Below are 55,934 nucleotides of genomic sequence, written 5' to 3' on the forward strand. Positions count from 1 at the left end.
TGCAGTGGATGACGCCCGCCGAATTCGCCCGTCAGGCAAGGGAATCCGCCTCGCCTGACAACTCAACCAAGCCGGAAATCTCCACTTCCGACCGGGACTAATTCTGGTTCAGGATCAACTGGCTTTAATCGCATGCGGGAAGCTGTGAGTAACGATCGAGTTCTGAGTGCAGATATTCAGAATGCACTCGATAGCAATCGTGTCGAGAAATGGCTGGTTCATACTGATCCTTACGGAAACGTCACCGTAGGAATTTTGGACAAGAATGGGAAATTCGTAATTCAGCCCGACTCAAAAATTATCGGACATTGACATGACTAGAGATTCCTTGGCCCCTCGCTCTTATTGGGATAAATGGATTGAATATTCTCATAACAGAATCGCGGATATGCTGGCCCGGTGCAAGGAACCCTCGGCGAATCCAGGATATCGGCCGCAATATGTATTTGAATTGGCCCTGAATCACCTTGAATTGATTCTGAATCGATATTCCCGTGGTGACTCTGTTACTGTCTTATCACAGTATCTTCCGGGTCTTCTTGACGCGTGGGAAGAATCCGTAAAGCTTGGTGAAAGTGTGTTTACGGATGAGCAAAAGGCGTTGCGTCGAAGCTGGGCAAGGAACCTCGATTTTTACATCATTAGCTTCTGGTTGGTCGGTTTTGCTTTGACATTGGAAATTCCTGATGATCAATGGCGGCGGTTGATAAACTTGATCGGAAATGAAGGCGAAGACGTGCTACTGGATCGCGTAATCGCCAGCCGTGACCACGATCGCAAAATCGGCGCCGAGTTGCGACATCCGAAGCCGTACAAACGCTTGCTCGATGCGGTGAACGCATCGGCGTCTGACCAGCCGAGGATGCTTCGATCTTTTGTTGAGAACTGGTATCGGGAGCTGGATCGACCGGATAAAAAGGGGGGCGTGCCTGCAATATATGCAAAACCATACTGGTACGGTTTCGATGAAAACATTGATGGTGGTGCGTATTTCGGATTCTGGTGCGTCGAAGCGGCTGGAACTGCCAAAGCGCTGAATCTTGACGACAGCCTGTGTGCTGGTCTAAAGCACTATCCATGGGACCTTGTTCATGGTGACCAACCGAACATGGATGTGGAGCATTCGCCCGACGACTCGTCGACTGAAGGATCGTCACCGTCGCAGAAACGCGGCTTCTTTCAACGGCTATTTCGAAAATAGGCACAGACCAATACAAGCGGAATCGGGGATGAATCTCGCAATGAAAGTAACCAAACGCCTTGTCGCGTTGCCGATTACCGCTTTAGTATCGCTCGCAGTGCACGCGCAGCAGGCCCCCGCGCCTGCCGACCAAGCCGCCGCCGCGCGTGCGAACGCGGAACAGGATCGACAAGCGCAGCAGCAACGCGACGCGCAGCAGCGTGACGCGGCGCTGCGTGCCCCGTCCGTGCGTTCAGACGTGCCGCGCGCTGAAACGTATCCACCGCTGCCGAGCGAACAACCGTGCTTCCGGATCGACCGCTTCGCGCTCGACGTGCCGGACTCGATGCCGGCCGCTGCGAAGTCGGCCGGCGCGTCCGCGCTGCCGATGGATCGCTTCGCCTTTGCGCGCGAATGGCTCGCCCACTACGCGGGTCAGTGCGTCGGCAAGCAGGGTGTCGATACGATCGTCAAGGGGCTGTCGCGCGCGATCTTGGCGCGGGGCTACATCACTACGCGCGTTGTACTGCCGGAACAGGATTTGACGACTGGTACGCTGAAAGTCGCGCTGATTCCCGGCATCATCCGACACGTGCGCTTTGCCGACGAGAAATTGCGCGGCACGTGGAAGACCGCGTTCCCGACCGGTGACGGCGAAGTGCTGAACCTGCGCGACCTTGAGCAAGGTCTGGAGCAAATGAAGCGCGTCACCAGTCAGGACGTATCGATGCAGATCGTCCCCGCTGACCAGCCGGGCGAAAGCGATGTTGTGTTGGACGTGAAGCGTGGCAAGCCGTGGACCGTCGTCGCATCGATCGACAATTCGGGCACGCGCGCAACGGGCAAGCTACAGGGCAACCTGTCGATCGGCATCGATAACCCGCTCGGCTTGAACGACGTGTTCAACGTCGGCGTCAGTCAAGACCTCGAATTCGGCGACAAGCGCCTTGGGTCACACGGGTGGAACGGCTTCTACTCGATTCCGTGGGGCTACTGGACCGCTACGGTTGCGGCCTATACGAACACCTACTATCAACAGATTGCCGGTGTGAACCAGACGTTCGTCGCGAGCGGCAATTCGAAGACGATCGATTTCAAGCTTGCCCGAGTGCTTGCTCGAAGCCAGAACGACGTGTTCGGCGGCTATGTCCGCTTGTCCCGTCGCTTCGGCCAGAGCTTCATCGAAGATACGGAAATCCCGCAGCAGCGTCGTAACAACACGTTCGTTGAATTCGGCCTGACCGACCGTCACTACTTCGACGGGGCGCAGTTCGACGGCACGCTGGCGTACAGGCAGGGCGTCGGAGGCTTGGGTGCGCAGGACGACATTCTTGCTCCCGGTGGCGGTCCGACTTACCGCTTCAAGATGGCGGTACTCGACGCGAACCTCTCGGTGCCGTTCGCGATCGCGAAGCAGCCGTTCCGGTACGTGACGAGCATCCACGGCCAATATACCGGGAACTCGCTGTACTACATCGATGACTTGACGATCGGCAGTCGCTACACAGTTCGCGGTTTCGACGGCGAAACGATGCTGGCGGCGGCGCGCGGCTTCTACTGGCGCAACGAACTGCAGATGCCGATCGGACAGACCGGACAGGCGATCTATGCAGGACTGGATTACGGTCGCGTTTGGGGGCCGCAACCGGTTGCGTTGGTCGGTACGCAGCTGGCCGGTGCCGTAATCGGCATCAAGGGCAGCGTCGCGACGCGCCTCGGCGGCTACGGCTATGACCTGTTCGCCGGTACGCCGGTCTACAAGCCGTCTGGATTTCCGACCGCGCGCGTCACGCTCGGGTTTCAAGTGACGGCTCAATTCTGACCATTTTTCCCGACCGCGATGACATGAAGTCTAGCGTGCAGATTTTCAGTGCAGTACAAAAGGGGGCAAAACCTTGAAATCGATAAAACAAAATTCTGCGCTGATTCTCATGGCAGCATCGGCGACACTTGCCGGCTGTGCTTCGAACATGGCGGACATCCCGCGCGAGCAAAAACTCGCACCGGTTGTTGTGTACGTCGAGTCGTGCGGCAATTACCAGCTTGACGGCACGCTATCGAAATACGTTTGGGATACGGTTGAAATCAAGTATGAGAACCGTCGTCGGAGGATGAATCAGTTGCTCAATATGTGCAACAAATTCAACGCGTCGATTGCGTCGGCGATCTCTGCGGAAGGCATCAATGCAAGGATCGTGTCCGTGACGACCGAAGAGCCGCCGACGCAGGAAGTTCGCGACCGGGATGCCGTCGCCTTGGGGGCAACGTATGCGCTCTACGTTGGAAAGCCGATCTTCAAATCGATTCTTCAATCATCAGGACAACGGCCGCTTACGATTGTCGCCTACGACCTGAACCTTTACCGGGTAGGAAGAAACAAGCCGATCGGGACGGGGGAGGCGAACGATTTGGATGCGAGCATCGCCGCAAATCGTGTTGCGCATACGCTTGTTGAGCGCTGTAACCCGAGTTTCGTATATGGCTGCGCCAATGGCCCAAGTTACGGGATTACTGGAACAGTTGGCGGTTGAACTTCGAGCAGCCCGTGGATAGAAGACTTACAAGGTATGTCCGGCGAACCGGATCATCGAAGTGCGCACGGATGGCACGCTGTTCGACTTCGGCGGGAATTACGAGGAATTCCTGACGAGTCAGGGGCAGGAGTAAGTGTCCTGAATCGTACCTGATCCGTTGCACCCAAGAGGGCCGCCGAGTTGTGCTTGGCGGCCCTTTTTGTTTCCGCCGGTTGCGACGCCCGCTGGCGTCGCACACTCCGGTTTCCTCTGCTCAATCGACTTCGGGTAAATTACACTCCAGACGCACGTCGCCATTCCCCATTCCGACCCGGAGCCCGTTTCTCGATGCAGGACCATCCTCTCCCGCTCGACCTGTCCGGCCTTGCGCCAAGCCTGTACGCGCAGGGCACCGAGGAAAGCATCCTGTCGCGGCTGATGGAGCGGATCGCCCCGACCAACCGCTTCTGCGTCGATATCGGCGCGAGCGACGGCCTGCGCAACAGCAACACCGCGCGGCTGCTGCGTGAGGAGGATTGGGCCGGCGTACTGGTGGAGGGCAGCGCATACCGGTTCGGCAAGCTTGCCGCTCACTACGCGGGCGCAGGGCGCGTCCGGCTGCATCACGACCGCGTCCAGCCCGACACGGTCGACCACCTGCTCGCCGATGCGGACACGCCTGAGGACTTCGACCTGCTGTCGATCGACATCGACGGCAACGACTACTGGGTCTGGCGTGGGCTGCAAGCGTTCAAGCCGCGCATCGTCGTGATCGAGTACAACCCGTACTACACGCCGCCCGAGCGCTGGGTCATGTGCTTCAACCCGGATCACGAATGGGACGGCTCGACCTATTACGGCGCAAGCCTCGAATCGCTCGTTCATCTCGGCAGGCAAAAGGGCTATGAACTCGTCTGCTGCGACGACATGGGCAACAACGCGTTCTTCGTGCGGCAGGACCTGTATCCGTTGCTGGGCATCGCGAACAACGATCCTTCGGTGCTGTTCCGGCCGGCGATGTACAAGCTGCGCTACGTCGGGCACAACACGTTCCTGACCGGTCATCCGTATCGGCACGGGCCGGCCGAGCATATCTGAATGGGGCCGCTCGCCGCCACCTTCGACGAGATTCGAGAGGCCTACGCGCTCGGCCGCGGTCCCGCGCCGCGCCGGGTCAGTGAACGCGTGTGGCATCTGCCGGCCGACGGCGGCGATATGGCCGTCAAGCTTTACGCGTCCGAGCACCATGCACGCGCGGTAAAGGAGGCTGCCATCCTCGCGCACCTCGAAACTCACGGCGATACCCGGTTCCATGTACAGACGCTGAAGCGCACGACGGACGGCGATCCGCTGTGGACGGGGCAACACTCGCACGCGCTGCTGACGCGCTGGGAGGCCGGGCAGTTCAGGACCTACGACACGTTTTCACCGGCCGAATGGGATGCGCTCGGCGCCAGTCTGGCCGCGTTGCACCTGGGCCTCGAACAGTTTCATCTGCCATCACTTGATACGATTCGCGCGCGCTTGGCTGCAATCGACGCGGATGCGGTGCGCCGCAGCCTGCTGGATGCATTGAATCGCTCGCGCTCGAACGACAACGCCGCGAACTTGCGCCGTTACGTCGATCTCGCGCTGCGCATGCTCGATCGCTACTATCCCGGCAGTCTCGACGCGTTTCCCGCCGACGACCCGCAGTACCCGATCCACAACGACTACAACCAGTTCAACTATCTGTTCACGGGCCGGCTGCCGCCGCTGATCCTCGACTGGGAAGCGTCGATCGGCGCGCCGCGCGAATACGAACTGGTGCGCTGCCTGAATCATCTGCCGCTGGAAGCGCCGCAACGGGCGGAAGCGTTCGTGCGTGCCTACCAGCGGGTGCGGCCTGTGAATCCGGCGCGTATCGCCTGGGCGGTCGATGCGGCGTGTCTGCAGCACGCACTCAAGCTGTGGATCGTGCAAGGCTGGCTGGACGATCCGTCGCGCTTCGCGTCGCACCTGAGCGGCGCGGTGACGATGGCAGCCGCGATGGTGGACGCACGCGGCCATCTGGTCGATTTCTTTTCCCGTTGCGTGGAAGCAGGAAACTGACGTGAGTGTGAATCCGAACGAGATCCCGAATCCGCCGCCGTCCGGCGAGCGCCAGCATGTGTTTCCGCCGCCGCTGGATCGCGATTACCGGGTCGAAAACGGCCGCGTCCGGACGCGCTCGCTGGAAGCGCATATCGTCGATCACTGCAACCTGACCTGCGCGGAATGCTGCTCGCTGTCGCCGCTCCTGCCGGCGTGGCACGCGAGCCCCGATTCGATCGAGGCCGATCTGCGCATGGCCGCGAAGGTATTGAGCCCGCGCATGTTCAAGCTGGTCGGCGGCGAGCCGCTGCTGCATCCGGCGCTCGTCGAAATCGTCGAACGCGTGCGCGGCACGGGTATCGCGCCCGTGATCTCGGTCACGACCAACGGCCTGAAACTCGGCGAGATGCCGGACGCGTTCTGGCAAGCGGTCGATGCGCTGACGATCTCGCGCTATCCGAAGCCGGTGCTTTCGCTCGAACTGATCGCGCACGTCGAGCGCCAGGCCGCGCGTTTCGGCGTACGCCTGAACTGGAAGGTGCAGGACGTGTTCACGACGATGAATCGCGCCCAGCCCGGCACGGACCGCGACGAAGCGCAGCGTCTCTATCACGATTGCTGGATTCGCGAGCGCTGCCATATGATTCGCGACGGCATGTTCTACACGTGCACGCGTCCCGCGCATTTCCATACGCTTTACCGGGGCGAGAAGGATTTCCAGGCCGACGGCCTGCCGTTGCGCGACGATGAGGACATGCTCGACGCAATGCTCGCCTATCTGCAGCGCGACGCGCCGCTCGAAGCGTGCCTGCATTGCCAGGGCGGCAGCGCGCCGGTGGCGCCGCATCGCATTCTGAAACGCATTGAAGTGGACATCCTGAAGGCTCGTTATCCATGATCGTCGGCACGCGCGACCCGTTCGGGTTCGATCGTCTTCACTACCATCCGCGCAGCGGCGTGTCGGCGTCCGGCATCCGCGCCGTCCTGCGCGCGTCGGCGCAGCCGGCCGGCGCGCCGGACGCGGCCGCGATCGCGGGTTACCTGAGCGGCGAGCGGCTCGTCGGCCGCACCGTGCTGCGCGACGTGCTCGCGGTGCCGCCGGGGCATGCGCTGATCCGTTCGCCGCAAGGATTGACGGTGCAGCCGTCGCCCGAGCGGCCGCGGCATGCCGATCTGGACACCGTGCTGCGCGCGTCGCTGCAACGCGCGCTCGACAGCGGCAAGCGCGTTGCACTGGCGCTGAGCGGCGGCCTCGATTCGGCGCTGCTGCTCGCGTTGTTGCGCGAACTCGGCGCGCTGCCGCACGTGACGGCCTACGTGCTCGCGACCGAGATGCCCGACTATTGCGAGCTCGACGCGGCGCTTGAACTCGCGACGCAGATGCAGGCGAACGTGAAGATCGTGCGGGCGAATGAAGCCGATTTCGTCGCGGCGCTGCCGAGAACGACCCATGCGGTCGAGGAGCCGATGTTCAATCTGCATCCGGTCGCGAAGCGGTTGCTGGCCGAGGCCATGGCGGCGGACGGCATCGAGGTTGCAATTACCGGCGACGGCGCGGATCAGGTGTTGCGCCGCGACCGGTCGGCCAATTACCTGCCGCTGTGCCACGCGTTGTTCGATGCGGCGGCGGTTGACCTGCATCCGCCGTTCGTCGATGCGGAGGTCGTCGCGCATCTGACGAGCATCGCGCCGGACCCGAACAAGCAATGCCTGCGCGATCTCGGTGCGCGCCTGAACCTGCCGGACCGTCTGGTGCACGACCCCAAGCGCGGACGACTCGCGCCGGCGATGGACCTCGGCGCGCTGCTCGATCGCGAGCGCACGCATGCGCTGGCCGGTACGCTCGGCCTTGCCGCGCCCGCGCTGCGGGCCGATACCGAGCGCGTGCTGTGGGCGACGCTGACCCTGATCCTCGATCATCTCGAGCACCTTTACCGCGATGCCGCGCATCGTCCAACCTGAACCGCTCATGACACGCATCCTGTTCTGCGTCGTGCCCGAGAAGGGCCACGTCAATCCGTGCATCGGCCCGGCCCAGCATCTGCGCGCGGCCGGCTGCGACGTCGCGTTCTACGCGCCGGCCGATATCAGCGAACAGCTCGACGGCGCCGGCGACTTCGCGTTCGTCGGGCCGCGCGAGACGCCCGAGCGCCACGACCTGTCGCGCGGCGCGAGCTTCGCCGCGAACATCCGCGACGCCGACTGGCTGCGGCACTGGATCCGTACGCTGCTGATCGACCTGGCGCCGTTGCAGGTGGACGGCGTCCGTGCGGTGCTGCGCGACTGGCGGCCCGATGTGGTCGTGATCGATCCGCTGCTTTACGCGGCAGCGATCGCCGCCGAGCTGGAAGGGCTGCCGTGGGTGTCGATGTCGAATTCGCTGAATCCGGTGCTGCCGGACGATCTCGATTCGGAACTGCTGCGCACGGTGCGATGGCTCGCGCCGGAACGTGCCGGGCTGTTTGCGCGCTACGGGCTCGATGCGCGTTTTCGCGGGTGCGATGTCCTGTCGCCGCACCTGACGCTCGCGTTCACGACCGACGCGCTGGTCGGTGCGCCGCCGACGGGTGTCGAGCTGGTCGGCCCCGCGATGCCGTCGGGGCCGCGCGGCGACGAGACGGCGTTTCCGTGGGCGCGTATCGACGCCGGTCGCCCGCTCGTCTACATGTCGCTCGGCAGCCAGCTTTACTACCATCCGGACCTGTTCTCGAAGGTGATCGACGCGACGCGCGCGACGTCGGCGCAACTGGTGCTGTCGGTAGGCGAACTGGTCGATTCGGATCTGCTGCCGGCCGGTGACGAGCGCGTGATCGCGGTGCGCTATGCGCCGCAGCTGGCGCTGCTGCGGCGCACGCATGCGTTCGTCAGCCATGGCGGCGCCAATTCGGTGATGGAATCGCTCGCGTGCGGTGTGCCGATGCTGCTGTCGCCGTTCTGCAACGACCAGTTTCATTCGGCGCACTTCGTCGAGCGGGCCGGCGCGGCGTGCGTGCTCGATCTGCAGCGTGCCGGCGTCGCGGAGATTGCCGCTGCGCTCGAGCGCCTGTTGCGTCCGGGCCCGCTGCGCGAGCATGCGGCACGGATTCGCGACAGCTACACCGCGCGCGACGGCTCCGCGCAAGCCGCTCGCCTGATCAGCGCACTCGCTTCAGGAAACCGCCTGGCGACAGCGTCATGAGCACGCGGTCCTCGACGTCGTGGTCGGCCTCGAAACGGTCGTCGCGGGCGAGAAATTCACGCGCGGCCGTGGCCGGGTTGTTGTCGCGGCCGTACGGCTTGCCGTCGAACATCGATGCGGGCAGATACTCCATGATGGTATCCATCACGATCGCATAGCTGCCGGGCGTCACGAGCGGCGCATAGCATTCGAGTTCGCGCAGCACGTGCGCATGGGTATGCGTGAGATCGAGGATCGCCATCACGCGCGCGCCGTCGCGGAGCTGCGCGTGCACCGCCGCGAGCGTGTCGGCCGCGCACGATTCGCCTTCGATCAGCACCATGCGATGGGCCAGCCGGTGCGATTGCAGGCGTTGCCTGACCTCGTCGCGCAGCCGCGGTTCGACCGCGACGACGTGGCCGTGCCCGCCGGCCAGTTCCAGCATCGACGCGGAGAACACGACACCGCCGCCCGCCGCGATGCCGGTCTGCACGATACAGTCGGGGCGTTCGCGCCAGATCAGTTCCTGGAGCGCAAGCATGTCGCCGGGCAGATGGAAGAAGCGCTCGCCGAGCCAGCGCGTCTGGAACAGATGGTCGAATTCGGCGGCGCGCGTCAGCCATTCGATATTGAGGTCCCGCATGCGGGCCGAAGGACGCTCTGACATGGTCAATGCAACGAGTAGGAGTGACGTGAAAACGCTGGAACCGTGGCTGCGCCGGTACTGGAACATCGTGCCGGCACGCGGGCAGGCGATGGCATCGGGCCATACTAACAAAACGTATCTCGTCGAGTATGACGCGGGGCGCGCGGTGCTGCGCGTGTCGTGGCCCGGCAAGCCGGCCGAGCAGGTGCGTCGCGAGGCGTCGATACTCGGTCATCTCGGCGAGACGCGCACGGTGCCGGCATTACCCGCGCTGCCGCGGCTGAGGCCGACCGTCGATGCGCAATCCGGCGTGCTCATCGACGATGGAAGCTGGCTGCACCTGTTCGAACCTGTCGACGGCGATCCCGGCCTGCCGCATGACGCGCAAGCGGGGGCGATCGATGCGATGCGCGCGCTCGCGCATCTGCATGCGGCACTGGCCGCGATACCCGTGAGCGAATCGGCGCCGCTGGCGTGGCTGTCGGCCCGTCTTGCGCGCGTGTCGGCGCGCGCGATGCCGTCGCTGCCAGCCGGTTTGAGCGGCGATTACGATGCGGTGATCCGGCGGATCGGCGCGCATCTCGACGCCGCCGCGCACTGGCTGGCGGGGCCGGTGCATTGGCTGCACGGCGACTATCACGCGGGCAACCTGCTGTATGTCGGCCACACGGTGAACGGCGTGCTGGATTTCGACGATGCCGGGCAGGGCGCGCAGTGGCTCGAGGCGGCCTTCGCACTGTTCGCGCTGTCGCGCGACGCGGGCAGGGACGATCGTTTCGTGTTCGATGCGCAGCGCTGGGAGGCCGGCTTGCACGCCTATGCGGCGACGCGGCGCGACGGTGTACCGGGCTGGATGCGTGCCGAGCGCGATGCGTTGATGACGCTGTTCTGCGTGGACCAGACGCTGATCCATCTGGAGGCGGCACAGCGCGGCTTGTGGATGCCGGGGCCCGGCATCGGCTTTCTCGGCGGCTGGCGGCAGTTGCTGGACAGTGCAGCGCCGGGAAACTGACCGGCCGTTGCTTCAGCTTCGCCGATGCAGGAACAGGCGGACGGCTTCGACCGTGTTGGGCCGCGCGTCGCCATGTCGCGAGCCGTCGTGCATGCAGAACAGCACGTCGCGACGCTGCGTCGCGCGGGCGTCGGCATGCGCGCACATCGCGTCGAACAGCGCCTGCGGCGACGGCGCCGGCCGCTGCCAGTCGTCCAGTATCGCGGTCCAGCCCGTGTGTTCGCGCCGCAGGCGCGCCAGCACGCCGGCGCGATCGTCCCGCGGCATCAGCCCGTACGGCAGACGCAACGGGATCGCGTCCGGCGCGGCAATACCGGCCCGGCAATAGGCGTCGCGGATCAGTGCGTCGGTCGCCTCGATCTCGCCGATCAGCGCGTCGTCCGCCAGCGCGCCCGGTCTGGCATGCGAATGGGTGTGATTGCCGAGGCGATGGCCTTCGCGCGCCATTCTCGCGGCGACGTCGAGTGCGCCCGCCAGATGTTTACCGAGCAGGAAGAAGGTCGCCTGGCACGAGGCGTCGCGCAGGACGTCGAGCAGCGAAGGGGTCGACGGACCGGGGCCGTCGTCGAAGCTGAGGTGAATGGACATCGCGGGCGGGCGTGCCGTCTGGGGTGTACCGGACGAACGATAGCGCAATTCGCGCCGGCTACTGAATCGGCTCGACGTGCAGCGGACAGGTGCCGATCGGGCGCAAGCGCTTGCCGGTCCACGTATAGAAGAACCGGGCGGCCTTCGCGTGGTTGTCGTCGCAATCGCCGTTGAAGCAGCCGGCGACGATCAGCAGCGTACTGCCGGCACGGAAGTCGACGCGCTCGTCGTCGTTGCCCATCACGCCCGAAATGGCGGTGACGCCCGGCATCGTGTATGTCGCGCCCGTGTAGTTGTCGACGATCGCGAAATTCCGGCAATCCGTTCCGCAACCCCAGATCGCGACGCGATAGTGACCGGCAAAATTGGCCGGTTGCGTGAATGCGTCGCGGATCACGGTGCGGTACAGGCGTGCTTCCTTGCCGGCCAAGCGGGGCGATGCGGCCGGCTGGCGCGGCGCGCGCGCGGCCGGTGCCGGATAGCGGTCGAACGACGGTGACGGGCATGCCGCCGCGGGCGCCGCACGGGCAGTGCCTGAACCGGTGATCAGCGCAGCCGCTGTGCCGGTGATCAGCAGCATTCGATGGGCGAGCGCCACGCGAGCATCCTTCAGGTTCGAGGTTGAAGGCCGGCCGGCGGCGACGATTCCATGACGTTTCATGCGCGCCGGCGAGACGGAATGCGATCGTCGGTACGCGCCTTCGGTCGCATGTCGAGCTTGCAGTGCCGGCCGGCACGCCGTCAAGCATTGTCAAATCGCCGCGATATCACGATGCCTGACGTTTCGGACCCGGCATGAAGGCTGTCATGCAGGGGGGGATTGAGTATGCTTGGATTCGATTCGCGGTACTCACGCCGTGACAACCGGGAGGCTTCACATGAATGCACGTCTATACCGCGCGACCATTGCCGGCGCGCTGATCGGATTGCTCGCGCCGTTTTCGGTGGCCCATGCGCAGCTGGGCGATGTCCTGAAACAGGTCGGCGGCGGCGATTCGGGCGGCAGCGCGGGTGGTGCGCTCGGCAACCTCGGCGGCCTCGGCGGCGCGCTGACGGGCGGCGGCGGGGCGTCGCTGACGCCGGGCAGCACCGGCAACGTCGCGGGCCTGCTGCAGTTCTGCATCCAGAACAACTATCTCGGCGGCGCGTCCGGCAGTGGCGCGTCGTCGGTGAAGGATGCGCTGCTGAGCAAGCTCGGCGGCAATGCGTCGTCGGACAGCGGTTATACGAGCGGCGCGAGCGGGATCCTCGACGCCGGCAACGGCGGCAAGCTCGACCTGAGCGGCGGCGGCCTGAAGCAGCAGGTGACCAGGCAGATCTGCGACAAGGTACTGACGCAGGCGAAATCGCTGCTGTAAGCACCACAGCGGCACGCACGGCGCGTGCCGGCATCGAGGGGGGGCGGTGCTCGTGCACCGTCAGCCATTCAGGCCGTTACTTCCGCAGCGGCGACAAGACCGTCGCGCCGGGCGACGCCGCGGCCCGCGCGCACCACGGCTCAGTCGGCCAGCCGCTTGTCCGCGAGGGCCTTGCAGCAGTCTTCGTACACCCATTGCACGAGTTTCGCGCGGTAATCGAGATCGTCGGTGTCGACGATTTCCTCGACCGCGTCGCGCGCCCACGACGCGTCGACGAACCCCGCATGCCGCTTCGCGATGTCCTGCGCGAGCGCCGCGAGCTTCGCGACCGCGAGCCAGTCGGCCTGACGGTGATGGCGGTCGAGCCAGCGGTGCGCGGCCTGGACCTGGAACGTGGCGTCCGGCCACGATTCGTTGAGGTAAAACGCGCCGAGGTTGCCGCAGGTGAGCCAGCAGAGCAGCTCAAGGCGGTCTTGCGAGCCGAGGGTATGGGATGCGTCGGTCATGGCAGCGCTCACGAAATGCGTCGATTCCGGGCGGCGCCGGATGCAATGAGCCGGTGCCGATATTAAAAACATAGCACGATGCGGGCCTGCCCGCGCACCCGGGCCGATGCTGATGTGGCGGCGGTCGCGCACACGCCGCCGGCGGCATGCGCGGCCGGCGAGCGCCACGCGGCGCGACGGCTCCCCGATTCTTTCGAATGGCTGTCAATCGTCATGCCGGCCGACCGAAACGCTCGCTAGAATGTCGGCTTTCCCGCGACGCATGGGACCGGAGCAAGCGCTGAAGCGCCAACTCGGGTCGACCGCGCAAGGGCATGGGACCAGAGTAGGCGCTAAAGCGCCAACTCTGGTCGACAGGAGACGGAAGCGATGAAAATCTACGACCAGTTCTATATCGACGGCGCATGGCGCAAACCGGCCGGAACCGGCACGATCGACGTGATCGACTCGGCCACCGAGGCCGTGATCGGCCGGATTCCCGAAGGCGTCGCATCCGACGCGCAGGACGCGATCCGCGCGGCGCGCGCGGCCTTCGACGGATGGGCGGCCACGCCGGCCGCGACACGCGCGGGCTACCTGCGCAAGATCGTCGAGCATCTGCAGGCGCGCAGCGAGGAACTCGCGCAATCGATCACCGGCGAAGTCGGGATGCCGATCAAGCTGTCGCGCGCGATCCAGGTCGGCGGCCCGATCTACAACTGGAAGGCGTACGCGAAGCTCGCCGAGTCGTTCGAATTCGAGGCACAGGTCGGCAACTCGCTCGTGGTGCGCGAGCCGGTCGGCGTCGTCGCGGCGATCACGCCGTGGAACTACCCGCTGAACCAGGTCACGCTGAAGGTCGCGCCGGCGCTCGCGGCCGGCTGCACGGTCGTGCTGAAGCCGTCCGAAGTCGCACCGCTCAACGCGTTCATGCTCGCCGAAGCGATTCACGAGGCCGGGCTGCCGGCCGGCGTGTTCAACCTCGTGTGCGGTTATGGCCCGGTCGTCGGCGAGGTGCTGGCCACCGATCCGGACGTCGACATGGTGTCGTTTACGGGCTCGACGCGCGCGGGCAAGCGCGTGGCCGAGCTGGCGGCCGCGGGCGTCAAGCGCGTCGCGCTGGAGCTGGGCGGCAAGTCGGCATCGGTGATTCTCGACGACGCCGATTTCGCGACGGCCGTGAAGGGTACGGTGAACGCGTGCTACCTGAACGCGGGACAGACCTGCTCGGCGCACACGCGGATGCTGGTGCCGGAAGCGCGCTACGACGAAGCGCGCGCGCTGGCGAAGGCCGCGGCCGAAGCGTACGTCGCGGGCGACCCCCGGCAGGATACGACGCGCCTCGGCGCGCTGGCGTCGGCCGTGCAGCAGCAGCGCGTGCAGGCGTACATCCAGCGCGGCATCGACGAAGGCGCGGAACTCGTGACGGGCGGCACGGGCCTGCCGGACGGCCTCGCGAAGGGCTTCTTCGTGAAGCCGACGGTGTTCGGCCGCGTCGATCCGAAATCGACGATCGCGCAGGAAGAGATCTTCGGGCCGGTGCTGTCGATCATCACGTATCGCGATGAAGAGGAAGCCGTGCGCATCGCGAACGATTCGCCGTACGGGCTCGGCGGCGCGGTGTGGGCCGGCAGCGACGAACGCGCGATGCGCGTCGCGCGCCGCCTCCGTACGGGGCAGGTCGACATCAACGGCGGCATGTGGAACGCCGCCGCGCCGTTCGGCGGCTACAAGCAGTCGGGGCACGGCCGCGAGAACGGCGTGTACGGGCTCGAGGAGTATCTCGAGTACAAGTCGATGCAGCTGAAGCCGGCGAAGCCTGCCTGAGCGCCGCGCGCCGCATGGAACGGAAACGGCACGCTCGCGTGCCGTTTTTTTATTGACGGCCGTCAAGGTGCGCGTCGGTGGATCGTCGATCATCGCGGTTCCGATGTTCCGACGAGGTTTCAGATGACCGTACGCAGTTCCTTTCCGCCGCTGACGATTCGCGGCCGCACCTTGTTGCCCGTCGTGCAGGGCGGCATGGGCGTCGGCATCTCCGCACACCGGCTGGCCGGCAGCGTCGCGCGCGAAGGCGCGGTCGGCACGATCGCGAGCATCGACCTGCGCCACCATCATGCGGACCTGCTCGCACGCTGCCGCGCGCAACCCGATCGCGCGACGCTCGAGGCCGCGAACCGCGAGGCGCTCGCGCGCGAGATCCGTCTCGCTAAGACGTACAGCGAAGGGCGCGGGATGATCGCGGTCAACGTGATGAAGGCGGTGAGCGCGCACGCGGACTACGTGCGCGTCGCATGCGACGAGGGCGCGGACGCGATCGTGATGGGCGCGGGCCTGCCGCTCGACCTGCCCGATCTCACGCAAGGGCACGACATCGCGCTGATCCCGATCCTGTCGGACAGCCGCGGGATCGCGCTGGTGCTGAAGAAGTGGATGAAGAAGGGGCGCCTGCCCGATACGATCGTGATCGAGCATCCGGCGCACGCGGGCGGCCACCTCGGCGTCACGCAGATCGACGACATGCACGACGCGCGTTTCGATTTCGCGCGGGTGCTCGACGAGACCGCGCAGGTGATGGCGTCGCTCGGTCTCGAACGCGAAACGATTCCGCTGATCGTGGCGGGCGGCGTAAACAGTCACGACACGGTGCGCGCGGCGTTCGCGGCCGGCGCGAATGGCGTGCAGGTCGGAACGCCGTTCGCGGTGACGGAAGAAGGGGATGCGCATCCGCACTTCAAGCGCGTGCTTGCCGATGCGACGCCCGACGACATCGTCGAATTCGTCAGCGTGACGGGGCTGCCCGCCCGCGCGGTGAAGACGCCGTGGCTCGATCGTTACCTGCGCAACGAGACGCGCATTCGCAACAAGCTCGGCGCGTTCAAGCAGCGTTGCCCGACCGCGCTCGAATGCCTGAGCGTATGCGGGCTGCGCGACGGCATCGAGAAATTCGGCCACTTCTGCATCGACACGCGGCTTGCGGCCGCGCTGCGCGGCGACGTCGCGAACGGGCTGTTCTTCCGCGGCCGCGAAGCGTTGCCGTTCGGCCGCGCGATCCGCAGCGTGCGCGATCTGCTCGACCTGCTGCTGACCGGCAGTGCGACCGAGCCTGCGGCAAACCGTCCCACGTTTACGCTGGCTTGACCAATATCAAGATGACGAAAAGACCCTACATGGAGAATGGAAACCATTCTTTGGGGGTCCGTACCATGCATAAAACGATTCGAACTTGTGTCACCGCAGCCGCCGTCGCGGCCACCTTCGTCGCGATGCCGTCGCTGTCGCACGCGGCGTCGCCCGGTGACGGCATCAACCAGGGTGACGTACTGGTCCGGCTTCGCGCGATCAGCATCCAGCCGAACGAGCGCGCGAGCGATACGCTCGGCGCGATCAACACGGGCGTGAACAACGCGATCGTGCCGGAGCTCGACTTCACGTACATGATCCGCGACTACCTCGGCGTCGAGCTGATCCTCGGCACGTCGCGGCACCAGATGACGTCGAGCCTCGGCAATCTCGGCGGCGTGGGCGTGCTGCCGCCGACGCTGCTGCTGCAGTATCACTTCAACCACGCGGGCAAGGTGCGGCCGTACGTCGGCGCCGGGTTGAACTACACGTACTTCTACAACAACGGGCTCAACGTCGGCGGGGAGGGCGTGTCGATCAACAAGAGCAGCTTCGGCCCCGCACTGCAGTTCGGCGTGGACGTGCAGCTGACGAAGAAGGTGTTCATGAACGTCGACGTGAAGAAGATCTGGATGAGCACCGATGCGACGCTGGGCGACAAGGGCATCGGCACGCTGCACATCGATCCGCTGATCGTCGGCGTGGGCGTCGGGATGAAGTTCTGACGCGGCAGGAAAAGAACAGAGTTGGGGTTGGCGGCATGGCGGTCGGCATGCCGCTCTTTTTTTGTGCGGCGAATTTACAGCTTGTCGTACTGGAAGCGCATCGCGGTGCCTTCGCGCGTGATGCGCTCCCACACCGCGCGCTTTTCGTCGTCGCTCAGGAACACCCAGTTCGACACTTCGGCGGCCGTGCGGCCGCAACCCTTGCAGACTTCGTCGAAGAGGGTCGAGCACACGCCGATGCAGGGGCTGTCGGGCAGGTCGTGGAGATTGGAGGCCATCGGAAGGGTTCGCGCGGTTGAATCGTGAACCGCCATTTTAATGCATCGCGGCCGCCGGGTCGGCCGGCGCCGGCCGGCATGCGATCCCGGTGCGCCGGCGCGACCGTCCGGCCGCGCGCCCGGTATGCAACCGCGGTTTCGCCCCTGACCGTTTTTCCCGGTGGACAGATGCCGATTACCCGATAGAATTCCCCCGGAACGCCCCGCCGCGCGGGCAGCCTGGCTGGCTGGCGGCGGGAATCTGTTCCGTTTGCGCGACACCGGCATGTTTTTTTTGTGACGGCGCGCGAATGATGGTAGTTTTCGGGGTTTTCGAGGGGTGGCGCGCCAGAATGCGCCGCCATGACGAGGCAGACGACAGCCGGGCAACGTGTCCGGCCGGAGGGAGAACGGGATGAAAGCAAAGGTAGTGGGCCGGTTCGCAGCGCTCGCGCTGTGCGTGGGGGCGTCGGCGGCAGCGGCGAAGGATACGCAGCTCAATGTCTATAACTGGTCGGACTACATTGCGAAGGACACGATCCCGAACTTCGAGAAGCAGACGGGTGTCAAGGTCCGCTACGACAACTACGACAGCGACGACACGCTGCAGGCGAAGCTGCTGACCGGCAGCTCGGGCTACGACATCGTCGTGCCGACCAGCAACTACGCGGGCAAGCAGATCGCCGCCGGCATCTTCGCGCCGCTCGACAAGTCGAAGCTGCCGAACCTCAAGTACCTCGATCCGCAACTGATGGCGCTCGTCGCCGGCGCGGACCCGGGCAACAAGTACTCGGTGCCCTGGGCGTACGGCACGACCGGTCTCGCGTACAACCTGACGAAGGCGCAGCAGGCGCTCGGCAAGGTGCCGCTCGACAACTGGGACATCCTGTTCAAGCCGGAAAACCTGTCGAAGCTGAAGACCTGCGGCGTGTCGGTGCTCGACGCGCCCGACCAGATGTTCGCGGCGACGCTGCACTACATCGGCAAGGATCCGATGAGCACGAACCCGGCCGACTACAAGGCCGCGATGGAAGTGCTGAAGAAGATCCGCCCGTACATCACGCAATTCAACTCGTCGGGCTACATCAACGACCTGGTCGGCGGCGACATCTGCTTCGCGTTCGGCTGGTCGGGCGATGTCGTGATCGCGAAGCATCGCGCGATCGAGGCGAAGAAGCCGTACAAGGTCGAGTACTACATTCCGAAGGGCGGCGCGCCGGTGTGGTTCGACGTGATGGCGATCCCGAAGGACGCGAAGAACAAGGAAGCGGCCCTCGCGTGGATCAACTACATCGAGGACCCGAAGGTACACGCGGCGATCACGAACGCGGTGTACTACCCGAGCGCCAACGCCGAGGCCCGCAAGTACGTGCGGCCCGACGTCGCGAACGACCCGGCCGTCTACCCGCCGGCCGACGTCGTGAAGACGCTGTTCCTGCTCAAGCCGCTGCCGCCTGAAATCCAGCGTCTGCAGACGCGTTTGTGGACCGAGCTGAAGTCGGGCCGCTGACGCGAGCCGAAGTGAACCCGCAGTCATGAAGCCCCTGGTGCCCCCGGGGGCTTTGTTCGTCTAACGCAGGAGAGAAGCAGCACATCATGAATAGCCAGTCGGGTGCGCCGGTCGCGGGCGCGCCGTTCTCCGTTTCCTCCTCCGGCGCCGATGCGCGCGCCGAGAACTTTGTCCAGATCGTCGACGTCGTCAAGAAATTCGGCGACACCGAGGCCGTGCGCAGCGTCAACCTGACCGTGCGCCAGGGCGAGCTGTTCGCGCTGCTCGGCAGCTCGGGCTGCGGCAAGTCGACGTTGCTGCGGATGCTCGCGGGCCTCGAGACGGTCACGTCGGGCAAGATCCTGATCGACGGCGAGGACCTCGCGCAGATGCCGCCGTACAAGCGGCCCGTGAACATGATGTTCCAGTCGTATGCGCTGTTCCCGCACATGTCGGTCGAGTCGAACGTCGCGTTCGGCCTGAAGCAGGAAGGCACGCCGAAGGCCGAGCTGAAGGAACGCGTCGCGTCCGCGCTCGAACTCGTGCAGATGAGCAAGTACGCGAAGCGCAAGCCGCACCAGCTGTCCGGCGGCCAGCAGCAGCGCGTCGCGCTGGCCCGTTCGCTGGTCAAGCGCCCGAAGCTGCTGCTGCTCGACGAGCCGATGTCCGCGCTCGACAAGCAGATCCGCCAGCGCACGCAGATCGAGCTCGTCAACATCCTGAACAAGGTCGGCGTCACCTGCATCATGGTCACGCACGACCAGGAAGAAGCGATGACGATGGCGAACCGCCTCGCGGTGATGAGCGAAGGCCAGATCGTGCAGATCGGCTCGCCGAACGAAGTCTACGAATACCCGAACAGCCGCTTCTCGGCCGAATTCATCGGCTCGACGAACCTGTTCGACGGCGTGACCGTCGAGGACGAACCCGACCACGTGTACATCGAATCGCCGGAGCTGCCGAGCCGGCTGTACGTGAGCCACGGGATCTCGGGCCCGCTCGGGATGCCGGTCACGGTGTCGGTGCGCCCCGAGCGGATCGCGCTCACGCGCAAGCCGCCCGAAGGCGCGTTCAACTGGGCGCGCGGCCGCATCAGCAACGTCGCGTACATGGGCGGCTATTCGCTGTATCACGTGAAGCTCGACGCGGGCAAGACGGTGATCGCGAACGTGTCGAGCCTCGCGATTTCCGAGCTCGACACACCGGCGCTCGGCGACGAGATCTACGTGCGCTGGAGCGCGACGGCCGGCGTGGTGCTGACGTCATGAACGCGTTCAAGTCCCTGCTCGAGTGGCCGGTGCGGCGCTTCAACCTGACTGGCGCGTCGGCGGTCGTCGCCGGGCCGTTCACGTGGCTTGTGCTGTTCTTCCTGGTGCCGTTCGTGCTGGTCGTCAAGATCAGCTTCGCGGAGCTGCAGCTCGGCATCCCGCCGTACACGGAACTCGCGTCGTATACCGACGGCGTCGTGCACATCGCGCTGAACCTGTCGCACTACGCGTTCCTGTTCACGGACAGCCTGTATTTCGCGACCTACGTGAACTCGGTGTGGGTGGCCGCGATCACGACGCTGCTGTGCCTGCTGGTCGGCTATCCGATGGCGTACTACATCGCGCGCTCGAATCCGGCGACCCGCAACCTGCTGATGATGGGCGTGATGCTGCCGTTCTGGACGTCGTTCCTGATTCGCGTGTACGCGTGGATCGGCATCCTGAAGAACAACGGGCTGCTGAACAACTTCCTGATGTGGATCGGCCTCACGCACACGCCGATCGAGCTGTACCGCACGAACTACGCGGTGTACATCGGGATGGTGTACTCGTACCTGCCGTTCCTCGTGATGCCGCTCTACGCGCACCTCGTGAAGATGGATCTGCGCCTGCTCGAGGCCGCGTACGACCTCGGCGCGAAGCCGTGGAAGGCGTTCGTGCAGATCACGCTGCCGCTGTCGAAGAACGGGATCATCGCGGGCTGCCTGCTGGTGTTCATCCCGGCGGTCGGCGAGTACGTGATTCCGGAGCTGCTCGGCGGCGCGAACACGCTGATGATCGGCCGCGTGATGTGGAACGAGTTCTTCAACAACGCGGACTGGCCGATGGCGTCGGCGGTGACCTGCGCGATGGTGCTGCTGCTGCTCGTGCCGATGGCGATGTTCCAGCACTTCCAGGCGAAGGAACAGGGAGGCCGTCGATGAAGCCGAACCGTTATTTGCAGTTCGCGGCGCTGTTTGCCGGCTTCGCGTTCCTATACATCCCGATCCTCAGCCTGATCGTCTATTCGTTCAACGAGTCGAAGCTCGTCACCGTGTGGTCGGGCTTCTCGTTTCGCTGGTATGCGGCGCTCGTGCAGGACGACGAGCTGCTGACGGCCGCGTGGCTGTCGCTGAAGATCGGCGTGCTGACCGCGTTCGCGTCGGTGTTCATCGGCACGTGGGCCGGCTTCGTGCTCGCGCGGATGGGGCGCTTTCGCGGCTTCGCGCTGTTCAGCGGGATGATCAACGCGCCGCTCGTGATCCCCGAAGTCATTCAGGGGATCTCGCTGCTGCTGCTGTTCATCGAACTGGCGAAGTGGATCGGCTGGCCGGCCGAGCGCGGCGTGTTCACGATCTGGCTCGGCCACGTGATGCTGTGCATCTCGTACGTCGCGATCATCGTGCAGTCGCGCGTGCGCGAGCTGAACCCGTCGCTGGAAGAGGCCGCGCTCGATCTCGGCGCGACGCCGCTGAAGGTGTTCTTCACGATCACGTTGCCGCTGATCTCGCAGGCGCTGATCGCGGGCTGGCTGCTGTCGTTCACGCTGTCGATCGACGACCTCGTGCTGTCGGCGTTCCTGTCGGGCCCCGGCTCGACGACACTGCCGCTCGTCGTGTTCTCGCGCGTGCGTCTCGGCCTGAATCCGGAGATGAACGCGCTCGCGACGCTGTTCATCGTCGCGGTGACGGCCGGTGTCGTGATCGCGAACTTCGTGATGCTGCGTCAGGAACGCAAGCGGATGGCGGGTTACGCGGGCTGACGGACAGGCCGCGGCCGCGATGAAAAACGCCCGGTGCCGACGACGAGTCGGGCCGGGCGTTTCGTTTGGCGACGCGTGCGCGGCACCGCCGGTGGCTCATGCGCCGAACGCGGCTTTCGCCAGCAACCCGAGCGCAACGCACACGAGCACGGCCGCGAAGCCGGCCTGCACGTGCCGCGCGGCGAGGCGGCGCGACGCGCCGCGGCCGGCGGCCATGCCGAACGCGGTTGCGACGGTGAACCACAGCGTCACGTCGAGCGGCGCACGTGTGCCCGACACGAGCGTCGCGAGCACGCCGCCCGTGCCGACCAGCGCGATCACCATCAGCGACGTCGCGACCACGCCGTGCATCGATACATTCGTGAACTTGCGCAGCATCGGCACGATCACGAAGCCGCCGCCGACGCCGAGCAACCCCGTCATCAGTCCCGTCATCGCGCCGGTCGACGCCAGCGCCACGACGACCGGCCAGGACCACACCAGCCGGCCCGTATCGGGATTCACGCGGCCGACGCACAGCGGCGACGCGTCGGCGTCGACCGCCGCCTGCCGCAGCGCCTGCCGCAACAGGCGGCCGGCGACGACCAGCATCGTCAGTGCGAACAGCGTGAGCAGCAGGCGCTGCGGCAACATGTGCGCGAGCCGTACGCCGAGCGTGGTCAGCGGCACGCCGGCCACGGCCATCAGCAGCGCCGCGCGATAGCGCACGAGCCCGCGGCGGAAGCCTTCGAGCGCACCGAGCGCGGCACTGCCTGCTACCGCGACGAGCGCGACGGGCGTGGCCTGCTGCATCGGCCAGCTCATTCCGACGACGAGCGCGGGCACCGCGAGAATGCCGCCGCCGGCGCCGGTCAGCCCGAGCACGGCGCCGACGAAGCTGCCCAGTACGAGGGAAATCAGCATGACGTCATCGCGCTCCGGTCAACGTGCGACGGCGGGCTTCGCGAGCCATTCGCGGCCCTTGAGCATCGCCTTCCAGTAGAGCGGCGGCAGCACGCGCTCCTTGAGCAGCCACGCGAGCCGCGACGGGCGCTTGCCGTCGATCAGCCATGCGGGGAAAGTGGGCGCGACCTTGCCGCCGTACAGGAATTCGGCGAGCACGATCTTGCCGCGCTCGACGGTGAGCGGGCATGAGCCGTAGCCGTCGTACGCGGCATCGCCGTGCGCGCGGCCGAGCGACGCGAGCAGGTTGTGCGCGACGACGGGCGCCTGCTTGCGGGCGGCGGCGGCCGTTTTCGCATTGGTCGTGTTGGTGACGTCGCCGAGCGCGTAGACGTCCGGAAACTGCCGGTGCCGCAGCGTCGCCGGATCGACGTCGATCCAGCCGGCCGCGTCGGCGAGCGGGCTCGAACGCACGAAGTCGGGCGCCTTTTGCGGCGGCACGACGTGGATCATGTCGAACCCACGCACGACGGTTTCCTTGCCGCCGTCCGGCAGCGTGCGCGCGAACGTCGCCTGGCGTGCCGGGCCGTCGATCGCGACGAGGTTGTGGCCGAACGACAGCGCGATGTCGTAGCTTTTCACGTATTCCATCAGCGCCGGTACGTAGTCGGCGACGCCGAACAGCGCCGCGCCCGCATTCAGGAATTCGACGTTCGCGGCGTCGAGCCGGCCCGCGCGCCGCCAGTGGTCGCACGACAGGTACATCGCCTTCTGCGGCGCGCCCGCGCACTTGATCGGCATCGGCGGTTGCGTGAACAGCGCATGGCCGCCGCGGAACGCGCGCACGAGTTCCCACGTGTACGGCGCGAGATCGTAGCGGTAGTTCGACGTGACGCCGTTGCGGCCGAGCGTGTCGGCGAGGCCGTCGATCGCGTGCCAGTCGAGCTTGAGTCCCGGGCACACGACGAGCTTGCGGTAGCCGATGCGGCGGCAGCCGTCGAGCACGACCGTGTGCGCGTCGGGATCGAAGCCCGCGACGGCGGCCTGGATCCGGTGCACACCGCGCGGCAGCACGTCGGTCATCCGGCGTGCGGTGGTTTCCGGCTGGAACACGCCCGCGCCGACCATCGTCCAGCCCGGCTGGTAGTAGTGGACGTCGGCCGGATCGATCACCGCGATGTCGAGCGACGCGTCGCGCGCGAGCAGGCTCGACGCGACCGCGATGCCGGCCGCGCCCGCGCCGACGATCACGATGTCGTGCCGTGCGTCGACGACGGGTGGCGCGGCTTGCCGCCCGCCCGGTGCGATGCGCGACGCGATTCCGCCCAGGTCGTAGCCGGCCGCGCCGGCCGTCGCGACGATGTCGTTCAGCGGCCGCAGGCCCGCCTGCGACAGCGCCCACAGCGTGGCCGAACGCGTGCCGCTGCGGCAGTAGGCGAGCACCGGCCCGTCGAGCGACGCGAGCAGCGCGCCGAACTGCGCGGCCTGGTCGTCGGTGACCTTGCCGGTATCGACCGGCAGGTAAAGCACGTCGATGCCGAGCGGCGCGGCCGCCGCGCGGATTTCGGTGACGGTCGGCTGGTCGGCGCCTTCGCCGTCCGGCCGGTTGCAGACGATCGCGCGGATACCGGCCGCGTGAAGCGCGGGCAGGTCGGCCGCGGTGATTTGCGGCGAGACCGACAGCGTGTCGGTCAGCTTGCGGATGGAGGTCATGTCGGGGTCTCGGTAGGGGCAGCGCGTGCGGCTCAGATCGCGTCGAGCGGGATCTTCAGGTAGCGCACGCCATTGTTCTCGGGCTCGGGCAGGTGGCCGGCACGCATGTTGACCTGCACGGACGGCAGCATCAGCACGGGCATGTCGAGCGTCGCGTCGCGTGCGGTGCGCATCGCGACGAAATCGTCCTCGGTCACGCCGTCCTTCACGTGCACGTTCGCGCGGCGCTGCTCGGCCACCGTCGTCACGAACTGCACGTCGCGGCCGCCCGGCTGGTAATCGTGGCACAGGTACAGGCGCGTGTCGGGCGGCAGCGCGAGCACGCGCGCGATCGAGCGGTACAGCGTGCGTGCGTCGCCGCCGGGGAAGTCGCAGCGGGCCGTGCCGTAGTCGGGCATGAACAGCGTGTCGCCGACGAATGCCGCGCGCTGCGTCGCGTCGTCGACGCAGTAGGTCATGCACGCGGGCGTGTGGCCCGGCGTGTGCAGCGCGCGGATCGTCAGCGCGCCGAGCGCGAGCGTGTCGCCGTCGTCGACGAGCCGGTCGAACTGGCGGCCGTCTTCCGCGAAGCCGGGGCCGGCGTTGAACAGCGTGCCGAACACGTGCTGCACGCGGCGCACGTGCGAACCGATCGCGATCCGGCCGCCGACTCGCGCTTTCAGGTACGGCGCGGCCGACAGGTGGTCGGCGTGCACGTGCGTTTCCAGCAGCCACTCGACGGTTGCGCCGAGTTCGGCGACGCGGGCGATCAGCCGGTCGGCGCTGGCCGTGCGCGTGCGGCCGGATGTCGGATCGTAGTCGAGCACGCTGTCGATCAGCGCGCACGCGCGGCTGTCGGTATCGAGCAGGAGATAGCTGACGGTGTGGGTCGCCGGGTCGAAAAAGCCTTCGACCGACAGGGCGGGGGCGTTGCTCACGGGGTGTCCTCGATCGGGTTCTGCATCTGCAATCGCGATCTTTACTTCAAGAAGCGTGCCAGCCAGCGGTGCGGCATCGGCCGATCAGGCAGGGGCTTGATTCGGCTCGGGTTTTCGGTGCGTCGGCGGCCTCGTGATGGTGGCAGCGACACCCGGTGGCGGACGAAGACTGCCACAACTGGCAGTGTCGTGGCAGAATTGGCAGTCCGCCTGGCAGTCCGCCAGGGCGCCCCTTCACCGAGCGAGCCTCCGCATGCATCCGCACGACACCATTCCGATCGTTCCCGCGCCGCGTCGCGACGCGCTGCCGGACGTGCGCGCGCTCGTCGCTTATCTCGAGCAGGACCCGCAGCCGATGATCGTGGTCGATCCCGACTACCGCATCCTCGCGGCGAACGAGGCGTACCGGCGCCAGTTCGGTGTAGCCGGCGTCGAGCACGTGGGCCGGCACTGTTTCCAGGTTTCGCATCACTACGACGTGCCGTGCGACCAGGCCGGCGAGCATTGCCCGATGAAGCAGGCGCTCGAGTCGCGCGGGCTGAACCGCGTGCTGCACATCCATCACACGCCGCGCGGCCCCGAGCATGTCGACGTCGAGCTGCGGCCGATCTTCGATGCGGACGGCAACGTGATCGCCTATGTCGAGCGGCTGACGACGGTGCGCAGTGCATCCGCGCAACCGAGCGCGGAGGGGCTCGTCGGCGGCTCCGACGCCTTCAATGCGGCGCTCGGCGCGCTGCAGCGCGTCGCGCCGTCGACGCTGCCGGTGCTGCTGCTCGGCGAATCGGGCACCGGCAAGGAACTGTTCGCCCGCGCCTTGCACGAGGCGAGCGATCGCGCGATGGGGCCGTTCGTCGTCGTCGATTGCTCGGGGATCGCCGAGACGCTGTTCGAGAGCGAACTGTTCGGTTACGAGAAAGGCGCGTTTACGGGCGCGAACCAGCGCAAGCCGGGCCTCGTCGAAACCGCGCAGGGCGGCACGCTGTTTCTCGACGAGATCGGCGACGTGCCGCTGCCGATGCAGGTGAAGTTGCTGCGGCTGATCGAGTCGGGCACGTTCCGGCGCGTCGGCGGCGTCGAGGCGCTGCGCGCCGATTTCCGGCTCGTCGCGGCCACGCACAAGCCGCTGCGCGAGATGATCGACGACGGCCGGTTCCGGCAGGATCTCTACTACCGGATCAACGCGTTTCCGATTCCGCTGCCGGCGTTGCGCGAACGGCAGGGCGACGTCGCGCTGCTGGCCGAGTCGATCCTGCGACGGATCGCGAATGCGCGCGGCAAGGCAGGCGACGCGAATGCGCGGCCGTACAGGCTGACCGAACACGCACGCGCGTGCCTCGACGCGTATGCGTGGCCCGGCAACATCCGCGAGTTGCGCAACGTGCTCGAACGCGCGTGCCTGTTCGCGGACGACGGGACGATCCGGGTCGAGCATCTGCCGGCCGAACTGGTCGCGGCAGCGGCGGCGCCGCAAGATCCCGCGGCGGACGCGCGCGACGTGCCGGACGCGGAACTCGTGCGTATCGCGCGTACGTTCGACGGCACGCGCAAGGCGCTTGCCGAGCGGCTCGGGATGAGCGAGCGGACGCTGTACCGGCGGATTAAGGCGCTCGGCGTAGGTTCGCGCGAGCGTTGAACGCGCATGTCGCGCGCGGCTGGCAACGGTACACGGGTTTGCCGATAATGACGTATTCCCGTTCCGCCTCTTCGCCGATGAACCGACGCTTCCTTTCGCCTTGCCTGTTTCTTGCGGCCGCCGTCTCGTGCAACCCGGCCCAGGCCGCCGACTATACGTGGACCGATGCGGCCGGCGCGCACGCGGTGACGCTGGCCAGGACCGAGTCCGGCGACGATGTCGAGCTGAAGGTGGCGGCGACGCTCGACGGCCATCCCGACTGGACGGTGCGCGACTACGTGAAGGCCTGTCCGGTCGACGTGATCCTCGACGTCGTACCGAAGTCGATCGAAATGCGCGACCTGCTCGGCAACGGCCGCAAGCAGTTCCTGTTCGCGTACAAGATCGGCTGCCGCGGCGACGTCAGTGCCGATCAGGTCAAGTATTTCCTGGTGGACGCCGGCACGAAATACGTGCTGCGCGGCGAGGAAACCGTGACGGTCAACGGCAAGTTCGTCGACGGCGGCGCGGCGCCCGTGCCGAACGCGGACCTGAAGGCGCAGCCCGTGCTTCTGCGTTACATGACGAAGCGCTGGCGCGGGATCAGCGCACGCAACGACTAGGCCGGCGGCCGATGCGTGCAGGGTGAGCGGGCGGCACACCGCGGCCCGTCCGCCGCCCGCCTCGTCATGCGCTCAGCGCACGGGCGCCAGTTGCGCCATCGCTTCGCGCACGAAACCGAGCAGCGTCTCGTCGGTCCACGAATCCTTCGTCAGCGCCGGCTCGTTCATCAGCGCCGCGCGGAATTTCGCGTGCGTGGCCGGATCGTGCCCCGCGTAGCTGCGGAACAGTTCGAGCCAGCGCTGCGCGAGCGCGCGGCCTTGCGGCGAATCGGGCCGCGTGCCCGCGTCGATCGCGTCGCGCACGTCGGCCATCAGTTGCGGCCATTCCATCGCACGTTCGGCGTAGTGCGCGCGCATGAAGCGGATCTCGTCCGGCGCGAGGTACGGCTCGAAGAGCCGCATCTTCGTTTCCGACGATGCGCGCAGCACATAGTCGCGCAGCGCGGTCGAGATGCCGATCTTCGACTGCATCGCCGGTTCGTGCTCGTGCATCCGGTTGAGCTTCGCGAGCAACCGCGGATCGTTGTTCGTGTCGCGCACGAGCAGCGCCATCCAGCGTGCGGCGAGCGCACGCACGCGCTCGTCCTCGGCGGGCACGCCCGCGTCGTACAGCGCACGGACCTCGTCGACGAGCGCGATCCATTCCGCGTCGCCCGTCTGGCTCTTCCGGTACATCGGCATGCGCGCGAGTTCTTCCTCGGAGAAATATTTGTCGTACACGGTCATCAACTCCAGTGTGGTGAGCCAATCGGCCAGTTCCGGCTCCGTGCCCGCCGCGAGCTGCGCATGCAGGTTCACGAGCCGCTCGCGCAGCTGCGCGGTCTGCGCCAACTGACGGTCGAGCAGCGCGATCTGCTTCGCGACGAGCTCGACGAGCGGGGTGCCGGGCTGGTTCAGGTGATCGCCGATTTCGGCGAGCGACAGGCCGAAGCGACGCAGCGCCTGGATCTGGTGGAGCCGGGCGATGTCGTGGCGGTCGTACAGCCGGTAGCCGTTGTCGGCGCGCGCCGAAGGCGTCAGCAAACCGATTGCGTGATAGTGATGAAGCGTGCGGACGGTCAGCCCGCTGCGTTTCGCCAGTTCTCCCACTTTCAGCCGCATTCGTTCCTCCGTTCGGTGCGCACACTGGAGTCTCGAACGTTACGCTACGTGAGGGTCAAGCGGAAGATCGGCATTCGGCGGCCGGACGCGTGCGGGGTCGCCGCACGCGTCCGGCCGAAGGAGCCGGTCATGGCGTCGAAGGGGCGGTGTCGGGCGCGGCGGCGTGGGCCTGCTGACCGGTTGCGGCATCGCCGGCCGTGCTGCCGGTCTTGGCGGATGTGTCGCCGTTGCCGGCCGGCGGCGTGCCCATCGCCTGGTACAGCCGCGCGGTATCCGCGAACCGCGCGCCGGTCGCGCGGATCTCGTCGAGCCGCGCGTTGCGGTACTGCAGCTCGCTCGCGCGCGCGGCCGACGGCGGCAGCGCGCCGAGCCGCACGCGGGCCGCCGCGTCGTCGTATGCGCCGCGCGCGGAAAGGGCGGCACGCGACGACGCATCGAGCGCTTCCGCATCGTGTTCGAGCGCCGCCAGTGAATCGGCGACGTTCTGGAACGCGCCGAGCACGGCCTGCTTGTACTGGTCGACCGCGGCCTCGTAGGTCGCCTTCGCCGCACGGCGCTGCGCGAGCAGCGCGCCGCCGTGGAAGATCGGCTGGCTCAGCGACGCGCCGACGTTCCAGATCGCGCCGGCGCCCGACAGCATCGTCGGCCAGCTGAAGCCGCCTCGTCCCATCGCGGCCGACAGCGACAGCTGCGGGAACATCTGCGCGGTCGCGAGGCCCACTTCGGCCGCGGCTGCCTTCAGCCCCGCATCGGCCGCCTGGATGTCCGGGCGGCTTTTCAGGAGGTCCGACGGCACGACGACGGGCACCTGCTCGGGCAGATGCAGATCGGCGAGCGCGAGATCGGCCGGCGGCCGGTCGGGCGTGCGGCCGACCAGCACCGCGAGCGCATGCCGCGCCGAGTCGCGCTGCTGGCGCAGCGCGGGCAGGCTCGCCGCGAACGTGTCGGCGCTTTGCCGTGCGTTCAGCGCGTCGCTGCGCGACGCCGAGCCGAGCGCATAGCGGCGTTCGGCGTCGTGCGCCTGGTCGTTCGCGAGCGCGACGAGCCGCTCGGTCGTGCCGATCTGCGCGTTGAGCACCGACACGGTGATCGACGCGGTGACGATGTTCGCGGCCAGCGCGCGCCGCGCGGATTCGAGCTGGAACGCGCTGACGTCGACGCGTTTCGCGAGCGCGCGGTTCGCGAAGCGCGACACGCCGAACAGGTCGATCGTATAGCTGGCCTGCAGTTGCCCGACGAACGTGTCGTACAGCAGCGTCGGCGCGCCGAGCGCGGGAATCGGCACGCCGAGCGCGCGCTGGCGTGTCGCCTGGGCGCCTGCGTCGATCGACGGCAGCATCGAGCTGCCGATCTGCCCGCGCAGCTGTTCGCGCGCGGCGTCCAGCGAATGCGACGCCGCGCCGAGCGTCGGGCTGTTGCGCAGCCCTTCGTCGACGAGCGCGTTCAGCGCGTCGGAGCGGTACTGCTTCCACCAGTCGGGCACCGGCTGCGCGCCGACTTCGAACTGTTGTGCGACGCCTTGCGCGGATACGGTCTGCTGTACTTGCGGCACGGTGCCGTAGTGCGCGGGCGACGGCATCGCGGGCGGCTCGCCGCTCGGCGCGAACCACGCGCAGCCCGCGAGCGGGCCGGCGAGGCTCGCCACCGCGAGCGCCCGCACGGCTTTCGTTTTCAGGTTCATCGATTCATCCATGGTCAGGCTCCCGACGGCGCGGCCGATGCGCTGCCGCCTGGCGGCGGGCCGTCCTGCGGGTCGCGTTCGTCGCGCTTCACGCGGAACCACGTCGCGTACAGCGCGGGCAGGTAGAACAGCGTCAGCACGGTCGCGCTCGTGATGCCGCCCATCAGCGCGGTCGCCATCGGCCCGAAGAAGTTCGAGCGCAGCAGCGGGATCAGCGCGAGCACGGCGGCCGCGGCCGTCAGCGTGATCGGGCGGAACCGCCGCACGGTCGCGCCGATGATCGCGTCGATGCGGCCGTGGCCCACCGCGATGTCCTGCTCGATCTGGTCGACGAGGATCACCGAGTTGCGCATGATGATCCCGAACATCGCGATCACGCCGAGCATCGCGACGAAGCCGAACGGCTGGCCGAACAGCAGCAGCGTCGCGACCACGCCGATCAGCCCGAGCGGCGCGGTCAGCACCACCATCAGCACGCGCGAGAAGCTCTGCAGCTGGATCATCAGCAGCGTGAACACCGCGATCGCCATCAGCGGCATCTGCGCGTTGATCGACGCCTGCGCCTTCGCGCTTTCCTCGACCGAGCCGCCGATGTTGATCTGATAGCCGACCGGCAACTGCGCGCGCAGCGCATTCAGCTTCGCGTCGACCGCATGCGTGACGTCGATGCCCTGGGCACCGGCGCGCACGTCCGACTGCACGGTGAGGGTCGGCTGGCGGTCGCGCTCCCACACGACGCCGTATTCGAGCGTCGGCGTGAAGCGGCCGAGCGAGCCGAGCGGCACGGGGCCGTTCGGTGTCGGCAGTGCGAGGCCCGAGAGCTTCGCCGGATCGACGCGATCGGCCTTCGGCGCCCGCAGGTCGACCGCGATCAGCTTGTCGCGCTCGCGATACTGCGTGACGGTCGTGCCGGACAGCGTCATCGCGAGGAAGCTCGATACGTCCTGCGACGTGACGTTCAGCTCGCGCGCCTTTTTCTGGTCGATCTCGAAGCGCACCGAGCGCTCGGCCGGCTCGTCCCAGTCGAACTGCACGTTGACCGTGCGCGCGTCGCCGCGCATCGTCGCCGCGACCTTCTCGGCGATCGAACGCACCGTCGCGATGCTGTCGCCGCTCACGCGGAACTGCACCGGATAGCCGACCGGCGGGCCGTTCTCGAGCCGCGACAGGCGCCAGCGCACGGCCGGGAAGCGGTCGCGCAGCGTGGTTTCGAGCCAGGTCGCGAGTTTTTCGCGATCCTCGACCGATTTCGCGGTGATCACGAACTGCGCGAAGTTCGGCAGTTGCAGCTGTTGGTCGAGCGGCAGGTAGAAACGCGGCGCGCCGCTGCCGACGAAGTTCACCGAATGGTCGATCTCGGGGCGCTTGTCGATCGCCTTCTCGAGGCGTTCGGTTTCGCGCAGCGTCGCCGCGAACGACGCGCCTTCGGGCAACCGCAGGTCGACCAGCAGCTCGGGCCGGTCGGAGCTCGGGAAGAACTGCTGCGGCACCAGCGAGAAGCCCATCAGCGACACGACGAACAGCGCGCCGGTGATCAGCAGCACGACGAAGCGCCGTTCGATGCACCACGCGATCCAGCCGCGCAGCCGGCGGTAGAAGCGCGTGTCGTAGATGTCGTGTTCGTGATCGTCGGGCAGGTGCGCCTCGTGCGCCTGGCGCTTGCGCTCGGGCAGCAGGTGGTAACCGAGCAGCGGGATCAGCACGACGGCGGCGAACCACGACGCGATCAGCGCGATCGCGGACACCTCGAAGATCGAGCGCGTGTATTCGCCGGTGCTCGATTTCGCGAGCGCGATCGGCAGGAAGCCCGACACGGTCACGAGCGTGCCCGTCAGCATCGGGAACGCGGTGCTCGTGTACGCGAACGCGGCGGCGCGTGCGCGGCTGTAGCCCTGTTCGAGCTTCACGGCCATCATTTCGACCGCGATGATCGCGTCGTCGACGAGCAGCCCGAGCGCGAGCACGAGCGTGCCGAGCGACACCTTGTGCAGCCCGATGTCGAACAGGTACATGAAGAGGGCGGTGACCGCGAGCACGACCGGAATCGAGATCACGACGACCATCCCGGTGCGCAGGCCGAGCGACACGAGACTCACGACCAGCACGATCGCGACGGCTTCGGCGACGGCTTCGAGGAAGTCGTCGACCGAATGCGACACCGCGTGCGGCATGCTCGACACTTCGGTCAGCTTCAGGCCGGCCGGCAGTTGCGCCTGGAGGTCCTTCGATTCCGCGTCGAGCGCCTTGCCGAGCCGGATCACGTCGCCGCCCGGCTGCATCGTCACGCCGATGCCGAGCACGGCCTTGCCGTTCGCGCGCATCTGCGTGACGGCCGGGTCGTCGTAGCCGCGCTTCACCGTCGCGAGATCGCCGAGCCGGAACGTGCGGCCGTTGATGCGGATCACCGTATCGGCGATCGCGTCGACGTTGTCGAACTGGCCGCTCGGCCGCACGAACACGCGATCGTCGGCGGTGGTCAGCACGCCGGTGGACGAGATGTCGTTCTGCGCGTTGATGGCCTGCCCGAGCTGCTGCGGCGAGATGCCGAGGCGCGTGAGCTGCGCGTTGTTCACCTCGATGAAGATCCGCTGGTCGGGATCGCCGAAATAGTCGACCTTGCCGACGCCCGGCACGCGCAGCAGCACGGTGCGCAGCTGATCCGCGTAGTCGTGCAGTTGCGCGGGCGTGAAGCCGTCGCCCTCGAGCGTCCAGATGTTGGTGTAGACGTCGCCGAACTCGTCGTTGAAGAACGGGCCCTGCACGCCGGGCGGCAGCGTATAGCCGATGTCGCCCACTTTCTTGCGGATCTGGTACCAGGTCTCGGGCACGTCCTTCACGGGCGCCGAATCCTTCATCGTGAAGAAGATCAGCGATTCGCCGGGGCGCGAATAGCTGCGCAGGAAGTCGATGGCCGGCGTCTCCTGCAGCTTGCGGCCGATCCGGTCGGTCACCTGTTCCTGCACCTGCCGCGCACTCGCGCCGGGCCAGAACGTGCGGATCACCATCACGCGGAACGTGAACGGCGGGTCTTCGGATTGCGCGAGGCGCGTGTAGGCGAGGATGCCCGCGAGCGTCGCGAGCGCGATCAGGTAGACGACGAGCGCCTGGTGGCGCAGTGCCCACGCCGACAGGTTGAAGCGGCCTTCTTCGTGCGGGGTGCTCACGATGCGAAGTCCTCCGGATGCAGCGGGGCGACCGGGCGCACCTTCTCGCCCGCGCTGACCGTATGCACGCCCTGCAGCACGACGCGCTCGCCCGGCTGCAGTCCGTGCGACACCGTCACCGTGCGCTCGTTGAAGCGGGCGACGTCGACGCGGCGCAATTCGAGCGTGTCGTCCTTCGCGCGCACGACCCAGACGGCCGGCTGCGTGCCGTCGTGGAACAGCGCGGTCGCGGGCAGCGTGACCGGCTGCGCGTCGCCGGCGGCCGGCGCGCCGTCGAGTGCGACGTTCGCGGTCATGCCGAGCCGGATCGCCGGGTCGGGTGCGGCGAGCGTGAGCCTTACGCGATAGGTGCGGCTTTGCGGATCGGCGGCCGGCGCGATTTCGCGCACCTTCGCGGCGAACTGGCGCCCCGGCAGCGACGGCAGCGTGACGGTCGCCGCATGGCCGGGCGCGAGCGACGCGAGCGCGGCCTCGGGCACGTCGCTGACGACGTCGACGTCGCCCGACCACGCGAGCTGGTAGACGGGCTGGCCGGCCGACACGTTCTGGCCGGTATCGGCTTGTTCGGCGGTGATGTAGCCCGCATGATCGGCGACGAGCGTCGCATACCGAAGCTGGTTCTTCGCGAGCGCGAGCTGCTGCTGCGCCTGGTCGCGCTGCGCGAGCGCCGACGTGTAGCTGTTCTGGGTCTGTTCGAGCTGCGCGGTCGCGATCAGGTGTTCCTGCGCCTGCGCGCGATCGCGGTCGAGCTGCTGCTTCGCGAACGCGAGGCTGTGCGTCGCGGCGTCGAGTTGCGCCTGTGCGCTCGCGGCGTTTTTCTCGACATCGGACGGATCGAGCAGCGCGACGACCTGGCCGACCTTGACCGTGTCGCCGAGGCGCACCTTGCGCTCGATGATCTTGCCGGCGATGCGGAACGACAGCGGGGTCGCGTAGCGCGGCTGGATGTCGCCGGGCAGCGAGCGGGCCGCCGCCGCGGTGTCGGCCCGCGCGGGCAACGCGACGACGGGGCGCCGGGCCGGCGGTGCGGATTCTTTCGGATGACAGGCGGCAAGGACAAGCGCGGCGCCGATCAGCAGCGTGGCGCGGGAACCGGAGCGATTCACGAAACCCCCAGGTGAGGTAGAGCGGAACGAAGCCGGCAAGCGCGCGAGCGCTTGCCCCAAACGGCGCCGGCACGGGCGCGCGGACAGCACTTTCGAAAACTGTGGCGAATTCTAATACACACCTGTATCTGAATGCAAAGATGAATCTGAAAGGGGAATGGTGCTAGACTGCGCGCCATGAAACCACAGCGCTTAACTCGCGAGCAGAGCAGGGACCAGACGCGCGAACGTCTGCTGAAAGCCGCGCATCGCATTTTTCTGAAGAAAGGTTATGTGGCCGCGAGCGTCGAGGACGTCGCGGCGGCGGCCGGCTATACGCGCGGCGCGTTCTATTCGAACTTCCGCAGCAAGTCCGACCTGCTGCTGGAATTGCTGGAACGCAACCACGCGGAGGTGCGGGCCGATTTCGAGGCGATTTTCGAAGGCGGCGGATCGCGCGAGCAGATGGAATCGATGTCGCTCGCGTATTACCGCACGCTGTTTCGCGACGACGAGTATTCGCTGCTGTGGGGCGAGGCGAAGCTGCAGGCCGCGCGCGACGCGAAGTTCCGCGTGCGCTTCAACCAGTTCCTGCACGGCAAGCGCGTGCAGATGGCCGAGTTCATCGAGCGCTTCGCCGAACGGTCCGGCACGCCGCTGCTGCTGCCGGCGGACACGCTCGCGTTCGGGTTGATGTGCCTGTGCGACGGCGTGCAGTCGTACTACACGGCCGATCCGCAGCACGTGTCGGCCGACGTGGCCGAATCGGTGCTGGCGGGGTTCTTCGCGCGGGTCGTGCTGGGGCGCACGCCGGACTGACCGACGCGGTTGGGCCGGCTGCGCGCGTCAGCGCTCGCCGGTCATCCGGCGGTAGGCGTCGAGCAGCGAGGTCTTGTAGACGACCCCCGCGAGCGTCGGTTCGGCTTCGCTTTCGATGACCGGCAGCCGTTCGCCCTGGAACGCCATGAAGCGTTCGAGCGCGGTCGCGAGCGGCATGTCGGGGGTGAGCAGCGGAAACGGCGTGTGCGCGTAGTGCGCGGCCGTCTTGTCGGCCGTGTCGCGCTTGTCGAGCAGGTCCGACGTGATGTCCTTCAGCGCGACCGCGCCGCGAAAGCGTCCCGCGTCGTCGGTCACGTAAAGGTACTTCACCGGGTATTCGAGAAACACGCGCGTCATGTCGGCGACGCTCGCGGTGAGCGGGACGACCGTCTGCGCGGGCTGGATCAGCTCGCGCATCTGCGTGGTGCGCAGCCGCTGCCGCTCCTGTGCATCCTGGTAGTGGTGCTGCGTGATCTCGTACATCGACGTCGTGCCCGTCGCGCGCGCGACGAAGTACGCGAACACGCACGACACCAGCAGCGGCAGCACGACCTGGTAGCTCAGCGTCATCTCGAAGATCATCAGGATCGCCATCAGCGGCGCCTGCGTGGCGCCCGCCATGAACGCCCCCATCCCGACGATCGCATACGCGAAATAGGCCGACGTATGGCCGGGCCACAGCGCGTCCATCGCGAGCCCGAACAGCGAGCCGAATACCGCGCCGACGAACAGCGTCGGCGTGAACACGCCGCCGATCGCGCCCGAGCCGGCCGTCGCGGCCGTCGCGATCACCTTGAACACGAGCACCGCGACGAGCGCCTGCCAGGTCCACGGCGCATGGAGGATGTGGTTCACGACGCTGTAGCCGTTGCCCCAGACGTCCGGAATCCACACCGAGATCACGCCGACGACGAGGCCGCCGAGCGCGAGCCGCACGGGCAGCGGCACGGGCAGCCGCTTGAACTGGTGCTTCGACGCGTCGAGCAGGTGCAGGAACTGCGGCGCGAGCACGCCGCACAGCGCGCCGAGCACGACGAACGGCAGGACCTCGGGGCCCGTGACGGCCGGAAACACCGGCATCTCGTACGGCGGCCGGTAACCGGCGAATTCGCGCATCACGATGTTCGCGACGACCGACGCGACCACCATCGGTCCGAAGCTCTCCATCGCGATCGTGCCGAGCACGATTTCCGACACGAAGAACGCGCCCGCGATCGGCGCGTTGTAGGCGGACGTGATGCCGGCGGCGGCCCCGCAGGCGACCAGCAGGCGCAGGCGCGGCGGGTCGAAGTGCGCGAAGCGGCCGACGAGCGACGCGGCGAGCGCCGCGAGCTGCACCATCGGGCCCTCGCGGCCGATCGAGCCGCCGGTGCCGATCGTCAGCAGCGACGACACGCTGCGCCACAGGCTCTGCCGTACCGGTACGACGCCGTTGCCGAGCGCGACGGATTCCATGTAGTCGGTCTTGGCGGCTTGCCTGTCGCCGCGCGTCGCGAGCAGCAGCACGCAGCCGGCGAGGAAGCCGCCCGCCGCCGGCATCCAGAACCGGACGTACCACGGCAGGCTTTTGGCCATCAGCACGAAGCTGCCGCTGTGCCCCGAGATCAGGCGCTGCATCAGGTCGATGCCTTCGCGGAACGCCATCGTGGCGAAGGCGCCGCCGACGCCGACGATGGCCGACCAGATCAGCATCGTGTGGGCGTCCGACAGGCGGAACAGCTTTTGGGCGCGAGTACGCAGCTTCAGCAGGAACGAGAGCACGGCTGAAAGAGGGCGATGGAAAACGACGCGAAGCATAGCACCGCGCCGCGCCGGCGGGACGGTCCCGTCGGGCGCGGCGCGCGAAGTGTCACGGGCGGGCAATTCAGCCAAGCCAGTGCTGCACGGCCCAGGTGATCCCGTAGCCGCCGACGAGCAGCCACACGTACAGGATCAGGCCGGTCATCAGCGCACGCGGGCCGGCGGCGCGGATCTGCGCGACGCGGGTCTCGATGCCGAGCGCGGTCATCGCCATCGTCAGCGCGAAGGTGTCGAGCACGTTCAGCGTATGCGTGACGTCGGTCGGCAGCACGTTCAGCGAATTGACGATCACGAAGCCGAGGAAGCCGAGCGCGAACCAGGGTACCGCCACCTTGCGCTTGCCGTGCGCGCCGCCGGCCGTTGCCCGCGCCGAGCGGGCGAGCCACCAGCCGAGCACCAGCAGCACGGGGACCAGCAGCATCACGCGCGTCATCTTCACGATCGTCGCGACGTGTGCGACCTCCGGGCTGATGTCGCTGGCCGCCCCGACCACCTGCGCGACTTCGTGGATCGTGCCGCCGAAGAACAGGCCGAGGCCGGCCGGATCGAGGTTCAGCAGCCCGGCGTGATACGCGACCGGGTACAGGAACATCGACAGCGTGCCGAACAGCACGACGCTGCCCACGGCCATCGCGCTCTGGTGCGGCTTCGACTGCAGCGTCGATTCGAACGCGAGCACGGCGGCCGCGCCGCAGATCGCGCTGCCGGCGGCGGTCAGCAGCGCGGCGTCGCGGTCGAGCTTCATCAGCTTCATGCCGGCCCAGGTGCCGATCGCGAGCGTGCTGACGACGACCAGCACCGATACCGCGAGGCCCGGCAGGCCGACCTGCGCGATTTCCTGCAGGCTCACGCGCAACCCGAAGAACGCGACCGCGATGCGCAGCAGCTTGCGCGCGGAGAAGTTCACGCCGGCGGCCCAGCTGGCCGGCATGCCGTCGCGCAGCGCATTGCCGTACAGCGCGCCGGCGACGATGCCGACGATCAGCGGCGACAGGCCGAGCCCCGCGATCGCGGGAAACTCGGACAGGCTCGTGACGGCGGCGGCGAACAGCGCGACGAACAGCACGCCGTTCAACTGGCCGCGCATCGACGGCGCGGCATGGCTGAGAGGGGGAGTCGGAGCAGTGGACATGAGAGCACCGTGATGGAGCGTGTGGCGATGCTGTAATCCTAATTTTGTTATATCGATATGAAAAATTGTGATTTGTGACGTAAACTATCCGGAAAGCCGATAATTCGTCCCCATGACCCCGGATCAACTGATAACGTTCGCCGCCGTCGCCGAACACCTGAACATCAGCCGCGCCGCCGTGGCGCTGCATCTGTCGCAGCCGGCCGTGTCGGGCCAGTTGCGGCTGCTGCAGGACGAATTCGGCGAGCCGCTGTACCAGCGCGACGGCCGTGGCATTCGCCTCACGCCGGTCGGCGAGCAGCTCGCGCAGTACGCGAAGGCGCAACGCGACACGTTCGCGCAGGCGCGTGCGTTTCGCGACGCGGTGCGCGGGCTCGAGGCCGGCACGCTGCGCATCGGCGCGAGCACGACGCCCGCGAGCTACCTGCTGCCGTACCTGATCGCGGCGTTCCAGCCGCTTGCGCCGCGCGTGACCATCCAGACGATGAGCGGCAATACGGCCGACGTCGTGGCCGCGCTGCCGTCGCTCGACATCGCGCTGATCGAGGGGCCGCCCGGCGAGGCGCTGCCGCCCGGTACGGCCGTCCATGCGTGGCACGAGGACGAGATCGTCGCGATCGTGCCGGCCGGCCATCCGCTGGCCGCATCACGCTACGACGCGGGGGTGACGCTCGATGCGCTCGCCGCGCACCCGCTCGTGTTGCGCGAGGAAGGGTCCGCCGTGCGGCAACTCGTCGAGCGCGCGTTCGCGCACGGCGGCGCGCCGATGCGCGTCGCGTTCGAGATCGCCGGGGTCGAGGCCGTGAAGGAGGCCGTGCGCGCGGGGATGGGCGTCGGCTTCGTGTCCGCGATGTCGCTGCGTCACCCGGATGCGGCGCTCGTGCTGCGCTCGCTCGCGCCGGCGCCGCTCACCCGGCATTTCTCCATTCTCGTGCCGCACGGCGGCGCGCCGTCGCGCGTGGCCGCGCAATTCCTCGACATGAGCCTCGCGCAGGACCTCGCCTGAGGCGCCGAAACCGCTTGCCGGGCCCGCGCGGGAACACGCGTTGCGCGCCGGCGGGCAGGCGTTTGCGTCCCGTCCGGCCTTAGGGATTTCCTCTATGGCGTGGCTCCGGCGCGAGGCGCACCATCCGTCTCAAGCAAATGGAACCGGTTCCATTCCGGTAAAAAAGGGCAAAATGGCAGACATCGTGATCGTGGCGAGCGCATTCGGGATGGACCGGGTGCGCCAGGAGGGCCACAGTGCATTCATCGCGACCGTCGCGGCATCCGGCGCGACCGGCTTCGAGGTGCGGCGCGAACTGTTCGCGTCGGACGACGATGCGACGCCCGGCGCGCTGACCGCGCTCGGCGCCCAGATCGCCGGCCACGGGCTGTGGTCGGTGTACTCGACGCCGGCCACGCTGTACACGGAAACGGGTGCGCTCGACGCCGATGCGTTGCACGACGCGCTCGCGGAAGCCGACGCGCTCGGCGCGCGCTTCGTGAAATTCCAGCTCGGCGGTTTCGCCGGCGACGCGCACGCGGCCGACATCGTCGCGCTGTCGCGCGGCGCCAAGGCGCGTGTGGTGGTCGAGAACGGCCAGCTTCCGGTCGGCGGGGCGCTCATGCAGTTCCGCGGGCTGTTCGACGCGCTGGCCGCGGCTGGCGTGCGCGATGCGCTCGGGATGACGTTCGACATCGGCAACTGGCAGTGGCCGGGCGAAGCGCCGCTCGATTGCGCGCAGGTGCTCGCACCGCATGTCGAATACATTCACTGCAAGGCCGTCGAAGGCGAGGGCGCGCGCCGTTTCGCGGTCGCGCCGGCACCGGACGACGCGCTCGTGACCGGCGTGCTCGCGGCGCTGCCGCCGCACGCGCCGCGCGGCATCGAGTTTCCGTTCGACGCGGCCGATCCGGCGGGCGATGCATGTCGCCGGGTCGCATGGCTCGCGGCCGCGTGACCGCACCCGCATCCCGAGGAGTTCATTCATGAAAGCAGCACTCGATGTCGTGACCTACGGCGAAGCGATGGCGATGTTCGTCGCGGCCGAGCCCGGCCATCTCGCGCAGGCGGGGCAATTCACGAAGCGGATCGCGGGCGCCGACCTGAACGTCGCGATCGGCCTGTCGCGGCTCGGTTTCCGGGTCGGCTGGATGAGCCGCGTGGGCCGCGATTCGTTCGGCGGCTACGTGCTCGACACGCTGGCGCGCGAAGGCATCGACGCGTCGTGCGTGACGGTCGATCCGCGTTACCCGACCGGTTTCCAGCTGAAGTCGCGCAACGACGACGGCAGCGATCCGACCGTCGAATATTTCCGCAAGGGCTCGGCCGCGAGCCATCTGTCGTGCGACGACTACGTGGCCGACTACGTGCTCGGCGCGCGCCACCTGCACCTGACGGGCGTCGCGCCGGCGATCTCCGCGACCTCGTGCGAGCTGGCGTTCCAGCTGGCGCGCGAAATGCGCGCGGCCGGCAAGACGATCTCGTTCGACCCGAACCTGCGCCCGACGCTGTGGCCGTCCGCCGACGTGATGGCGAAAACGCTGAATGCGCTCGCGACGCTCGCCGACTGGGTGCTGCCGGGCCTCGCCGAAGGGCAGCAGCTCACCGGGCACGACACGCCGGCCGACATCGCGGGCTTCTATCTCGCGCAGGGTGCGCGCGGCGTCGTGATCAAGCTCGGCGCCGAAGGCGCGTATTTCCGCACGGCCGACGGCCGCGAGGGCACGGTCGTGGGCGAGCGCGTCGAACGGGTGGTCGACACGGTCGGCGCCGGCGACGGTTTCGCGGTCGGCGTGGTCAGCGCGTTGCTGGAAGGCCGCAGCGTCGAGCAGGCCGTCGCGCGCGGCAACCGGATCGGCGCGCTCGCCATCCAGGTGATCGGCGATTCGGAAGGGTTGCCGACGCGTGAAGCCCTCGACCGGCTCGAAAATGTCAGCAATCGCACCGATCGCTTAGAGGAAACCGTCACCGCGCAATGAGAGGCCGGACACGGCACAATCCGCGGATCCATTTCGTGTGCGACGCACACGCAGTTTTGTTCCAGGCCGACGGGTGCCCAGGCACCCAGTCCGGTCGACATACGGAGACACGCTCATGGCAGCCAATCTTGCAACCCGACGCTGGTGGACGATCATGCCGATCGTGTTCATCACGTACAGCCTCGCTTACCTCGACCGCGCGAACTACGGGTTCGCGGCGGCGGCCGGCATCAACCAGGACCTCGGGGTCAGCAAGGGCCTGTCGTCGCTGATCGGCGCGCTGTTCTTCCTCGGCTACTTCTTCTTCCAGATCCCCGGCGCGATCTATGCGGAGCGCCGCAGCGTGAAGAAGCTCGTGTTCGTCAGCCTGATCCTGTGGGGCGCCTGCGCGGCGCTCACGGGCGTGGTCAGCAACATCCCGTCGCTGATGGCGATCCGCTTCGTGCTCGGTGTCGTCGAAGCGGCCGTGATGCCGGCGATGCTGATCTACATCAGCAACTGGTTCACGAAGAACGAGCGCTCGCGCGCGAACACGTTCCTGATCCTCGGCAACCCGGTCACGGTGCTGTGGATGTCGATCGTGTCGGGTTATCTCGTGCATGAATTCGGCTGGCGCCACATGTTCATCGCCGAAGGCGTGCCGGCCGTCATCTGGGCCGTGTGCTGGTGGTTCCTCGTGCAGGACAAGCCGGCCGATTCGCCGTGGCTCTCGGCACAGGAAAAGCGTGACCTCGACGCCGCGCTCGCGGCCGAGCAGGCGGCGATCAAGCCCGTGCGCAACTACGGCGAGGCATTCCGCTCGCCGGCCGTGATCAAGCTGTGCGCGCAGTATTTCTGCTGGAGCATCGGCGTGTACGGCTTCGTGCTGTGGCTGCCGTCGATCGTCAAGAACGGTTCCGAGCTCGGGATGGTCGCGACCGGCTGGCTGTCCGCGCTGCCGTATCTGGCGGCGACGATCGCGATGCTCGCCGCCTCGTGGGCCTCCGACAAGGTCGGCTCGCGCCGCGGCTTCGTGTGGCCGTTCCTGCTGATCGGCGCGGCCGCGTTCGCCGCGTCGTACGCGCTCGGCTCGTCGCATTTCTGGATCTCGTATGCGCTCCTGGTCGTCGCGGGTGCGGCGATGTATGCGCCGTACGGCCCGTTCTTCGCGATCGTGCCGGAACTGCTGCCGAAGAACGTCGCCGGCGGCGCGATGGCGCTGATCAACAGCATGGGCGCGCTCGGCTCGTTCGTCGGCTCGTACTTCGTCGGCTACCTGAACGGTGCGACCGGGTCGCCCGTCGCATCGTATGCGTTCATGAGCGCCGCGCTCGTCGCCGCGGTGATCCTCACGCTGTCCGTCAAACCCCAGGCGCGCGATGCGCATCCGCTCGCCGCGCCGCTGCAAGGAAAATGAAACATGAAGCCCCGTATCGTCGCGTACAAGCCGCTGCCCGATGACGTCCTCGCGTACCTGCGCGAGCATGCGGACGTCGTGCAGGCCGATGGCGCCGATGCGCTTGCCGCCGCACTTGGCGACGCGGACGGCGCGATCGGCGCGAGCCTGAAGGTCACGCCGCAGATGCTCGATCACGCCCCGCGACTGAAGGCGTGGTCGACGATCTCGGTCGGCTACGACAACTTCGACGTCGCCGATCTCACGCGCCGCGGCATCGTGCTCGCGCATACGCCCGACGTGCTGACCGAGTCGACCGCCGATACGGTGTTCTCGCTGATCCTGGCGTCCGCGCGGCGCGTGGTCGAACTGGCCGAGTGGGTCAAGGCCGGGCATTGGCATCGCAGCATCGGCCCCGACCTGTACGGGACCGACGTGCAGGGCAAGACGCTCGGCATCGTCGGGCTCGGCCGGATCGGCGGCGCGGTCGCGCGCCGCGCGGCGCTCGGCTTCCGGATGCAGGTGCTGTACGCGAACCGCTCCGCGCATGCGGAAGCCGAGACGCAGTACGGCGCACGGCGCGTGACGCTCGACGCGTTGCTCGCCCAGTCGGATTTCGTGTGCGTGCAGGTGCCGCTGTCGCCGGAGACGCGCCACCTGATCGGCGCACCCGAATTCGCGAAGATGAAGCGCGGCGCGATCCTGATCAACGCGTCGCGCGGGCCCGTCGTCGACGAGGCCGCGCTGATCGACGCGCTGCGCGCGGGCACGATCCGCGGGGCGGGGCTCGACGTGTTCGAGCAGGAGCCGCTGCCGGCGGATTCGCCGCTGCTGCGGATGAAGAACGTCGTCGCGCTGCCGCATATCGGCTCGGCGACGCACGAGACGCGCCACGCGATGGCGCGCTGCGCCGCGGAAAACCTGGTCGGCGCGCTGGCCGGCACGCTGCGCACGAATCTCGTCAATCCGGACGCGCTCGCGCACGCCTGAGCCGCCGCCGGCACCCGGCCGGGACGGCGCGGGCACGGTTAGAGTCGAGGGTCTTGGTGCGGGCGGGCCGGCTGCGTTATGATCGCCCGCTCTCGTTGCATCGACGCGCCGGCTACACTGCCGGTGGCGTCGCGCGGCGGGGATCCGCGCCAGGTCCGGGCGGCCGATTGCCGATGCACGCGACTGGCGGGCGCTGGTCGACCGCGAAACACGGGGCCGGCGCAGGCGCAGAAGCGCTCAGACAGGGGAGTCCGCCGGGTGGCTTACGTTTCCAACAACAAAGGTCCGTCTGCTCACGAAGCGGCGCGGATCGTACGTCGCGAGGCACGACAGTGACCGATTCGCAACCTTCCACGACGCGTCCGGCGACGATCAGCGACGTCGCGCGCGAGGCCGGCACGGGCAAGACCAGCGTGTCGCGCTACCTGAACGGCGAAACCCACGTGCTGTCCGTCGATCTGCGCCAGCGGATCGAGTCGGCGATCGCGCGGCTCAACTACCGGCCGAACCAGATGGCGCGCGGGCTCAAGCGCGGCCGCAACCGGCTGCTCGGCATGCTCGCGGCCGACCTGACCAATCCCTACACCGTCGAAGTGCTGCAGGGCGTCGAGGCCGCGTGCCATGCGCTCGGCTACATGCCGCTCATCTGTCACGCGGCGAACGAGGTCGAGATGGAGCGGCGCTTCCTGCAGCTGCTCACGACCTACCGGGTCGAAGGGCTGATCGTCAACGCGCTCGGCGCGGAGGAGGACGTGCTGCGCCCGTTGCGCGGCGCGGGGATCCCGGCCGTGCTCGTCGACCGGACGGTCGAGGGCTTCGAGGCCGACCTGATCGGCCTCGACAACGCCGACGCGATCGAGATGGCGCTCGCGCACCTGGTCGAACACGGCTTCGACGCGATCCATTTCGTCGTGCAGCCGTTCGAGCGCGTCAGCTCGCGGCGCGTGCGCGAGGCGGCATTCCGCGCGGCGCTCGACGCGCGCGGGCTGCCGGTGCCGCCGACGGTCGTGCTCGACCTGAACGCGCCCGACGCGGCCGCCGCGGCGCTGGCCGACATCGACACCCGCATCGACGCCGCCGCGCGGCGCGGCGTGCGTGCGGCGCTGTTCGCCGCGAACGCGCCGGTCGCGCTCGCGATCGCGCGCCACCTGCGTGCGCGTTTCGGCGCCGCGTGGCAGCAGAAGGCGGCGCTGCTGTCGATCGACGATCCGGAATGGGCCGAGCTGATCGGCATCACGACGATTCGTCAGCCGACCTACGAAATCGGCTACAAGGCCGTCGAATTCGTGCACGAGCGGATCGACGGCGCGGCGGGCGACGTACGCGTCGCGATGCTGCCCGGCGAGCTGTGTGCGCGCGCGTCGACCACAAGCTGAGTATCATGCGGGGCACGCAGCGCGTCAGGTGCGCTGCCCCGAACAAGGAAATACATGACTGTCGCTCCCGTCACGCTGGCGCTGCTGATCGCCGCCACGCTGATCATCGCGCTGCTGCCGCTCGTCCTCTTCCGCATCCTGCGCAAGCCGCTTGCGCTCAATCGCCGCGACACGATCGTCGGCGTCGCCGTCTTCACGCTGTTTGCGATGATCGCCGAGCGCGCGTTTCACGGGCTCGTGCTGAGCCGCACGCCGGAGGACGGCTGGCTGACGCAGCCGCTCGCGTTCGTCGCGTACAGCGCGCTCGCGACGGCCGTATTCGAGGAAGCCGGCCGCTATCTCGGGATGCGTTTCCTGAACCGCCGCTACGGCGAGTCGGCCGGCGACGGCCGCGGGATCGGCTACGGGATCGGTCATGCCGGCGCCGAAGCATGGTTCGTCGGCGTGCTCGTGTGGGGCCAGTGGTCGTATCTCGCGTGGCTCGCGAGCCGCGGCCAGCTCGAGACGCAGTTATCCGACCTGCCGGTCGACACCGTGGTGCGGCTGCACATGATGCTCGCGACGCTGTCGGCGCAGTCGATCCTGTTGTTGCTGCTCGAACGCTGCGCGGCGTTCGCGGTGCAGCTCGCGCTGTCGGTGCTGGTCTGGCGCGGCGTGCGCGCCGGCCGCGCGGGCGTGTTGCCGCTCGCGATCGTGCTGCATGCGCTCGCGGCCGTGCCGACGCTGCTGTACCAGGTGCGCGTGCTGCCGGCCGCGTGGGTCGAGGCCGCGTATTTCGTGCTGGGCGCGGTCCTGGTCGCCGTGCTGGTGAAGACGTGCCGGCCGTCGCGAACGGCAGCCTGACGGGGGAGCGTAATGGATGACTATCTGATCGAATGCCAGAGCGCGGAATTCGACGCGCTCGCGCGCGTGATCTGCGATCTCTTTCCGGAGCAGACGCGCTTTGCCGAAAGCAGCGATGCGCGCGGGCGCTTCCTGTCCGTGCACTGGCTCGCGATGCGTTTCGGCGCGACGCCGAAGCGGATGACGCTCGATATCCGCATCGTGCCGGCGGCGTTCGCGCGCTATCTTGCACTCAAGCCGATGCAGCGTGCGCGCAGCCATGCGGTGCTGCATGCGTACACGGAAGCGATGCTCGGCTCGCTCGAGGAGCGGCATGCGGCCGGCGAGGCCGTCGAGCGCAACGCGGAACTCGAGCTCGACGAGGACTTTGCGTGAGCGGGTGCGCCGGCATCGTGCCGGCGCGGCGGGTTACGCGTCGCGGTAGACCTGCGCGAAGCGCTGCGCCTGCACGACGCCGTAGTCGCCGGGCGCGTATTGCATGACCCAGTCGCCGGCGACGCCGCGCAGCGTGTCGCCGTTTTCCGAGCGGGCGATCGTGAACGGCTCGTCCATCCGGCGGGCGAGCACGACGGCCGGCCGGTTCCGGTAGGCGCCCGGCGCGCCGTGCGCGAGTGCCGGATCGGCGGGCAGGTATTTGGCGTCGAAGCGTGCGCGCGACACGACCCAGCGATCGCCGGTCGAGCCGGTGATCAGCGCGTCGCCCGCGACGTAGCGGTTCGGACCTTCGAGGCTCATCAGTTCGCCGTCGGCATCCGCGAAAGCCACGGCGACGGTTTCGTCCTTGACGACGCGACGGGCCTGCGGATCGGTACGCAGATCGAGGTGCTTGAGTTCGAGCATGGCGGGAAGGTACGGGAAAGCTGGAAAAGCCGGGAGCTTATCCCGAATTCGGCGCGCCGTGTGGCGCGCCGATCGCCGGCGGAGGCGCGGCGTCGTCCGCCCGGACGGGGCAGCACGGCGCCGGCGGGGAGGGCGTCAGGGTTGCGCGGGTGCGCTGGCGGCCGGCGCGGCGGCCGCCTTGCCTTCCTTGCCCTTCGCCTTGCCCTTGCCGCGATGCTCGCCGCCGTGGTGCAGCCAGCTGCGGAACGTCGTGTCGGCCAGCGCCTTCTGCTCGGCCGGGAAGCTCTCGTAGAGCGGCGCGAAGGCGTCGGCGAGCTTCTTCGCACCGTCGGCGTTCGCCTGCGACAGTTCCGCATACTGCTTCATGTCGTCGAGTGCGGAGACGTCGTGCTTGGCCATCCGTTCGCTGTAGAGGCGGCCCATCGTTGCGCCGTTGTCGCGCATCGTGTCGGCGAACGTCTTCCACTGCGGTTCCTGCGCCGACGTGATCTTCAACTGGTCGTGCAGGTACTTGATGCGCTGCTCGATGCGCGCTTCGTGGCGTGCCGCGCGCTGCTCGGCGCTCGGGGCCGACGCCGCGGCCGTCGTGGCCGGGGCCTGCGCGGGCGCTTGCGGCTGTGCCGGGGTTTGCGCGAACGCGCTGGCTGCAACGGCGAGCGTAGCGAGGGTGAGCGAGATTTTCTTCATGATTGGCTCTCCGGGGTGGTGTCGTGCGAGCGGGCGCGGCGGTCACTGCCGCAAGCGCGCTTCTCGCGTCGCCGTTATTAGTAGCACGTTGCGTGCGGCGCGGCAGTGAATGCGACACTTGCTTACATCCGATACGAATCGAAATTGAAAGGCCCGGATTCGGGCGATGCCGGTTGGGCACGCGGGCGTTCGGCGCTATCATCGCGTCACCTTCCACTCAGCCGGCGCGTTGCGTGCCGGCCCAGCCTCATGCGTCCACCCCGCCTCGACCAACTCGACGATCTCGACCGGCAACTCGTCGCGCTGCTGCAAGCCGATGCGCGCGCCAGCGTCGCGGATCTCGCGCGCCAGCTCGACGTCGCGCGCACGACGGTCGTCGCACGCATCGCGCGGCTCGAACGCACCAACGTGATTGCCGGGTACAGCGTGCGGCTCGGGCAGGACGTGCTCGACGCGAGCATTTATGCGTACGTCGGCATCATCCTCACGCCGAAGTTCGGCAAGGACGTATTGCGCAAGCTCGACCGGATGCCCGAAGTGCAGCTGCTGTGCGCGGTGAGCGGCGAGTACGACTACGTCGCGTGGTTGCGCGCCGATTCGCCCGAACGGCTCAACGACCTGCTCGACCAGATCGGGACGCTCGAAGGCGTCGAGCGCACGACGACGTCGATCATCCTGTCGCGCAAGATCGATCGCGGGACGATCGGCGGCTGACCTGCCGCACGCGTTGCCGTGCGCGAGCGTGCCAGCGCGTGCATTGCGCGGGTTTGCGCGACGTCGTGGGGTTTCGCTTGCCGCCCGCCCGCGGCCATATTCGTCCCGACCGCCGGCGCATTGCCTGATGGGCAGGGTGCCGGCCGTCGCCTGCCTGCGCATCCGGCGCGTCTCTTCCTTCCGAACGCCTTCGTGTCGCCTGCTTCGACCGGCGTGCCGCTCCTGACGCGCGCGGTTCGTGCGTCGGCGCCATGCCATTCCTCGTCTTCGCCTTCGTCCTTCGTTCTTGCGCGTGAAGCCTGCAACGGCCTGCCTGCAGGCGCGCTTATACGCGATTTTTAGATGAATCGGACGTTTCGACGAAATGTATCGTCATAACGTCGAAATTATCGGTCGTTTCGCATCATTCTTCGTCTTGGAACTGATTTTGCGCGTCCCTAAACTGTGTTCATGGCTCGACGCCGTTCACAACACCAACCCATCATCAGGAGATAAGCGCATGAAAATCGCCATCGTCGGCGCAGGTCTGATCGGCCACACCATTGCTCACATGCTGCGTGAAACGGGCGACTACGAAGTCGTCGCGTTCGACCGCGACGCGGATGCGCTCGCGAAGCTGTCGCGCGAAGGCATCGCGACGCAACGCGTCGATTCCGCCGATGCGAATGCGATTCGCGAAGCAGTGAAGGGCTTCGATGCGCTCGTCAATGCGCTGCCTTACTACCTCGCGGTGAACGTTGCCGCCGCCGCGAAGGCTGCCGGCGTCCATTACTTCGACCTGACCGAAGACGTGCGCGCCACCCACGCGATCCGCGAACTGGCCGACGGCTCCGACCGTGCGTTCATGCCGCAGTGCGGCCTCGCGCCGGGCTTCATCGGCATCGCCGCGCACGAACTCGTGAACGGCTTCAGCGAAGTGCGCGACGTGAAGATGCGCGTCGGCGCGCTGCCCGAGTATCCGACCAACGCGCTGAAGTACAACCTGACGTGGAGCGTCGACGGCCTGATCAACGAATACTGCCAGCCGTGCGAAGCGATCCGCGACGGCCGCAAGCAGTGGGTGCAGCCGCTCGAAGGCCTCGAGCACTTCTCGCTGGACGGCACCGAATACGAAGCGTTCAACACGTCGGGCGGCCTCGGCACGCTGTGCGAGACGCTGTCGGGCAAGGTCGAGACGCTCGACTACAAGTCGGTGCGCTATCCGGGCCACCGCGAGCTCGTCCAGTTCCTGCTGGAAGACCTGCGCCTGTCGACCGACCGCGACACGCTGAAGTCGATCATGCGCCGTGCGGTGCCGTCGACGAAGCAGGACGTCGTGCTGGTGTTCGTCACGGTGACGGGCGTGAAGGACGGCCAGCTCGTGCAGGACGTGTTCACGCGCAAGATCTTCGCGAAGGACGTGTGCGGGATGCACATGAGCGCGATCCAGATCACGACGGCCGGCGCGATGTGCGCGGTGCTGGATCTGTTCCGCGAAAAGAAGCTGCCGCAGAGCGGTTTCATCCCGCAGGAAAAGGTGTCGCTGAAGGCGTTCCTGTCGAACCGCTTCGGCAAGCTGTACGACGGCGGCACGATGGAGCGCGTGCACGCGCTCGCCTGACCCTCCGCCAGCCTCGGGCACGAGGGCCGTACGACGCCGGGAGCGCAGCAGCGCTTCCGGCGTTGTCGTTTGTGACGCGCAAGGCGGGAACGGTGCGGTGCGCTCAGGCCGGCAGCGGCGGGACGATCGTCGCAGGTTGCGGCGGCGGCACGATGCGGTACAGCAGCGCGTCGACGTCCGCGTCGGACGGTGCGGTGTTGTCGAACATCACGATGCCGTCGCATTCCTGGCCGGTCGGCACGAAGCGGCGCTGCCGGTATTCGTCCCAGTGCGCGAGCTTGTAGGCATCGTTCGGATTGCCGCGTGCGACGATCCGTGCGTGTGCAACGTCTTCCGACGTGTGGACCCAGACGACCGTCAGCGTGACGTCGGGCGCGATGCCGAGCCACGCGCGATCGAGGATGCGCCGGTCGCGCACTTCGCGCGACAGCGGGCCGACGACGATCGCGCTGATGCCGAGCGCGAGATTGTCGCGGGCCGTATCGAGCAGGCCGTGATATTCGGGATCGCGCAGGTGTTTCAGGTAGAGCGGGCTGTCGCGGTCGTTCGGATCTTCCGTGAGCGCGCCCATCGCGGCCGAGCTGTAGCGGCCGTACAGCGTGTCCTTGTCGAGCAGGCAGAACGCCTCGCCGGTGGCGCGCATCAGCGGCCCGATGAGCCGCTTCGCGAGCGTGGTCTTGCCGGTGCCGGCGTGACCGCAGAAGAACACCAGGTGCGTCACGAAGCCTGGCTCCCCGGCCGCGTGCCCGACGCGTCGTTGCGCCTGTCGCCGCGCGAGAAGACTTCCGCTTCCAGCCACATCGCGTTGATGATGCCGAAGCCGAGCGCCACGCCGATGCCGAGTATCCACGAGAAATACCACATAGGTCTGCCTCCTTGACGGTTGGGCCGCACGGGCGTTGTGCGTTGCGCAACGCACGTGCCGCGGGCCGGTCGAAGTACCCCGATGCGCGTGCTGCGGCGCACGCAGCCCGATCATGACCAATATCGGCGTGCCGTGCAAGCCGGGCCGTCCGCGCAGCAAACCGGTAAACTGATGCACAAACCGCAACATGACGGACGACATGCTGATCAACTGCGCTGCATACCAGGATGGCCGCAAGCTGGCCGACATCGATATCGACGCCATCAGCGACTACGTGTCGAAGCCCGAGTGCTTCGTGTGGGTCGCGCTGAAGGATCCGACGCCGGAGGAAATCGACCTGATGGGCGAGGAGTTCGGGCTGCACGAGCTCGCGCTCGAGGACGCCCGCAAGGGGCACCAGCGGCCGAAGATCGAGGAGTACGGCGATTCGCTGTTCGCCGTGCTGCATACGGTCGAGCTCGACGAGGACGACGAATTCAAGGTCGGCGAACTGAACGTGTTCGTCGGCCCGAACTACGTGCTGTCGATCCGCAACCATACCGAGCATGATTTCCGCGACGTGCGCAAGCGCTGCGAGCGGGAGCCGCATCTGCTGCGGGAGGGCTCGGCGTTCGTGTTCTACGCGTTGATGGACCAGGTGGTCGACCGCTACTTTCCGATCCTCGAAACGCTCGGTGCGGAGCTCGAGGAACTGGAGGACCGCATCTTCGCGAAAGCGACGCCCGCGTCGTCGCGCGCGATCATCGAGGATCTCTATTCGCTGAAACGCCGGCTCGTGATGCTGTACCAGCACACGGCGCCGCTGATGGAGCCGCTCGCCAAGCTCACCGGCGGGCGCGTGCCGCAGGTGTGCAGCGGGATGGCCGCTTATTTCCGCGACGTGTACGACCATCTGCAGCGGATCGTGAAGACGATTGAAGGACGCCGGGAGATGGTCGTCACGGCGATCCAGGTCAACCTCGGGATGATTTCGCTCGCCGAGAACGAAGTGACGAAGCGGCTCGGCTCGTTCGCCGCGCTGTTCGCGATACCGACGATGATCGCCGGCATCTACGGGATGAATTTCGCGAACATGCCCGAGCTGCACCTGAAATACGGCTTCTACGGCTGCATCGCGGTGATGGTCGTCGCCGATCTCGCGCTGTGGTGGCGTTTCAAGCGGGCAGGGTGGCTGTAGCCGGCTCAGGCCTGGCGTGGCGCGTGCTTGCCGACCACGACGCGCCACGGCCGCACGCGCCACGATTTCACGAGGCCGTTCTGCACGTACGGATCGGCGCGCGCGAACGATTCGGCCGCTTCCGGCGAATCGCCTTCGAACACGAGCACGGCCTGATCGGCCGGGTCCGCCAGCGCACCGGCGAGCATCAGTTCGCCGCGCTCGGTCGCGGCCTGCGCGAGTGCGAGATGCTGCGCGCGGAAGGGTTCGCGCCGCGACAGGTAATCGTCGACGAGTTCGTAGATCAACTGGTAATGCATGATCGCTCCCGGAGTCGGTGGGTGCCGCCGGATCGCGGGCCGGCCGGCTCAGTATAGGGCACCGTACGGCCTTTGGCAGTGCGCTTTGCGCGGCGCGGCGCACGGTTGTCAGGGCGTCGGACGGATCGAAATGTGTGACCGGCTTTCGTCGACATTTTGGAATAAACGCAACTAACGGTCTGGTTTTCAAAGCGCCCGGATAGTGACGGGCGCCTTCGCACCACAGCACTGGTGCCTGGAATCGTCTGCAGGAAAAGAGGGGCAGTCACGTCCATTCCGGCCGGGGATTCCACGTGCCGGCGGCGGCTTCCGGGGCCGGCGAAAAGGGATCGGAACCGTGCGCGGGGCCGCCCGGGCGGGCGCTGCGCGCGGGCGTTTCCATTGGCCGGAATGCGACCTATGCTGAACGAATCCGGAGCGAACTCCGTTCGCCCGATTCGCCCAGACGAGGTGAGCCATGCCTGTATCAGCCACCCTGCAGGATTGCCTGCGCCAGAAGTCATCGCGGTACGAAGTCGTGTACCACCCCTATAGCCATACGAGCATGGAGACGGCCGCCGCCGCGCATATCCCCGGCGACCGCCTCGCGAAAACCGTGCTCCTCGAGGACGACGAGGGCTACGTCGCCGCGGTCTTGCCGACCACGCACGCGGTGCGCCTGTCGGATCTCTGGGTGAAGACGGGACGCCATCTCGTGCTCGCCCGGGAGGTCGAATTGCGCGAACTGTTCAAGGACTGCGACATGGGCGCGCTGCCGCCGGTATGCATGGCGTACGGGATGAAGACGTTCCTCGAGGAACGTCTCGCGCAGCAGCCGGAAGTCTATTTCGAGGCCGGCGACCACGAAGCGCTGATCCACATGATGCAGGATGAATTCCTGACGCTGATGGAGACGGCCGAACGCGCGCATTTCTCGCACAAGATGCAAGGGATGATGCTGTCCTGAGGGAGCCTCGAATGCGGTGATGCGCAGGGCCGGTGCGCAGGCATGCGCACCGGCGGGGAGGGTGTGTGCCTGCTTGATTGCGATGTTCCATCCAGTTAATTCGACATACGAATCTATTTCACGAGGTCTGAATTAAATTCAATTCGACCTTTGTTGTGTCGGATTCCTGTTTATTCCAGCAAGGTTGACTCGTCCCGTCGACGTGTCACGGCATGCGATACCGGCGTGCTTCGATGCGGGCGCCCCGAAGCGCCGGTCGACCGCCTCCCATATTGACGCGTGGCGGGGTACGTTCGGCTCGTTGCCCCCAAGGGGGAGGTCATTTCCCGTGCCGCACGGGAAATACACGAAAATCCATGTCGGACGGGTTCGATATACGGATTGGAATATATCCATACAAATCAATTACCAATTCAATAATAAATACTTGATTTGTGCTTACCAGAATATTATTTGAATAAGCCCTCCAAACTTTGTATTTGGGCATCAAATAAAGTTTGACGGCAAAATTTTTTCCTTGCTATCGTCTGCACCCAAGTGAACGGCGCCATTGACATCACCGCGTAACGAACGGCGAATCGTCATACGAATTGCGAGGGGCGCCAGCTCAGCTGACAATTGCCTGACCGCGCGGGTGGGTGTTTTTCCGGTATAAATCCGGGCCGCATCGGCGCAACGATTTCGTGAAAAAGAATGAATTGGAATTCGAATGTGATTCTTTCAATTCGGATTGCTAATTGAATTTGAAATGAAATGTTCGGGGTGATGCGGTGGCGCTGCCGACCTGGCTGCGCTGCCGGCCGCAACCCGAAACTGGGCGAATCGCTTGGGGGATGGATGGTGGGCATGAAAGTCGAAGAACATCTGGCTACTTCGAACAGCGGGCTGGCCACGCTGGGGCGTCCGAGAGAGTTCGGCAAGAAGCAGCAGAACCCGGTGCGCCGGTTCGGCGGCATCGGGATCGTCCTGGTACTGCATGCAGTGCTGATCTACGCGCTGCTCAACGGCCTCGCGACCAAAGTCGTGCAGGTGATCCAGCATCCGATCGAGACCCGCATCATCGAGCCGGTCAAACCGCCGCCGCCACCGCCGATGCCGGTGGTCAAACTCCCGCCACCGAAATTCGCACCACCGCCGCCGCCGTTCGTGCCGCCGCCGGAAGTCCAGGTGCAGGCGCCGCCGCAGGCGACGATCACGCACCAGGCGGCCCCGGTGCCGTCCGCGCCGGCCGTGCAGGCGCCGGTGGTGGCGCCGCCGGCACCGGCCAAGCCGGTCAGCCATGACGTCGGGGTCGTCTGCCCGAATTCGGACGCGCTGCGTGCGTCGATCCAGTATCCGAAGGAAGCGCAGGAAAACAACATCACCGGTGACGTGACGATCGAGTTCGTCGTGGATGCGGAAGGGAACATCACGAACGAGCGCGTCGCGCAGTCCGCGGATCCGATCCTCGATCGAGCCGCGTACAACACCGTGAAACGGTTCAAATGCGTCGCACAGGGCCAGTCGGTGCGGGTCCAGGTGCCGTTCTCGTTCAATCTGAATTGATGCAGTGGGCGGCCCGGCACGCGCCGGGTCGGGGAAAACCGTCTCGAACTTACGTAATAAGTTCACCGAAAGAACTGGAGTGGGGTATGACGAAGCGTTCACTGGCCGCGCTGGCGGCAAGCATGTTGATGTCCGTCGCCGTGGTCGACGGGTTCGTTGCGCCGCAGCTCGCCCATGCGCAGGCCAGCGGGGCGGCCGATGCATCGGCGCAGGCCGCGGCGCCGTCGGCCGCGCCGGCCACGGTCCCGGCCGCCGCCGAGCCGGCTCCGCCGCCCGCGCCGGCCACGACGGTGGCGGTCGACAATCCGTACGGGCTCGGCGCGCTGTGGAAGAACGGCGATTTCGTCGCGCGTTTCGTGCTGATCCTGCTGGTGATCATGTCGATGGGAAGCTGGTACATCATGGTCACGAAGTTCCTGGAGCAGTTGCGCGCGAATCGCCGCGCGAAACTGGCCGACGAGCAGCTCTGGACCGCGCCGTCGCTGGCCGAGGGCGCCAGGATGCTCGACGAGGCGTCGCCGTTCCGGTTCATCGCCGAAACCGCGATCGAAGCCGGCGAGCATCACGAAGACGCGCTGCTCGAAGCGGTCGACCGCAACACGTGGATCGACGTATCGGTCGAGCGCTCGATCACGAACGTATCGAACCGGATGCAGGACGGCCTCGCGTTCCTGGCCACGGTGGGGTCGACCGCGCCGTTCGTCGGGCTGTTCGGCACCGTCTGGGGAATCTATCACGCGCTGACGGCGATCGGCATCGCGGGCCAGGCCTCGATCGACAAGGTCGCGGGCCCGGTGGGCGAGGCGCTCATCATGACCGCGATCGGCCTCGCCGTCGCGGTGCCGGCGGTGCTCGGCTACAACTTCCTGGTCCGGCGCAACAAGTCGGTGATGGAGCGGGTCCGCAACTTCGGCGCGCAACTGCACACGGTGCTGCTGGCCGGCAACCGGCGCCCGGTGCGGGCGGCGGCGCCGGCGGCGTCGCTCGCGAACTGACCGGCTGACGGAGGCGCGCGATGGCCATGAACGTCGGGCAGGACGATAGCGATGAGGTGATCGCCAACATCAACACGACGCCGCTCGTCGACGTGATGCTGGTGTTGTTGATCATCTTCCTGATCACGATTCCGGTCGTGACGCACACGATCCAGCTTCAGTTGCCGAAGGAGACGGTGCAGCCGCTGCAGACGACGCCGAAAAGCATCGAGATCGCGGTGAATCGCGACGGCGATTTCTTCTGGGGCGAGCAGCTGGTGGACGCGACGACGCTGCTCGCGAAGCTCAAGAGCGTGTCGCAACAACAGCCGCAGCCGAGCGTCCACGTGCGGGGCGACCAGAACACGCGCTACGAGTTCATCGGGCGAGTGGTCACGATGTGCGAGCGCGCGGGGATCGCGAAGCTGTCTTTCATTACGGAGCCGCCGGCGCGCGGCGGTTAGGCGCCAACGCGGATCCACAGGAGTCGACGATGGGGATGAACGTGCCTTCGGGCGGGAGCAATGCGGAACCGGACGTGATGGTGGACATCAACACCACGCCGCTGATCGACGTGATGCTGGTGCTGCTG

55 protein-coding genes and 1 pseudogene (1 of these 56 running past the window's edge) are annotated in these 55,934 nt (G+C 67.0%); 37 read left to right on the forward strand and 19 right to left on the reverse strand.

The window, feature by feature from the left end:
• Positions 1-313: 313 nt before the first annotated feature.
• The 9 genes and pseudogenes from AC0KUR_RS34185 to AC0KUR_RS34225 all read left to right on the forward strand — a co-directional run bounded on the left by AC0KUR_RS34185 (position 314) and on the right by AC0KUR_RS34225 (position 8,944).
• The gene (locus AC0KUR_RS34185) at positions 314-1,201 is read left to right on the forward strand and encodes a PoNe immunity protein domain-containing protein (RefSeq protein ID WP_083286590.1); all 888 of its coding nucleotides are present in this window, start codon (positions 314-316) and stop codon (positions 1,199-1,201) included.
• A 40-nt stretch (positions 1,202-1,241) separates the two neighbouring features.
• Positions 1,242-3,002 (forward strand): ShlB/FhaC/HecB family hemolysin secretion/activation protein, encoded by a 1,761-nt coding sequence (locus tag AC0KUR_RS34190; RefSeq protein WP_473377137.1) that lies wholly within the window; start codon positions 1,242-1,244, stop codon positions 3,000-3,002.
• Between the two features lie 73 nt (positions 3,003-3,075).
• The gene (locus AC0KUR_RS34195) at positions 3,076-3,711 is read left to right on the forward strand and encodes a hypothetical protein (protein ID WP_301741451.1); all 636 of its coding nucleotides are present in this window, start codon (positions 3,076-3,078) and stop codon (positions 3,709-3,711) included.
• 43 nt (positions 3,712-3,754) lie between these two features.
• Positions 3,755-3,847: pseudogene (locus tag AC0KUR_RS34200) on the forward strand (ABC transporter ATPase); the annotation flags it as partial.
• 194 nt (positions 3,848-4,041) lie between these two features.
• A complete protein-coding gene (locus tag AC0KUR_RS34205) occupies positions 4,042-4,791 on the forward strand; it encodes an FkbM family methyltransferase (RefSeq protein ID WP_473377116.1) in 750 nt (249 codons plus the stop codon).
• Positions 4,792-5,784 carry a phosphotransferase enzyme family protein gene (locus AC0KUR_RS34210; protein ID WP_473377117.1) on the forward strand — a complete coding sequence of 331 codons (993 nt, stop codon included), beginning with the start codon at positions 4,792-4,794 and terminating at the stop codon, positions 5,782-5,784.
• Position 5,785: 1 nt separating this feature from the next.
• Positions 5,786-6,664, forward strand: coding sequence for a radical SAM protein (locus AC0KUR_RS34215; protein WP_473377118.1), 879 nt, complete (start codon positions 5,786-5,788; stop codon positions 6,662-6,664).
• The gene (locus AC0KUR_RS34220; RefSeq protein WP_473377119.1) at positions 6,661-7,728 is read left to right on the forward strand and encodes an asparagine synthase-related protein; all 1,068 of its coding nucleotides are present in this window, start codon (positions 6,661-6,663) and stop codon (positions 7,726-7,728) included. Before AC0KUR_RS34215 ends, AC0KUR_RS34220 begins: the two co-directional genes overlap by 4 nt.
• Before the next feature lie 7 nt (positions 7,729-7,735).
• On the forward strand, positions 7,736-8,944 hold the full coding sequence (locus tag AC0KUR_RS34225; RefSeq protein WP_473377120.1) for a glycosyltransferase: 1,209 nt from the start codon (positions 7,736-7,738) through the stop codon (positions 8,942-8,944).
• On the opposite strand, the gene AC0KUR_RS34230 is transcribed toward AC0KUR_RS34225, so the two are convergent.
• Complete coding sequence (locus tag AC0KUR_RS34230; RefSeq protein ID WP_473377121.1) at positions 8,901-9,590, reverse strand: cephalosporin hydroxylase family protein; 690 nt, start codon at positions 9,588-9,590, stop codon at positions 8,901-8,903. The two genes, AC0KUR_RS34225 and AC0KUR_RS34230, sit on opposite strands and share 44 nt — an antisense overlap.
• A gap of 25 nt (positions 9,591-9,615) precedes the next feature.
• Here AC0KUR_RS34230 and AC0KUR_RS34235 point away from each other — a divergent pair, with 25 nt between their 5' ends.
• Positions 9,616-10,581: a phosphotransferase gene (locus AC0KUR_RS34235; protein ID WP_473377122.1), complete on the forward strand. Its 966-nt coding sequence runs from the start codon at positions 9,616-9,618 to the stop codon at positions 10,579-10,581.
• A 12-nt stretch (positions 10,582-10,593) separates the two neighbouring features.
• Here AC0KUR_RS34235 and AC0KUR_RS34240 read toward each other — a convergent pair whose 3' ends face one another.
• Together AC0KUR_RS34240 and AC0KUR_RS34245 are read right to left on the reverse strand one after the other, a co-directional pair.
• Positions 10,594-11,169, reverse strand: coding sequence for a polysaccharide deacetylase family protein (locus AC0KUR_RS34240; RefSeq protein WP_473377123.1), 576 nt, complete (start codon positions 11,167-11,169; stop codon positions 10,594-10,596).
• Between the two features lie 58 nt (positions 11,170-11,227).
• On the reverse strand, positions 11,228-11,767 hold the full coding sequence (locus AC0KUR_RS34245; RefSeq protein ID WP_473377124.1) for a hypothetical protein: 540 nt from the start codon (positions 11,765-11,767) through the stop codon (positions 11,228-11,230).
• A gap of 280 nt (positions 11,768-12,047) precedes the next feature.
• Between AC0KUR_RS34245 and AC0KUR_RS34250 the strand changes: the two genes are divergently transcribed.
• Positions 12,048-12,527 carry a YjjA family protein gene (locus AC0KUR_RS34250; RefSeq protein ID WP_034186804.1) on the forward strand — a complete coding sequence of 160 codons (480 nt, stop codon included), beginning with the start codon at positions 12,048-12,050 and terminating at the stop codon, positions 12,525-12,527.
• Between the two features lie 140 nt (positions 12,528-12,667).
• Here the strand turns inward: AC0KUR_RS34250 and AC0KUR_RS34255 are convergent, their stop codons facing one another.
• Positions 12,668-13,033, reverse strand: coding sequence for a hypothetical protein (locus tag AC0KUR_RS34255; protein ID WP_034186805.1), 366 nt, complete (start codon positions 13,031-13,033; stop codon positions 12,668-12,670).
• A 369-nt stretch (positions 13,034-13,402) separates the two neighbouring features.
• Here AC0KUR_RS34255 and AC0KUR_RS34260 point away from each other — a divergent pair, with 369 nt between their 5' ends.
• The 3 genes from AC0KUR_RS34260 (at position 13,403) to AC0KUR_RS34270 (ending at position 16,860) form a co-directional block, all read left to right on the forward strand.
• Positions 13,403-14,839 carry an aldehyde dehydrogenase family protein gene (locus tag AC0KUR_RS34260; RefSeq protein WP_473377125.1) on the forward strand — a complete coding sequence of 479 codons (1,437 nt, stop codon included), beginning with the start codon at positions 13,403-13,405 and terminating at the stop codon, positions 14,837-14,839.
• A 123-nt stretch (positions 14,840-14,962) separates the two neighbouring features.
• On the forward strand, positions 14,963-16,153 hold the full coding sequence (locus tag AC0KUR_RS34265) for an NAD(P)H-dependent flavin oxidoreductase (protein ID WP_473377126.1): 1,191 nt from the start codon (positions 14,963-14,965) through the stop codon (positions 16,151-16,153).
• Between the two features lie 65 nt (positions 16,154-16,218).
• Complete coding sequence (locus AC0KUR_RS34270; RefSeq protein ID WP_034186808.1) at positions 16,219-16,860, forward strand: OmpW/AlkL family protein; 642 nt, start codon at positions 16,219-16,221, stop codon at positions 16,858-16,860.
• Between the two features lie 74 nt (positions 16,861-16,934).
• On the opposite strand, the gene AC0KUR_RS34275 is transcribed toward AC0KUR_RS34270, so the two are convergent.
• Positions 16,935-17,138, reverse strand: coding sequence for a DUF1289 domain-containing protein (locus AC0KUR_RS34275; RefSeq protein WP_006493160.1), 204 nt, complete (start codon positions 17,136-17,138; stop codon positions 16,935-16,937).
• A 394-nt stretch (positions 17,139-17,532) separates the two neighbouring features.
• Here AC0KUR_RS34275 and AC0KUR_RS34280 point away from each other — a divergent pair, with 394 nt between their 5' ends.
• From AC0KUR_RS34280 to AC0KUR_RS34295, 4 genes are all read left to right on the forward strand, one after another.
• Positions 17,533-18,627, forward strand: coding sequence for a polyamine ABC transporter substrate-binding protein (locus AC0KUR_RS34280; protein WP_034186809.1), 1,095 nt, complete (start codon positions 17,533-17,535; stop codon positions 18,625-18,627).
• A gap of 86 nt (positions 18,628-18,713) precedes the next feature.
• Positions 18,714-19,874, forward strand: a complete 1,161-nt coding sequence (locus AC0KUR_RS34285) for an ABC transporter ATP-binding protein (RefSeq protein WP_034186810.1) — start codon at positions 18,714-18,716, stop codon at positions 19,872-19,874.
• Positions 19,871-20,797 carry an ABC transporter permease subunit gene (locus AC0KUR_RS34290; protein ID WP_034186811.1) on the forward strand — a complete coding sequence of 309 codons (927 nt, stop codon included), beginning with the start codon at positions 19,871-19,873 and terminating at the stop codon, positions 20,795-20,797. Before AC0KUR_RS34285 ends, AC0KUR_RS34290 begins: the two co-directional genes overlap by 4 nt.
• Positions 20,794-21,615: an ABC transporter permease subunit gene (locus AC0KUR_RS34295; RefSeq protein ID WP_034186812.1), complete on the forward strand. Its 822-nt coding sequence runs from the start codon at positions 20,794-20,796 to the stop codon at positions 21,613-21,615. Before AC0KUR_RS34290 ends, AC0KUR_RS34295 begins: the two co-directional genes overlap by 4 nt.
• 96 nt (positions 21,616-21,711) lie before the next feature.
• Here AC0KUR_RS34295 and AC0KUR_RS34300 read toward each other — a convergent pair whose 3' ends face one another.
• Genes AC0KUR_RS34300 through AC0KUR_RS34310 form a run of 3 tightly spaced genes read right to left on the reverse strand, consistent with a single transcriptional unit; the run spans position 21,712 to position 25,127 of the window.
• Positions 21,712-22,518: a sulfite exporter TauE/SafE family protein gene (locus AC0KUR_RS34300; protein ID WP_049031625.1), complete on the reverse strand. Its 807-nt coding sequence runs from the start codon at positions 22,516-22,518 to the stop codon at positions 21,712-21,714.
• Between the two features lie 18 nt (positions 22,519-22,536).
• On the reverse strand, positions 22,537-24,210 hold the full coding sequence (locus AC0KUR_RS34305; RefSeq protein WP_343726722.1) for a bifunctional protein tyrosine phosphatase family protein/NAD(P)/FAD-dependent oxidoreductase: 1,674 nt from the start codon (positions 24,208-24,210) through the stop codon (positions 22,537-22,539).
• A 32-nt stretch (positions 24,211-24,242) separates the two neighbouring features.
• A complete protein-coding gene (locus AC0KUR_RS34310) occupies positions 24,243-25,127 on the reverse strand; it encodes an MBL fold metallo-hydrolase (protein ID WP_034186815.1) in 885 nt (294 codons plus the stop codon).
• Positions 25,128-25,380: 253 nt separating this feature from the next.
• On the opposite strand from AC0KUR_RS34310, the gene AC0KUR_RS34315 reads away from it, so the two are divergent.
• Both AC0KUR_RS34315 and AC0KUR_RS34320 read left to right on the forward strand, forming a co-directional pair.
• On the forward strand, positions 25,381-26,763 hold the full coding sequence (locus AC0KUR_RS34315) for a sigma-54 interaction domain-containing protein (RefSeq protein ID WP_473377127.1): 1,383 nt from the start codon (positions 25,381-25,383) through the stop codon (positions 26,761-26,763).
• Positions 26,764-26,840: 77 nt separating this feature from the next.
• Positions 26,841-27,365: a M949_RS01915 family surface polysaccharide biosynthesis protein gene (locus AC0KUR_RS34320; RefSeq protein ID WP_034186817.1), complete on the forward strand. Its 525-nt coding sequence runs from the start codon at positions 26,841-26,843 to the stop codon at positions 27,363-27,365.
• Between the two features lie 72 nt (positions 27,366-27,437).
• On the opposite strand, the gene AC0KUR_RS34325 is transcribed toward AC0KUR_RS34320, so the two are convergent.
• The 4 genes from AC0KUR_RS34325 to AC0KUR_RS34340 all read right to left on the reverse strand — a co-directional run bounded on the left by AC0KUR_RS34325 (position 27,438) and on the right by AC0KUR_RS34340 (position 34,417).
• Positions 27,438-28,466 carry a MerR family transcriptional regulator gene (locus tag AC0KUR_RS34325; protein WP_059557632.1) on the reverse strand — a complete coding sequence of 343 codons (1,029 nt, stop codon included), beginning with the start codon at positions 28,464-28,466 and terminating at the stop codon, positions 27,438-27,440.
• A 127-nt stretch (positions 28,467-28,593) separates the two neighbouring features.
• Complete coding sequence (locus AC0KUR_RS34330) at positions 28,594-30,159, reverse strand: efflux transporter outer membrane subunit (protein WP_059557633.1); 1,566 nt, start codon at positions 30,157-30,159, stop codon at positions 28,594-28,596.
• 2 nt (positions 30,160-30,161) lie between these two features.
• On the reverse strand, positions 30,162-33,311 hold the full coding sequence (locus tag AC0KUR_RS34335) for an efflux RND transporter permease subunit (RefSeq protein ID WP_473377128.1): 3,150 nt from the start codon (positions 33,309-33,311) through the stop codon (positions 30,162-30,164).
• Entirely contained in the window at positions 33,308-34,417 is a 1,110-nt protein-coding gene (locus AC0KUR_RS34340; RefSeq protein ID WP_473377129.1) for an efflux RND transporter periplasmic adaptor subunit, read from the reverse strand. The genes AC0KUR_RS34335 and AC0KUR_RS34340 overlap by 4 nt, the downstream gene beginning before the upstream one ends.
• Positions 34,418-34,594: 177 nt before the next feature.
• Here AC0KUR_RS34340 and AC0KUR_RS34345 point away from each other — a divergent pair, with 177 nt between their 5' ends.
• The gene (locus tag AC0KUR_RS34345) at positions 34,595-35,215 is read left to right on the forward strand and encodes a TetR/AcrR family transcriptional regulator (protein WP_034186822.1); all 621 of its coding nucleotides are present in this window, start codon (positions 34,595-34,597) and stop codon (positions 35,213-35,215) included.
• 27 nt (positions 35,216-35,242) lie between these two features.
• Here AC0KUR_RS34345 and AC0KUR_RS34350 read toward each other — a convergent pair whose 3' ends face one another.
• The gene (locus AC0KUR_RS34350) at positions 35,243-36,976 is read right to left on the reverse strand and encodes a ClcB-like voltage-gated chloride channel protein (RefSeq protein ID WP_197423870.1); all 1,734 of its coding nucleotides are present in this window, start codon (positions 36,974-36,976) and stop codon (positions 35,243-35,245) included.
• Between the two features lie 103 nt (positions 36,977-37,079).
• Positions 37,080-38,147 carry a YeiH family protein gene (locus AC0KUR_RS34355; RefSeq protein WP_473377130.1) on the reverse strand — a complete coding sequence of 356 codons (1,068 nt, stop codon included), beginning with the start codon at positions 38,145-38,147 and terminating at the stop codon, positions 37,080-37,082.
• A gap of 112 nt (positions 38,148-38,259) precedes the next feature.
• On the opposite strand from AC0KUR_RS34355, the gene AC0KUR_RS34360 reads away from it, so the two are divergent.
• From AC0KUR_RS34360 to AC0KUR_RS34395, 8 genes are all read left to right on the forward strand, one after another.
• Positions 38,260-39,153, forward strand: coding sequence for a LysR family transcriptional regulator (locus AC0KUR_RS34360; protein ID WP_049030239.1), 894 nt, complete (start codon positions 38,260-38,262; stop codon positions 39,151-39,153).
• A 172-nt stretch (positions 39,154-39,325) separates the two neighbouring features.
• A complete protein-coding gene (locus AC0KUR_RS34365) occupies positions 39,326-40,090 on the forward strand; it encodes a sugar phosphate isomerase/epimerase family protein (protein WP_059557635.1) in 765 nt (254 codons plus the stop codon).
• 28 nt (positions 40,091-40,118) lie between these two features.
• Positions 40,119-41,111, forward strand: coding sequence for a sugar kinase (locus AC0KUR_RS34370; RefSeq protein ID WP_034186827.1), 993 nt, complete (start codon positions 40,119-40,121; stop codon positions 41,109-41,111).
• A gap of 115 nt (positions 41,112-41,226) precedes the next feature.
• Complete coding sequence (locus AC0KUR_RS34375; RefSeq protein WP_034186828.1) at positions 41,227-42,507, forward strand: MFS transporter; 1,281 nt, start codon at positions 41,227-41,229, stop codon at positions 42,505-42,507.
• A gap of 3 nt (positions 42,508-42,510) precedes the next feature.
• The gene (locus tag AC0KUR_RS34380) at positions 42,511-43,476 is read left to right on the forward strand and encodes an NAD(P)-dependent oxidoreductase (RefSeq protein WP_034186829.1); all 966 of its coding nucleotides are present in this window, start codon (positions 42,511-42,513) and stop codon (positions 43,474-43,476) included.
• 332 nt (positions 43,477-43,808) lie between these two features.
• Positions 43,809-44,852 (forward strand): LacI family DNA-binding transcriptional regulator, encoded by a 1,044-nt coding sequence (locus AC0KUR_RS34385; RefSeq protein WP_034186830.1) that lies wholly within the window; start codon positions 43,809-43,811, stop codon positions 44,850-44,852.
• A gap of 54 nt (positions 44,853-44,906) precedes the next feature.
• Positions 44,907-45,695, forward strand: a complete 789-nt coding sequence (locus tag AC0KUR_RS34390) for a YhfC family intramembrane metalloprotease (protein ID WP_034186831.1) — start codon at positions 44,907-44,909, stop codon at positions 45,693-45,695.
• A 12-nt stretch (positions 45,696-45,707) separates the two neighbouring features.
• Positions 45,708-46,070 (forward strand): DUF3022 domain-containing protein, encoded by a 363-nt coding sequence (locus AC0KUR_RS34395; RefSeq protein WP_034186832.1) that lies wholly within the window; start codon positions 45,708-45,710, stop codon positions 46,068-46,070.
• A 33-nt stretch (positions 46,071-46,103) separates the two neighbouring features.
• On the opposite strand, the gene AC0KUR_RS34400 is transcribed toward AC0KUR_RS34395, so the two are convergent.
• Both AC0KUR_RS34400 and AC0KUR_RS34405 read right to left on the reverse strand, forming a co-directional pair.
• Entirely contained in the window at positions 46,104-46,535 is a 432-nt protein-coding gene (locus AC0KUR_RS34400; RefSeq protein WP_069245629.1) for a PGDYG domain-containing protein, read from the reverse strand.
• A 135-nt stretch (positions 46,536-46,670) separates the two neighbouring features.
• Positions 46,671-47,222 carry a Spy/CpxP family protein refolding chaperone gene (locus AC0KUR_RS34405; RefSeq protein WP_034186834.1) on the reverse strand — a complete coding sequence of 184 codons (552 nt, stop codon included), beginning with the start codon at positions 47,220-47,222 and terminating at the stop codon, positions 46,671-46,673.
• 249 nt (positions 47,223-47,471) lie between these two features.
• Between AC0KUR_RS34405 and AC0KUR_RS34410 the strand changes: the two genes are divergently transcribed.
• Complete coding sequence (locus tag AC0KUR_RS34410; protein ID WP_006481526.1) at positions 47,472-47,936, forward strand: Lrp/AsnC family transcriptional regulator; 465 nt, start codon at positions 47,472-47,474, stop codon at positions 47,934-47,936.
• Positions 47,937-48,435: 499 nt separating this feature from the next.
• Positions 48,436-49,536: a saccharopine dehydrogenase family protein gene (locus AC0KUR_RS34415; protein WP_034186835.1), complete on the forward strand. Its 1,101-nt coding sequence runs from the start codon at positions 48,436-48,438 to the stop codon at positions 49,534-49,536.
• A 103-nt stretch (positions 49,537-49,639) separates the two neighbouring features.
• Here the strand turns inward: AC0KUR_RS34415 and AC0KUR_RS34420 are convergent, their stop codons facing one another.
• The gene (locus AC0KUR_RS34420) at positions 49,640-50,257 is read right to left on the reverse strand and encodes a P-loop nucleotide/nucleoside kinase family protein (RefSeq protein ID WP_034186836.1); all 618 of its coding nucleotides are present in this window, start codon (positions 50,255-50,257) and stop codon (positions 49,640-49,642) included.
• Entirely contained in the window at positions 50,254-50,400 is a 147-nt protein-coding gene (gene cydX / locus AC0KUR_RS34425) for a cytochrome bd-I oxidase subunit CydX (RefSeq protein WP_049032060.1), read from the reverse strand. The genes AC0KUR_RS34420 and cydX overlap by 4 nt, the downstream gene beginning before the upstream one ends.
• A gap of 200 nt (positions 50,401-50,600) precedes the next feature.
• On the opposite strand from cydX, the gene corA reads away from it, so the two are divergent.
• Positions 50,601-51,578 (forward strand): magnesium/cobalt transporter CorA, encoded by a 978-nt coding sequence (corA, locus tag AC0KUR_RS34430; protein WP_034187007.1) that lies wholly within the window; start codon positions 50,601-50,603, stop codon positions 51,576-51,578.
• A gap of 5 nt (positions 51,579-51,583) precedes the next feature.
• Here corA and AC0KUR_RS34435 read toward each other — a convergent pair whose 3' ends face one another.
• On the reverse strand, positions 51,584-51,877 hold the full coding sequence (locus AC0KUR_RS34435; RefSeq protein ID WP_034186838.1) for a YciI-like protein: 294 nt from the start codon (positions 51,875-51,877) through the stop codon (positions 51,584-51,586).
• A gap of 457 nt (positions 51,878-52,334) precedes the next feature.
• On the opposite strand from AC0KUR_RS34435, the gene AC0KUR_RS34440 reads away from it, so the two are divergent.
• The 5 genes from AC0KUR_RS34440 to AC0KUR_RS34460 form a co-directional block, all read left to right on the forward strand.
• Positions 52,335-52,823, forward strand: a complete 489-nt coding sequence (locus AC0KUR_RS34440; protein WP_034186839.1) for an aminoacyl-tRNA deacylase — start codon at positions 52,335-52,337, stop codon at positions 52,821-52,823.
• An 846-nt stretch (positions 52,824-53,669) separates the two neighbouring features.
• Positions 53,670-54,368 (forward strand): energy transducer TonB, encoded by a 699-nt coding sequence (locus tag AC0KUR_RS34445; protein ID WP_034187008.1) that lies wholly within the window; start codon positions 53,670-53,672, stop codon positions 54,366-54,368.
• A gap of 86 nt (positions 54,369-54,454) precedes the next feature.
• On the forward strand, positions 54,455-55,363 hold the full coding sequence (locus tag AC0KUR_RS34450) for a MotA/TolQ/ExbB proton channel family protein (protein ID WP_473377131.1): 909 nt from the start codon (positions 54,455-54,457) through the stop codon (positions 55,361-55,363).
• Between the two features lie 20 nt (positions 55,364-55,383).
• Entirely contained in the window at positions 55,384-55,806 is a 423-nt protein-coding gene (locus tag AC0KUR_RS34455; RefSeq protein ID WP_089472862.1) for an ExbD/TolR family protein, read from the forward strand.
• A gap of 29 nt (positions 55,807-55,835) precedes the next feature.
• A protein-coding gene (locus AC0KUR_RS34460) for an ExbD/TolR family protein (protein ID WP_034186842.1) crosses the window boundary here: on the forward strand, positions 55,836-55,934 show its 5' end (the start). It continues 333 nt past the right edge of the window; 99 of the gene's 432 nt are visible here — the first part of the coding sequence; the start codon lies at positions 55,836-55,838; its stop codon lies beyond the right edge, outside the window.

The sequence above is a fragment of the Burkholderia sp. YHN3-13 genome, from assembly GCF_055810675.1.

Coding starts and splice junctions, on each gene's coding strand:
- AC0KUR_RS34185 (WP_083286590.1), top strand. CDS start 314: ATGACTAGAGATTCCTTGGCCCCTCGCTCTTATTGGGATAAATGGATT.
- AC0KUR_RS34190 (WP_473377137.1), top strand. CDS start 1,242: ATGAAAGTAACCAAACGCCTTGTCGCGTTGCCGATTACCGCTTTAGTA.
- AC0KUR_RS34205 (WP_473377116.1), top strand. CDS start 4,042: ATGCAGGACCATCCTCTCCCGCTCGACCTGTCCGGCCTTGCGCCAAGC.
- AC0KUR_RS34210 (WP_473377117.1), top strand. CDS start 4,792: ATGGGGCCGCTCGCCGCCACCTTCGACGAGATTCGAGAGGCCTACGCG.
- AC0KUR_RS34220 (WP_473377119.1), top strand. CDS start 6,661: ATGATCGTCGGCACGCGCGACCCGTTCGGGTTCGATCGTCTTCACTAC.
- AC0KUR_RS34225 (WP_473377120.1), top strand. CDS start 7,736: ATGACACGCATCCTGTTCTGCGTCGTGCCCGAGAAGGGCCACGTCAAT.
- AC0KUR_RS34230 (WP_473377121.1), bottom strand. CDS start 9,590: ATGTCAGAGCGTCCTTCGGCCCGCATGCGGGACCTCAATATCGAATGG.
- AC0KUR_RS34240 (WP_473377123.1), bottom strand. CDS start 11,169: ATGTCCATTCACCTCAGCTTCGACGACGGCCCCGGTCCGTCGACCCCT.
- AC0KUR_RS34250 (WP_034186804.1), top strand. CDS start 12,048: ATGAATGCACGTCTATACCGCGCGACCATTGCCGGCGCGCTGATCGGA.
- AC0KUR_RS34255 (WP_034186805.1), bottom strand. CDS start 13,033: ATGACCGACGCATCCCATACCCTCGGCTCGCAAGACCGCCTTGAGCTG.
- AC0KUR_RS34260 (WP_473377125.1), top strand. CDS start 13,403: ATGAAAATCTACGACCAGTTCTATATCGACGGCGCATGGCGCAAACCG.
- AC0KUR_RS34265 (WP_473377126.1), top strand. CDS start 14,963: ATGACCGTACGCAGTTCCTTTCCGCCGCTGACGATTCGCGGCCGCACC.
- AC0KUR_RS34270 (WP_034186808.1), top strand. CDS start 16,219: ATGCATAAAACGATTCGAACTTGTGTCACCGCAGCCGCCGTCGCGGCC.
- AC0KUR_RS34275 (WP_006493160.1), bottom strand. CDS start 17,138: ATGGCCTCCAATCTCCACGACCTGCCCGACAGCCCCTGCATCGGCGTG.
- AC0KUR_RS34280 (WP_034186809.1), top strand. CDS start 17,533: ATGAAAGCAAAGGTAGTGGGCCGGTTCGCAGCGCTCGCGCTGTGCGTG.
- AC0KUR_RS34285 (WP_034186810.1), top strand. CDS start 18,714: ATGAATAGCCAGTCGGGTGCGCCGGTCGCGGGCGCGCCGTTCTCCGTT.
- AC0KUR_RS34290 (WP_034186811.1), top strand. CDS start 19,871: ATGAACGCGTTCAAGTCCCTGCTCGAGTGGCCGGTGCGGCGCTTCAAC.
- AC0KUR_RS34295 (WP_034186812.1), top strand. CDS start 20,794: ATGAAGCCGAACCGTTATTTGCAGTTCGCGGCGCTGTTTGCCGGCTTC.
- AC0KUR_RS34300 (WP_049031625.1), bottom strand. CDS start 22,518: ATGCTGATTTCCCTCGTACTGGGCAGCTTCGTCGGCGCCGTGCTCGGG.
- AC0KUR_RS34305 (WP_343726722.1), bottom strand. CDS start 24,210: ATGACCTCCATCCGCAAGCTGACCGACACGCTGTCGGTCTCGCCGCAA.
- AC0KUR_RS34315 (WP_473377127.1), top strand. CDS start 25,381: ATGCATCCGCACGACACCATTCCGATCGTTCCCGCGCCGCGTCGCGAC.
- AC0KUR_RS34320 (WP_034186817.1), top strand. CDS start 26,841: ATGAACCGACGCTTCCTTTCGCCTTGCCTGTTTCTTGCGGCCGCCGTC.
- AC0KUR_RS34325 (WP_059557632.1), bottom strand. CDS start 28,466: ATGCGGCTGAAAGTGGGAGAACTGGCGAAACGCAGCGGGCTGACCGTC.
- AC0KUR_RS34330 (WP_059557633.1), bottom strand. CDS start 30,159: ATGGATGAATCGATGAACCTGAAAACGAAAGCCGTGCGGGCGCTCGCG.
- AC0KUR_RS34345 (WP_034186822.1), top strand. CDS start 34,595: ATGAAACCACAGCGCTTAACTCGCGAGCAGAGCAGGGACCAGACGCGC.
- AC0KUR_RS34355 (WP_473377130.1), bottom strand. CDS start 38,147: ATGTCCACTGCTCCGACTCCCCCTCTCAGCCATGCCGCGCCGTCGATG.
- AC0KUR_RS34360 (WP_049030239.1), top strand. CDS start 38,260: ATGACCCCGGATCAACTGATAACGTTCGCCGCCGTCGCCGAACACCTG.
- AC0KUR_RS34365 (WP_059557635.1), top strand. CDS start 39,326: ATGGCAGACATCGTGATCGTGGCGAGCGCATTCGGGATGGACCGGGTG.
- AC0KUR_RS34370 (WP_034186827.1), top strand. CDS start 40,119: ATGAAAGCAGCACTCGATGTCGTGACCTACGGCGAAGCGATGGCGATG.
- AC0KUR_RS34375 (WP_034186828.1), top strand. CDS start 41,227: ATGGCAGCCAATCTTGCAACCCGACGCTGGTGGACGATCATGCCGATC.
- AC0KUR_RS34380 (WP_034186829.1), top strand. CDS start 42,511: ATGAAGCCCCGTATCGTCGCGTACAAGCCGCTGCCCGATGACGTCCTC.
- AC0KUR_RS34390 (WP_034186831.1), top strand. CDS start 44,907: ATGACTGTCGCTCCCGTCACGCTGGCGCTGCTGATCGCCGCCACGCTG.
- AC0KUR_RS34395 (WP_034186832.1), top strand. CDS start 45,708: ATGGATGACTATCTGATCGAATGCCAGAGCGCGGAATTCGACGCGCTC.
- AC0KUR_RS34400 (WP_069245629.1), bottom strand. CDS start 46,535: ATGCTCGAACTCAAGCACCTCGATCTGCGTACCGATCCGCAGGCCCGT.
- AC0KUR_RS34405 (WP_034186834.1), bottom strand. CDS start 47,222: ATGAAGAAAATCTCGCTCACCCTCGCTACGCTCGCCGTTGCAGCCAGC.
- AC0KUR_RS34410 (WP_006481526.1), top strand. CDS start 47,472: ATGCGTCCACCCCGCCTCGACCAACTCGACGATCTCGACCGGCAACTC.
- AC0KUR_RS34415 (WP_034186835.1), top strand. CDS start 48,436: ATGAAAATCGCCATCGTCGGCGCAGGTCTGATCGGCCACACCATTGCT.
- cydX (WP_049032060.1), bottom strand. CDS start 50,400: ATGTGGTATTTCTCGTGGATACTCGGCATCGGCGTGGCGCTCGGCTTC.
- corA (WP_034187007.1), top strand. CDS start 50,601: ATGCTGATCAACTGCGCTGCATACCAGGATGGCCGCAAGCTGGCCGAC.
- AC0KUR_RS34435 (WP_034186838.1), bottom strand. CDS start 51,877: ATGCATTACCAGTTGATCTACGAACTCGTCGACGATTACCTGTCGCGG.
- AC0KUR_RS34440 (WP_034186839.1), top strand. CDS start 52,335: ATGCCTGTATCAGCCACCCTGCAGGATTGCCTGCGCCAGAAGTCATCG.
- AC0KUR_RS34445 (WP_034187008.1), top strand. CDS start 53,670: ATGAAAGTCGAAGAACATCTGGCTACTTCGAACAGCGGGCTGGCCACG.
- AC0KUR_RS34450 (WP_473377131.1), top strand. CDS start 54,455: ATGACGAAGCGTTCACTGGCCGCGCTGGCGGCAAGCATGTTGATGTCC.
- AC0KUR_RS34455 (WP_089472862.1), top strand. CDS start 55,384: ATGGCCATGAACGTCGGGCAGGACGATAGCGATGAGGTGATCGCCAAC.